Below are 56,633 nucleotides of genomic sequence, written 5' to 3'. Positions count from 1 at the left end.
CGCGCCGTCTCCGACGGGGATTACCCCGACACCGAGCTGGATGCGGACCGCGCTGGCCTGCCCCGCGAGCGCGGCCGAGAGGGTGCGCTTGGCGGTGGCCAGCGTCAGTCCGTCGTTCCCATCGTCTCCCCGCGGGGTGACGAAGATGGTGCGCTCGGTCGCGGCGGGCTTCCGCACACCGATGGCGGAGATGCGCTCGTCCGCAGCCTGGGCGACGGCAGCGCTGGCTTGCGACCCGTTCTTCACGCGATCGGCCACAGCCACGTCCGTGGCCGTGCCCTCCACGGGGAACGGGCCCCGCCATGCGGCGCCGCTGGGGTCGGCGGTGTAGAGCGCGACCTCGGTTTCGACGATGACGGCGGTGCCCTTGCTGGGCGCCGGCAGGTCGTCGAACGTGGCGACCGAGCCCGTCACGGAAGTGCCAATCCGAGACACCGACAGGCGTCCGCCCCTACCCGCGGACAGCCTGCTGCTGGTCGGTGACCCACATCCCGGTCAGCCCACGGAAGTGGGCGACGAACTGCTCGTGCTCGTGTTCAGGGTAGGTCGCCTTCACGGTGTCCACGAGCAGCCGGTCAAAGTCGTCCGAGCCGACCCACTCCAGGACCCGCTCCGGCAGGTGGGGCAGGTGCTGCTCGCACCACTCCCAGTAGCGCTCGGTCTCGAACTCCTGGTCCGCCAGCTGGCGGTAGGCCTGCATCTTCTCGGTGTAGCTGCGGTCCGGGTCGTCGGCGATGTCGAAGTAGGCCCGAGGTGACCGCACCCCGATGAACGAACGCCGCCCGGTCACCAGGCAATAGGCCGACCAGCGCACGAGGACAGTGATTGCCCACGGGAAGTAGTAGTGCAGCGAGGTCAGCGCCACGTCCGGGCAGGCGTTGGCGTAGTCGATCGGGTGGACCTCGTCACCCTTGACGAGCATCTCGGCGCTGTTGAACTCCCAGCCGAAGAAGGCGTTGACCACCTTGCTGACGGTCTCGGCCTCCCACCCGGCCTGCGGGGTCAGGAAGTCGTGGGTGACGGCATACCTGCTGTGCATGGGCTCGCCGGGTCGGAAGTCCATGACCATGGTCTCCGGCCCGATCGACAGCGCCCTTGCGAAGTGGTCGTAGTCGATGGTGGCCTGCAAGTGCATCAGCATGTTGCCGGACTCGTCGTAGGAGCGGTGCAGCCCCTCCACGTCGTCAACCCGGGAGACACCGCGCCAGCCGCCGCCGTCAAAGGGCTTCATGTAGAGCGGGTAGCCCACCTCCTCGGCGATCTTCTCCAGGTCGAACGGGTCGTTGTAGCGCGAGGCGGTGTAGGCCCAGCGGACGTTGTCGACCGGGTTCTTGTAGGGAACCAGGACCGTCTTGGGGATCTTCATTCCCAGACGGAGCATCGCGACGTAGGCGCTGTGCTTCTCCATCGCCTGGAAGGTGAACGGGCTGTTGAGCAGGTAGGTGTCGTCCATCAGCGACGCCTTCTTGAGCCACTCCCTGGGGTGGTAGTACCAGTGCGCCAGCCGATCGATGACCAGGCCGTGACGCACCTGATCGGTGAGGTCAAAGGGATGGATGCGGACCCGTTCGCTGGTGAGCGTGTGCGTCCGGCCGCCGGCCTTGATCGGGCCGACCATGCCGAGGATGGACTCGACGCGCGGGGCCAGTCCTCCTCCGCGCCGAGCAGCAGACCGATGAGATGGGTACGCACGTCGTTCGCCATGGGGGGAACGCTACCCCGGTCCGGTAGGGTGACGCCGTTTGGCGATCGTCCACCGAGCCCCAGGAACCTGAATGGAACTGTCCGACTACCTGCGCATCCTCCGACGCAGCTGGCGGCTCGTCGTCGCCGTCCTGCTCGCGACGGTCGCGGTCGCCGCGCTGCTGACGGCGCTGACGCCGCGGGAGTATCGCGCAGAGGCCGAGCTCTTCGTGTCCACGACTGGTGGAGACAACGTGTCCGACATCGTCCAAGGGGGCTCATTCACCCAACGGCAGGTGGCGACGTATGCCGACATCGTCACCACGCCCGCGGTGCTGGGCCCGGTCATCGACGACCTGGGACTGGAGGATTCGGCCAGCGGTCTGGCCGCGCATGTCACCGCCACAGTTCCTCCGGACACGGTACTCATCAATGTGGCGGTCGTGAACGGCGACCCGGTGCAGGCAGCGGAGATCGCCAACACGATCGCGGACCAGTTCGCCGAGACGGTGCAGGAGCTGGAGCGCGTCTCCCCCGAGGGTCAGAGCGCCGTCAAGGCGACCGTGGTCCAGCCGGCCACCCCGTCGGAGGACCCGGCCAGCCCGGACCCGCTGCGCAACATGGCGCTGGCTGTCGTTCTGGGCCTTCTGCTGGGCCTAGGCCTCGCGGTCCTGCGCGACCTGTTGGACCGTCGCGTCCGCGGGGAGTCCGACATCGCCCGAGTCACCGAGGAGCCCACGATCGGCGCGATCGCCTTCGACAAGGACGCCCCGGCGCACCCCCTCGTCATCGAGATCGACCCGCACAGCCCCCGGGCCGAGTCGTTCCGGGCGCTGCGGACCAACCTGCTCTACCTCGACCCGGATGACCAGCCGTCGACGTTCCTCATCACGTCGTCCGTGCCTGGCGAGGGGAAGAGCACGACCGCTGCGAACCTGGCGCTGACGATCGCCGAGACCGGTTCGACCGTCTGCCTCATCGAGGGTGACCTGCGTCGCCCCCGGCTGCTCGACTACATGGGCCTCGAGAACGCTGCCGGTGTCACCGACGTCGTGGTGGGCCGCGTCGAGCTGGCCGATGTGCTGCAGCCCTACGTCGAGGGCCTCTACGTCCTCGGCTGCGGCCCCATCCCACCCAACCCGAGCGAGCTGCTCGGGTCGGACGCGATGCACCGCATGCTGGAGCGGCTCAGCGCCGAGTTCGACTACGTGCTCATCGACGCCCCGCCACTGCTGGCCGTGACCGACGGCGCCGTCCTCTCCACGATGACCGACGGTGCCCTGGTGGTGGTCGGAGCCAACGTCGTCCGACGGGACGAGCTGGAGCGGGCCCTCGGCACACTCGAGCGGGTGGACGGCAAGGTCCTCGGTCTGGTCGCCAACCGACTGGCGACCAAGGGTCCGGACGCCTACCAGTACTCCTACGGCAACTACCGCCCCGACACCGAGATCGAAGGCCGCGGACGTCGTCCGCGGTCGCGGAAGGCCCGTCGACAGTCGCAGGCGCAGCCCCAGACGCCGGTCGCCCAGGGGTGAGCCGTGGCGCTGTCGACCCGCACCCAGAACGCGCTCATCGCCGGGCTCGCCGCGCTCGCCGTCGGCACCTCAGCCTTCGCCGTGTGGAGCGTCAACCGGCCGCACCCGTCGCTCACAGGCACTCTCACCTCGACGGAAGGGACGGACGCCGGCAGCGACGATGCTCGCTCGACCACTGACGTCACCGCGGAGGGTGACTCCTCGGAGCCCACCGCGAGCCCGACCACCGAGACGTCCGCCCCGTCCGACGAGTCCGCCACCGAGGAGCCCACGTCCGCGGACGACTCCTCGGACGTCGACAGGGCCACGGTCCAGGACTGGGTGGACGCGTGGTCGGACGATGCTGATCTCCTGGTCATCGGGGACGGCTACAGCAACATGCCGAGCCAGTGGGTGCAGCTGTGGGGTGACGAGGTCGGGAACGACCGCCCCGTGACGATCCACCACTGGGGCGAGGCGCAGGACGTCACCTTCAACGACCCGATCGTGCTCTCCGAGGAGGACGGGCCGCAGCTCACGATCTGGAGCGCCAGCAGGGACGGCTCGACCATCGCCGACGCCGCCGACCGGGTCGACCGGTTCGCCGAGGAGGCCGGTGGCGTGGACGCCGTGCTCATCTCGCTCGGCTTGGACAGCGGGGACGAGGACGTGGCCGGGTCCCTGGACGAGCTGCTGGCCGAGTTCGACGGAGTCGCCGACGACGCCCCCGTGCTCCTCGCCGTTGCTCCGCCCGAGCTTTATGACAGTGGCGTCGCCGAGGATATGGTCGCCTGGGCCGAGGACAACGCCGACCGGGTCGCCCTCGTCGAGGTGGGGCCGGCTGCCCCGGACAACCCCACGGCTGAGGAGTGGGCCCTCGCGTTCGACCGGGTCATCTCGGCCGACTGACCACCCTGGACCAGGACGGCCTCAGCCCGAATCCGTCAGGAACGCATCCATCAGCGGCCCGACGGTCGTCGAGCCGAACTCCCCCTCCTCCACGAAGATCGCCACCGCCAGGTCGCCCTGAACGGCGACCATCCACACGTGCGTCTGCGGCGGGTCCTGCGTGCCGAACTCCGCCGTGCCGGTCTTGGCCAGCACCGGCTCGCCCGGGTTGTCGGCGAGCATCGAGGCGCTGCCCTCGGTCACCACGGCCCGCATCATCGTGCGCAGCCCCTCGGCCTCCTCGGTCGACAGGCTCCCCTCCGGCTCCGGCACCTCCTGGCCTGTGACCACGCGCGGCACCACCGGACGGCCCTCCGCGACGCTCGCCGCCACCGCCGCCATCGCGGCGGGCGAGGCCAGCACCGAGCCCTGCCCGATGAGGCTGGCGGCGTGTTCCGTCTGCGACCCCGCCTCGTCGGGGACGCTGCCGCTGAACGCCGTGACCGGCATCTCCCACACGGCTCCGATCCCGAGGTCCCGCGCGGCCTGCGCCAGCTCCTCCATCGGTATGCGGTCGCGCTCACCGATGAGCGCGGTGTTGCAGGAGTTGGCCATCGCCGTCACGAGCGGGATGTCACCCAGCGCGGCCTCGGGGTAACCGGGAACGTTGGTGAACTCGTAGCCGTCCACCGTCAGCGTCGGCTCGCACCGCACCGTCGACTCCGGCGTCAGGCCCGCCCGCAGGAGCACCAGCGCGGACGCGAGCTTGAACGTCGAGCCGGGTGGGTACTGCCCGGCGAGCGCCGTCGAGGTCCCCTCGGAGCCGGGACCGTTCGCGAGCGCGAGCACGTCACCGGTGCTTGGCTGCAGCGCGACGAGGGCGCTGGCCGGCCCGACGTCGGCGAGCACGTCCTCGGCCAGCTCCTGCAGGTCGAGGTCGAGCGTGACCTGCAGCGGCTCGGGCTCTGTGCCCTCCCGGTCCAACAGCTGGGAGCCCTCGCCGGTGTCGGGGTCGACGGCCGAGACGACCAGCCCCGGCTCGCCGCGGAGCTGGTCGTCGAAGGCGGCCTGCAGGCCGGAGAGCCCCACCACGTCACCGATGGAGTAGCGCTGCGGGTCGGAGTCCACGAGTTCGGCGGTGGCCTCCCCCACGGTGCCGAGCAGCGGCTGGGCGAACGTCCGTGTCGGCCCCAGCACCTGGGTGGCGTCCAGGGCGACCGCGCCGAGGATCTCCTCGGTGGCGGCGACCAGGCTGCCCCCCTCCTCGTCGCTCTGCCGGTAGGTGATGAGCCGGACGAAGGCCTCTGGCCCCGCCGCGGCGACGGACGCGGCATACCCCTCCGGGTCGGTCCCGGCCGCCTCGGCGAGCCGGCGGGCGGACTCCTCGACCTCCTCCGCCTCGACCCGGGTCTTGTCGATGCCGACGTGCCAGACCGGCCGGGCCGTGGCCAGCTCCTCGCCGTCGCGGTCGAGGATGTCGGCACGCGGCTGCCCGGTCTCCTCTACGGCGAGCACCTGGCCCTCGGGCACGCCCACCAACGCCGGGTCCCAGGTGGCGACCCACTCGTCCTCGACGACCTGCATCCGCACCGGCACCTCGCGCGCCAGGTCATCCCCCTCACCTGGCAGGTCCCAGGTCAGCTGCAGCCGTGCCTCGGCCACGTCCTCGGTTTCGGAGACGTCGAGCACCTGCACGTCGAGCGACACCTCGGCCAGCGCGGCGTAGGCCTCCGCGCGCCGGGCCTGGGCGTCGGCGGGGGCACCGCCCACCATGGGCACGGCGTCGAACTCCCCCGTCTGCAGCGCCGAAGCCACAGCGTCGGCGACCTCCTGGGGCGAGCCGTCGACCGCCGGCTCGCAGGCCGTCAGGACGAGGGCGCCGACGAGGCTCACGGCGAGGGCGGGTCCAGTGGCCCGGCGGCTGAGGTGCATCCTCACACCGAAGCAGGCCGACCGGTCAGAGACAAGGCGACCGACTCTTCCCAGGCCAGCGGAACGTCGCTACGGTGGCCGTGGCCGACGCCATCGGGGGCGCGGCTCGCGGCAACACCTCCGAGCACCGGGGCGAGCCGTGGCAACCAGGACGAAGGAGTGCACGCACGATGACCGATCCGATGTCGCCACAGCCCAGGCCCGAGGACGAGCCCACCGGGGGTGCCAGCGCCGCGCCGCCGCCTCCCGGAGGTCAGCAGCAGCCGCCGCCGCCTCCCGGGGGCTACCAGCAGACCCCGCCGCCGCAGACCGGCTACCAGCAGCCTCCGTCGCAGGGCGGCTACGAGCAGACCCCGCCGCCCTACCAGGCTCAGCCGCCGCAAAGCGGCTACCAGCAGGCCCCCCCCGCCGCAGGGCGGCTACCAGCAGTCGGGATATCCCGGCACCCAGGCCGGGAGCGGGGTGGGACGTCCCGCCGAGCTGCTCGACCGCTTCCTCGCGCGGCTCATCGACCACGTCCTGCTGCTGGTCGTCAACTTCGTCATCGTCTCGATTTTCGTCGTCGGCTCGCTGATGAACGGGTCCGGCGGGATGTTCGGCGGCGGCAGCAACTTCCTGACCAACGTGGTCGGTTCGGTGCTCGGTGCGGCGATCTACCTGGCTACTTCGCCTACATGGAGTCCAGCCGCGGGCAGACCATCGGCAAGATGGTGGTCAAGCTCGAGACCCGCGGTGCGAACGGCGGCCGCCCGACGATGGAGGAGGCCGTCAAGCGCAACATCTGGGTCGCCCTGACGCTGCTGGGCATCATCCCGTTCGTCGGCGGAGTCCTCGCCGGTCTGGCCCAGCTCGCCGCCATGATCGCCATCGCGGTCGGCATCAGCAGCGACACCGCCGGGCGGCGCGGCTGGCACGACAAGTTCGCCGGCGGCACCCAGGTGGTCAAGGTCGGCTGACGGTCCCCGTCCCGACCCTGGCGAGGGTCGGGACGCCGCAGTCAGCTCCAGTCGCGCACGTCCACCACGGGCCCGTCGCCCGGCGACAGCGCCTCGACCACCTGCACGCGGGCGCTGAAGCGCAACCCCTCGCGCACCCGGTCGGCCACCCGGCGGGCCAAGGCCTCGCCGTCGGGCCCGGTGGTCGTCGCGCCGGCGCCGGGCTCCCCGCCGCTGGCAGCGGCGGGCACCACCTCGCACCGCAGCTGGTCGACGTGGTCGACCCGCTCGATGACGAAGCGGTAGTCGGCGACCCCCTCCACCCCCTCCATGACGGCGGCGACCTGGCGCGGGTGCAGGAACATGCCCCGCACCTTCACCGCCGCCCCCGTCCGGCCCAGCACCCCGCGCAGCCGCAGCGAGCCGTCCGGCCCCAGCGTCCACCCGGACAGGTCGCCGGTGCCGAAGCGAACGAGCGGGTAGTCGCTGCGCAGCAGCGTCACCACGACCTCCCCCTCGGTCTCGTCGGTCACGGGCCGGCCGGTGCCGATCTCGCACACCTGCACGTCGACCCCGTCGGCCAGCACCATCCCGTGCCCGGCCGGCGGGTCCTCCCCCGCCGGCTCCCACGCCAGCAGCCCGGTCTCGCCAGTGCCGTAGGCCATCCGCGCCATCGGGACCCGCTGCGCGATCACGGCCCGCAGCGACTCCGGCAGCGGCTCGGCCGTCATCAGCGCCCGCTCCAGCCGCCACCGGTCCGCCCCGACACCGTCGAGCCCGTCGAACCGCTCGATCAGCGCCTTGAGGTAGGACGGCAGCCCGACGTAGCCGGTCACCCCCAGGTCGGCGATCGCCCGGGCCTGCAGGTCCTGGTTGCCGATCCCGGCGGGCACGACCGCCGCCCCGACCGACCGCGCACCCTGCTCGAGCATCGCCCCGGCCGGCGAGAGGTGGTAGCCGAAGCAGTTGATCACCACGTCGTCGCCGCCGACGCCCACGTCGGCCAGCGCCTGCCCCCACCGCCAGTCGGCACCCTCCAGCTGCGGCTCGTAGAGCGGCCCCGGCGACTGGAACCACCGCGCCACGTCCGCGTCCGCCGCGAGCATGCCGCCGTCCGGCGGGTCGGCCTGCTGCCGCTCCACCAGCTCGTCCTTGGACAGCACCGGCAGCGCACCCAGCCCGCCGGGACGGCATACCTCATCGACGCTGAGATCCGCCTCGGCGAGCCGGGCGGCGAAGCCCGGCACCCGCTCGGCGGCGCGCCGCAGGCTCTGCTCCAGCGCGGGCGCGAGGGCCTCCTCGCGGGCCTTGAGGGCAGCCTGGATCGACATGGTCACTCCTTGGGGAAGGTGGGGGTCTACAGCCAGCGCTTGCGGCGCTTGTAGTGCTTGACGTCGCGGTAGCTCTTGCGGCTGCCCTCGTCACCGAGGCCCAGGTAGAACTCCTTGACGTCGGGGTTCTCCCGCAGCTCGGCCGCGGGGCCCTCGAGCACGATCCGGCCCTGCTCCATGATGTAGCCGTGGTCGGCCACCTCCAGGGCCCGCCGGGCGTTCTGCTCGATGACGAGCACGGTCAGCCCGGTCTCGTCGTTGAGCCGCTTGATGTAGCCGAAGATCTCCTGCACCAGCAGCGGCGCCAGCCCCAGGCTCGGCTCGTCGAGCATGAGCAGCTTGGGCCGGGCCATCAGCGCCCGCCCGATGGCGAGCATCTGCTGCTCGCCGCCGGAGAGGTAGCCGGCGACCCGGGCCCGCATGTCGGCCAGCTTGGGGAAGAACTCGTAGACCATCTCCAGGTCCGAGGAGGACTCCTTGCCCGAGCGGGTGTAGGCGCCGGCGACGAGATTCTCCGCGACGGAGAGGTGCTCGAAGACGTGCCGCCCCTCCATGCACAGGCTCATCCCGCGGGTGACCCGGTCGGAGGGCTCCATCCGGGTGATGTCCTCCCCCGCGAAGGAGATGGACCCGTCGGTGACCTCGCCGCGCTCGCTGGGCAGCAGCCCGGAGACCGCCTTGAGCGTGGTCGACTTGCCGGCCCCGTTGGAGCCGAGGAGCGCCACGATCCCGCCCTCCGGCACGCCGAGCGAGAGGCCGCGCAGCACGAGGATGACGTCGTCGTAGATGACCTCGACGTTGTTGAGGACCAGCAGGTCCGAGTCCTTCACGCCGGGGCCGCCCCCGGGCGCGGAGGCCGCGCCCGGGGTGACTCCTGCGGTGGTGCTCATGGCGTGGCGCCCGCCTCGACCTCGACCATCTCGCCGCCCTCGGCGGTGTAGATGCCGGTGGAGGTGGACCCGCGGTGGGAGTCGGCGGAGAACTCGATGTTGCCCTCACCGATGACGCCGCCGGTGTCGATGGCGCCCATGGTCTCCAGCGCCTCGCGGATGGCGGGACCGGTGATCTCCCCGTCCTCGGCGGCCTTCTCCATGCCCTCGGCCATGACGTGCATGACCATCCAGCCCTGCACCCAGGAGGTGCCCTTGCTGGCCGGGTCCTCGCCCTGCTCCTCCAGGTAGGCGGTCATCTCCTCGTGCCCGGCCTTCTCCGAGGTGATCGGCGCGAACGGCTGGACGAGCATGTGGCCCTCGGCCACGTCCGCACCCGCGGTGTCGATGAACAGCTCGTTGCCGCACCAGTTGAGGCAGACGATCTTCATGTCCAGGTTCTGCGCCGCGATGTCCTTGGCGACCTGCGCCGCCGGGGAGGCGACGTTCTGGATGACGATGTACTCCGCGCCCTGGCTCTGCGCCTGGGAGAGCAGGCCGACGTAGTTCTGCTGGCCACCGGGCATCGCGTAGGCCTGGTAGCCCAGGTCGAGACCCTCCTCGGAGACCCACGCCTCGCCGTCGGCGACCGGGGCCTGGCCGAACGGGCTGTCGTGGTGGAAGACCGCGACCTCGGCGCCGCCGCCGGAGTCCTCGGCGATCCAGTTGAGCGCGACGCGCATCTGGTCGGAGTAGGTCGGCGCCACGACGAAGTTGTAGGGCGCCTCCTCCGGGTCGGTGAGGCTCTCGGCGAACGAGCCGGACATGAACGGCAGCTCGTCGTCGGCGACCTTAGTGTGCAGGGCCTCGGTGTCGCCGGTGCCCCAGCCCTGGACGGCGACGACGCCGTCGTTGAGGTACTGCTTGTAGAGTTGCTCGGCCTGCGGGACCTCGTAGGCGTAGTCGTTGGAGATGGCCTCGATCTCGCGGTCGGCCACGCCGCCGTTCTCGTTGCGCCAGTCGACGTAGGCGAGCATGCCCTCGTTGTAGGGGGCGCCCACGTCGCCGGTCGCGCCGGTGAGGTCGGCGATCATGCCGACCTTGATCGGCTCGCCGGAGTCGCCGCCGGCGTCGCCGCCGCCGCCACCGTCTCCGTTGTCGCTGCCGCAGGCGGACAGGCCCAGCGCCAGCGCGGCGAGGGAGGCGACGAACGCGCCACGTCCAGTGCTCTTCATGATGGTTCTCCTCGTTGAGAGTTGTGATGGGGGGATCTAGTAGCGGAAGGGCCAGAAGCGGATGTACTCCTTGGCGCGTTCCCACAGCCTGTTCAGACCGCGGGGTTCGATGATGAGGAACAGGATGATGACCAGGCCGAAGATCGCGTTCTGGATCGCCGGGAGCTGGGCGGAGAGCCACGGGGCGGCCGGGCCGACCACGTCGGCGAGCTCGCGGATGAGCACCGGCAGCAGCGACATGAACACCGCGCCGTAGACGGCGCCGGCGATGCTGCCCAGGCCGCCGACGATGATCATCGCCAGGTACATGATCGAGACGTTGAGGGTGAACGCCTCCCAGGTGACCGTCTCGGTGTAGTGCGCGGTCAGCGCGCCGGCCAGGCCGACGAACCCGCTGGAGACCGCGAACGCGGTGAGCTTGGCCCGGGTGAGGTTGATCCCGATCGCCTCGGCGGCGATGTCCTGGTCGCGGACGGCCATGAACGAGCGGCCCAGGCCGGTGCGGAAGAGGTTGCGAGCGGCCATGACCGCGATCGCCGCCAGGACCAGCAGGATCCAGTACCAGCTCTGCTCGAAGGACTCCCGCGGCAGCGTCCAGCCGAGGACGTTGAGCCGGTCGAGGGTGATGTAGCCCCGGCCCTCGGTCAGCCAGCCCCAGCGGCGGATGATGAACTCGATGATCTGCTGGGAGGCCAGGGTCGCGATCGCCAGGTAGAGCCCCTTGAGGCGCAGGCCCGGCAGGCCGAAGAAGGTGCCGATCACCGCGGTGAAGACCACCGCGAACGCGATCGCCAGCGGCACCGGCATCCCCATCCGTTCGGACAGCAGCGCCGAGGAGTAGGCCCCGACGGCGAGGAAGCCGCCCTGGCCCAGGCTGATCTGGCCGGTGTAGCCGACGAGGATGTTCAGGCCCACCGCGCCGATGACGGCGATGAGGATCGTGTTGACGATGGAGAGCCAGTAGTTGTCCAGCACGAACGGCAGGACGACGAGGAGCACGACCATGAGGCCGAGGCGGAAGAGCTCCGCGCGGGTGCTGCGCAGACGCAGCTCGGAGGAGTATGTCCGGTGGTAGATGCCGGTTGCGGTCGCCATGTCAGACCCTCTCGATCCGCGTCTCGCCGAAGATGCCGTAGGGCTTGACCAGCAGGATCAGCACGAGCACCACGTAGGGGATGACGGTGGCCAGCCCGGGGTCGAGGTAGCCGGAGACGAACTGCTTGAGCAGGCCGATGGTCAGGCCGCCGACGATCGTGCCGGGGACCGAGTCGAGCCCGCCGAGGATGACGACCGGGAAGACCAGCAGGCCGAAGGCCGCCAGGTTCTGGTCGACCGCGGAGATGTCGGCCAGCAGGACGCCGGCGATGAGCGCCGAGACGGCGGCCAGCACCCAGGCGAGGGCGAAGATCCGCCGCACCGAGATGCCCATCGTCATCGCCGCCTGCTGGTCGTCGGCGACCGCGCGCATCGCGATGCCGTGCCGGGACCGGCGGAAGAAGATCGTGAAAGCGGTCAGCACGACCGCGGCGATGAGGATGACGAGCAGCCGGTTGAGCGGCACCGTCGCACCGAGGAAGTCCACCGACCCGCGCGGCAGGATCGCCGGCTGGCTCTTCACGCTGGTGCCGTAGAACATCTGCACCAGGGCGTTGAGCAGCATCGACAGGCCGATCGTGACCATGATGATGCTGATCGGGTCCTCGCCGATCATCGGCCGCAGGATGAACCGCTCGACGACCACGCCGAGGATCGTGGCGACCACGACGCCGACCGCGACGGCCGCGATGAGCGGCAGCCCCATCATGACGAAGGCCGTATAGAACATGTAGGCCCCGACGAGCAGGAACTCACCCTGGGCGAAGTTGATGACGCTGGTGGCCTTGTAGATGAGCACGAAGCCCAGCGCGGCCAGCGCCAGGATCGCGCCGTCGGCCAGTCCGTAGACCAGCAGGTTGAGGAAGGTGCTCATCGGCGGCCACTCCAGACGGGTCGGCGTCCCCTGCCCTCGGGGATCCGGTAGGTGGTCAGGTCGAAGATCGTCAGCGACAGCTCGCGCAGGATCGAGGTGCCGTCCTGGTAGGTCACCCGGTTGGAGATCCCCACCGAGTCGTCGCCCCTGCGCAGGGCGGCGATAAGGTCGGCGTAGCGCTCGTCGATGACGTTGCGCCGGACCTTGCGGGTGCGGGTGATCTCGTCGTCGTCGGGGTCCAGCTGCTTGTGCAGGAGCAGGAAGCGGGCGACCCGGATCGACTCGGGCAGGTCCTCGTTGGCCCGGGTGATCTCCTCGGCGACCAGCTCGTAGACCTCGGGCTTGCCGGCCAGGTCGGTGTAGGTGGTGTAGCTGAGCCGCTCGTGCTCGGCCCACGACCCGACGGTGCCGGGGTCGATGGTGATCATCGCGGTCATCCGCTCGCCCTCGCGGGTGGGGCCGAAGACGACCGCCTCCTCGACGTAGGGGCTGAACTTGAGCTTGTTCTCGATGAACGCGCTCGAGTAGCGGGAGCCGTCGGGGGCGGTGAGCACGTCCTTCGCCCGGTCGATGACGACCAGGTGGCCGTCCTCGTCGAGGTAGCCGGCGTCGCCGGTGTGCAGCCAGCCGTCCTGATCGACCGTCTCCGCAGTTTCTTCAGGTTGCCGGTGGTAGCCGCGGAAGATCGAGGCGGAGCGCAGCAGGATCTCCCCGTCGTCGCTGATCCGCAGGTCGGTGCCCGGGATCGGCTGGCCGACCGTGTTGAAGGCGATGTCGTCGTCGCGGTGGACCACGGCGATGCCGCAGATCTCGGTCTGGCCGTAGATCTGCTTGAGGTTGACGCCGATGGCGTGGAAGAAGCGGAAGACGTCTGGCCCCAGCGGCGCACCACCGGTGTAGGCGCGGCGCACCCGGGACAGGCCGAGCTGGTCGCGGACCGGCCGGGTGCTGACCTGGTCGGCCAGCCAGCTCATCGGACCGCCGCCGCCCTTGCCGTGAACGCGCGCCTGCGCGGCCCGGTCGCCCACGTCATACCCCCACCCGAAGATCTTGCGCTTGAGCCAGCCGGCCTCGTCGATGCGCACCTGCACCTCCGAGAGCATCGACTCCCAGATCCGCGGCGGGGAGAACATCACGTCCGGCCCGATCTCGCGCAGGTCGTTGCGCTGGGTGGAGGCGTCCTCGGGGAAGGAGATCGTCAGCCCGCGGGACAGGCCGATCGCCACCGCCAGCATCTGCTCGCCGATCCAGGCGAACGGCAGGAAGGAGACGTAGCGGAAGGTGTGGTCGGCCGGGTCGATCTCGGTGAGGTGGTCGGCCATCGTCAGCAGGTTGCGGTGCGACAGCTCGCCGAGCTTGGGCTTGGAGGTGGTGCCCGAGGTGGTGCAGATGACCGCGATGTCCTCAGGGGTGCTGCGGGCGATCTCGTCCTCGAACCAGGTCGGGTGCTTCTCGGCCCGCCGGCGGCCGGCCGCCTCGACCTCGGTGAAGTCGACCAGCCACGGGTCGTCGTAGGACTCCAGGCCGTGCGGGTCGTAGTAGACGACCTGCTCGACGAGCAGGCTGTCGCTGGTCTCGCGCAGGCGGAGCAGCTTGTCGACCTGCTCCTGGTCCTCGACGACGACGACGCGGGCGCGGGACATCGAGAGGATGTGCTCGAGCTCCTCGCCGATCGAGGTGGGGTAGATGCCCACGACCGCGGCGCCCATGCTCTGGGCGGCCAGCTCGGCGATGAGCCACTCGGGGCGGTTGTCGCCGAGGACGGCGACGATCTCGCCGCGCTGCACGCCGTAGCCGGCCAGGCCGTGGGCGAAGTCCTCGACGCGCCGGCGGTACTCCGCCCAGGTCAGCGGCTGCCAGATGCCGTAGAGCTTCTCCTGCATGGCGATGCCGTCGGGGCGGGTGCTCGCCAGGTCGAGCATGAGCCGCGGGAAGGTCGCGGTGTCCAGGTCGACGGGGGTCTGGGCCGAGGACTTCATCCTGGTCGTCGCGGTCGCCATCGTCAGGCCCCCTGCTTCTCGTCCTCGTCGGCGCCGAGGTATGCCTCGATCACCGCGGGGTCGGCCTTGACCTCGTCGGGGGTGCCGTCGGCGATGAGCTTGCCGAAGTCGAGCACGCTGACCCGGTCGGAGACGTCCATGACGACGTTCATGTCGTGCTCGATGAGCATGACGGTGACGCCGGCGAGCTCGTGGACGTCGAGGACGTAGCGGGCCATGTCCTCCTTCTCCTCGGCGTTCATGCCGGCCATCGGCTCGTCGAGGAGCAGGAGCGCGGGCTGTATGCAGAGCGCGCGGCCGAGCTCGACGCGCTTCTGGATGCCGTAGGCCAGGGCCCCGACCGGCTTGTTGCGGAACTCCTGCAGCTGGAGCAGGTCGATGACCTCCTCGACGAGGTGGCGGTGCTCGATCTCCTGATTGCGGGCCGGACCAAACCAGAGCATCGAGGCCATCACGCTGTGCTTCATGTGGATGTGGCGGCCGAGCATGAGGTTCTCCAGCACCGTCAGGTGGGAGAAGAGCTCGATGTTCTGGAAGGAGCGGGCCACGCCGAGGCGGGCGACCTTGTAGGGGGGCAGCTGGGTCAGCAGGTGGTGGCCCTCGGCGACGTCCTTGCCGGTGACGTCCTGGCCGCCGCCGGTGTGCAGGCGGATCTGGCCCTCCTGCGGGTGGTAGATGCCGCTGATGCAGTTGAGCAGCGAGGACTTGCCGGCGCCGTTGGGGCCGATGATCGCGTGCACGTCGCCCTGGGTGACGGTGAAGGAGACGTCGGTCAGCGCCTTGACGCCGCCGAAGCGCAGCGAGATGTCGTCCACCTCGAGCAGCGGCAGGCCGGTCGGGCGGCTGCTGCCGTTGAGCGAATGCTGGTAGGCCCTGGTCAGCACGGGCGGGTCCTCGTCACGGGCACTCCTTCGGGTCGTCCTCGATCCGTTCGGAGGCTGACGCTACATTTTCACTATCTGGAAATCAAGGGTTGTCTGCAGAAAGTTTTCGACGCATGATGGTACGAAACCCACACGTGATGGAAGATGGCCCGCATGCCGACACATGACGCCGGGGGCGAGGGCCAGGCCCGGGGGGGCCTGGGCACCGTCCGCAACGCCGTGCAGCTCCTCGAGCTGCTCAGCGACGGACCCGCCTACCAGCACCTCACCGACCTGGCCGAGCGCAGCCAGTTCTCGGTGCCGACGGTCCACCGGCTGCTGCGCTCCCTCGTGCTGGCCGACCTCGTCGTGCAGGACCCGCGGTCCTCGCGCTACGGCCTGGGGCCGGAGCTGACCCGGCTGTCCAACCACTACCTGTCCCGCCTGCCGCTGCTCGGGGCGCTCGCGCCCTACCTGACCCAGGTGCGCGACCAGGTCGGCGCGACCGTCCGGGTGCAGACCCTCGTGCGCTGCGAGGTCGTCGACATCGACCGCGTGGACGGTCAGGACCGTGGGCCCTACCGCGACACCCACCGCGTGCACCACGCCCTCGACAGCGCCGGCGGGCGGGTGCTCGGCGCCCGCGGCGACGCCGACCAATGGACCCGGCTGCTGGAGTCGGCGCCGGAGGAGCTGGCCGAGATCGCCCGCGGCCAGCAGCAGGCGTGGGCCACGGCCGACCACCTGGCGGTGACCCCGGAGGACCCGATGCTGCCCGCCGAGGTGGCCGTCCCGGTCGTCGACGGCCAGGGCACGACGGTCGCCGCGCTGGCGGCCACCGTCGACGACACCACCGACGAGCCGCACGTGGCGACGGTCGCCGCCCACCTCGGCCGGGCGGCCAGGGCCGCCGGAAGGACGCTGGGCCATGCGTGAGGGGGACGGGACCGCGGAGGCGAGCTCCACCTCATACCCTCGGTCCATGCCGGACGAGCGCGCGTGGGCGGACGTCGTGGGACGCCTGGGCCTGCTCACGCCCTATGAGTCGCTGTGGGAGCCCGGCGAGCGGTCGGGCACCTGGATGTCCGGGGCGACGGTCAACCTGTCGGTCTCCTGCGTCGAGCGGCACCTGCCCGAGCGGGGCGACCAGGTCGCGCTGCACTGGGAGGGCGAGCCGGGCGACCGACGGAGCCTGACCTACGCCGAGCTGCACGAGCAGGTGGTGGCGCTCGCGCGGTCGCTGCGGCAGATGGGCGTGGGCGTCGGCGACAAGGTCGGGCTGCACCTGGGCTGGCTGCCCGAGACGGTCGTGGCGATGCTGGCCTGCGCGCGGATCGGGGCGGTGCACACGGTGCTGCCGGCACCGCTGCCGGTGGAGCCGCTGGCCGACCGGCTCTCGCTGCTTGACCTCAAGGTGCTCTTCACCCAGGACGGCGCATGGCGCCACGGGACGGTGCTGCCGCTCAAGGCGCGCGCCGACGAGGCGATGCTGGCCGCGGGCGGGATCGAGCACACGGTCGTGGTGCGGCGCACCGGGATGGACGTGCAGTGGTACGAGGGCGACCGGTGGCTGCACGACCTCCTCGCGGGGTCGCGGCCGGGGGTCGGGGAGGTGCGGCCCGAGCTCAACGGCGACGCGGTCGCGCTGCCGGTCGACCACCCGGTGGCGAGCATCCCGCTGGCGAACCGGGGCGGCCAGGCCGTCTCGATCGTGCACGGGACCGGGACGATGCTGGCCGGAGCGGTGGCGGTGCACGAGCACCTGTCGACCGGCGGGCCGTTCTGGTGCGTGGGTGACATCGCGTGGGCGGTGACGCAGTTCCACGGGATCTACGGGCCGCTGGCGGGCGGGGCGACGACGGTGATGTACGAGGGCACCCTCGACGTGCCCAACCACCAGCGGGCGTGGGACATCATCCGGCGCTACGAGGTGGAGTCGCTGCTGACCAGCCCGTCGGTCATGCGCACCGTGCGGGGCTGGGCCCGGGAGATGCCGGGGATGTCGGGGATCCCCACGCTGCGGCGGGTGGCGACGGCTGGCGAGCCGGTCGAGGAGGAGCTGGCCGCGTGGCTGCGCGGGGCGTTCGGCGTCGAGGGGACCGAGGTGGCCGACGCGTGGGGGCAGCTGGAGCTGGGCGGGATCGTGCGGATCACCGGGCTGTCCGACGCACCGCCGCTGCCCGACTGCGGGCTGACGATCGTGGACGTCGACGGCGTGCCGGTGCCGGCCGGGGAGACCGGCGAGGTGGTGCTGACCAGGCCGTGGGCCGCGACGATGGTGGGGGTCGAGGGCGACTCGGCCAGGGTGGCCGAGGCGCACTGGACGCGGCACCCGGGGGTCTACGCGACCGGTGACCTGGGGCGGGTCGACGAGGACGGGGCGGTGCAGTTCCTCGGCCGGACCGACGACGTGGTGTCCATCTCGGGGCAGCTGGTCTCGTTGCGGGAGGTCCGGGAGGTGCTGACCGAGCACCCCTACGTCGACCGGGCCGAGGTGACCTGGCGCAAGGACCCGGAGCTGGGACGGTCGCTCGTGGCGGCGGTGACGTTGTCGGGGGCGGCGGGTTCGGGTGGTTCTGGCGGCTCGGCCGGTGGGGCGGGCCTGGCCGGTGGGGCGGGCTCGGCCGACCTCGACGCGATCGCCGTGGACCTCATGGACACCGTGCGCGAGCTGCTCGGCGGCCTGGCCCGCCCGCGGGCCCTGCTGGTCGTGGACCGGTTCGGCGAGGAGCTGGGCCGACGGGAGCGGGCGCAGGCCATCGCGACGCTGGCCACCCCCGACCGGCTGGGCGCTCCGCGGTCGGTGACCTGGGAGCAGGTGCTGGTCGCCGCCGGGCATCCGGTGGGCTGAGGGGCTGACCGCCGTGCCGATCGCCGCAGACCCCGGCGTCACGGGACTGCGCTGCGCTTGGCTCTTAGAGAGCCAACGACCTGAGCTCGGTCTTCAGCACCTTGCCGTTTTGGTTGAGCGGTAGCTCGCTCACCCTGCGCGCCTCGTGCGGCACCAGATGCTTGGCCAGGGTCGACCGGCAGTGCGCCAGGACCTCCTCCGGGCTGACGTCCGCGCTGTTCGACGTCACGTAGAACAGCACGATGCTCTCGCCGGCGACCTCGTCCGGACGGCCCACGACAGCAGCTGCGGCCACCCCGGGCAGCTGCGCCACGGCGTCCTCGATCTCGTGGCTGGAGACGCGGATCCCCCAGGACTTGATGAAGTCGGCCTCCCGGTCGACGACGTAGACAAACCCGTCGTCGTCGATCCTGGCCAGGTCCCCGGTGAGCAGCCCTCCGTCGACGAACTTGGCAGCCGTACCCTCTGGGTCGTTCCAGTAGCCCTTGGTGATGTTCTCGCCCCGTGCGAACAACTCGCCGACGACCCCTGGGGGCAGCGGACGACCCTCGGCATCGACGACGCTGAGAGTCACTCCGGGTATGCCGCGGCCGATGGACCCCTGCCGCTCCTTCACCAGCTCGGGCCTCAGGTAGGACATCCGGGCCGTGGCCTCGGTGGCCCCGTACATGACGAAGAGCCGCGCCTGGGGCTGAGCTGCGGCCACGCGTCGATCTGGGGCTGCGGGAGGCGTCCGCCCGCCTGCTGCATGGTCCGCAGGGTGGGTAGAGGGGTGGTCTCGAACAAGCTGGACCTCAACAAGGACTGGTAGGTGGACGGAACCCCGGCGATACCGGTGCACCGGTCCCGCCGGACCTGTTCGACCGCCGTCTCGGGGAAGGCGAAGGTGTCGCAGATCGACAGGCTGCCCCCGACGCGCAGGTGGGTGTGCAGGAGCGAGGCGCCGTAGCAGTAGGAGAACGGGAGGACCACCAGCACGCGGTCCTCGACCGTCAAGGCCAGGTAGTCGATGATCGACGTGGTGTTGGCACGGAGGTTACGGTGGCTCACCCGCACGGCCCGGGGCGCGGACGTCGTGCCCGAGGTGAACATCAGGACGGCGTCGGCGTCGGGGTCGACCGCGACGGCCTCCGGGTCTCCGTGCGCTCCGCCGTCCAGCGCGGACTCGGAGAGAACCCGAGCCGCGGACGTCACGACGTCGTGGAAGGCCCGGCTCAAGCCGGAGTCGAGAAGGAACGAGTCGCAGTCGACGAAGCGCGCCTTCCTCAGCACGTCCGCAGGCGTCAGCACCGTCGCGAACGGCACCGCGACCAGGCCCGACCGGAGGATCGCGAGGTAGGCCGCGGCCCAGAACAAGGAGTTCCGGCTCAGCAGGCCGACCCGGGCACCCGGCGGCAGGCCCCACTCGGCGATGCCCCCGGCCAGAACGTCCACCGCGGCCCGCAGATCGGCGTAGGTGTGCGTGCCGTCCCGGTCGATCAGGGCGACGGCATCCGCCTCCCCCTGCCGGAGGAGGAAGTCGCCGACGTTGACGCCCTGGCCCACCCTGCCTCTCCTTGACCTCACGACCAGGCGCAAAGCCTGTTCGCGCCGTGTCCCCGATGGTAGCGTGACCTGCACCACTGGGAGAGGGCTCAGAGGGCTTCCGGACGTGCAGGCGTGCGGATCTAGCGCGAGTGAGGTGCGCCATGGACGGAGCCGTCCACCCGCGCATCCAGGTCGCGGTCGTGGCTGCAGCGTCGATCCTCCTTGCCGGCTGCGGCGATCCTCCGGACCCTGTCGGCGGTCCGGTCCCCGGGCTCGGTGCGAGCACCGCCGGCGGCACGAGCACCGTTCGTCCGGACACCGGCGACGGCGACCCGCCGGCAGGTGTCGCGGTCACCGTGACCGAGACGATCGCGACCGGTCTGCAGACGCCGTGGGGGGTGGGCTTCCTGCCGGACGGCACGGCCCTCGTGACCCTGCGTGACACCGGGCAGGTGCTGCTCCTGGACGACGGCCGGAGCAGGGTGCTCGACGCCGGTGGACCCGAGGGGGGCGTCCCCGACGTCGTCCACGAGATCGAGGACGGGCTGATGGGCATCGCGATCGGCCCGGACGGGGGTGTCTACCTCTACCTCACCACGTCCTCGGACAACCGCGTCGTCCGCTACGACCTCGAGGACGGGAAACTCGTCAACCCCCAGGTCGTCCTGGCGGGGGTCCCTGCGAACGAGATCCACTCCGGCGGACGGATCGCCTTCGGTCCCGACGGGTACCTGTACGTCACGACGGGAGACACACGCGACCGCGATCTCCCGCAGGACACCGACAGCCTGGCAGGGAAGATCTTGCGGGTCACCGCGACGGGCGAACCGGCGCCGGGCAACCCCTTCGAGAACGAGGTGTGGAGCTACGGCCATCGGAACGTGCAGGGCATCGGCTGGACGAGTGATGGACGGATGTATGCCTCCGAGTTCGGCAGCGACAGGTATGACGAGCTCAATCTCATCGAGCCGGGCTCGAACTACGGATGGCCACACACCGAGGGCTGGGCCGGCGACCCCGACTATGTCGATCCGCTCGTCACCTGGCCCAACGTCGAGGCGTCGCCGTCCGGGATAGCCGTCACCGACGACGGAGTATGGATCAGCGCGCTGCGGGGAGAACGCCTCTGGTACGTCCCTCTCGACCCATCCGGCAAGCCCGGGCCACCCGTGGCGCACGACCTGGGGCTGGGTCGCCTGCGGACGGTCGTCACGGCGCCCGATGGCGACCTGTGGATCGTCACGTCCAACACCGACGGGCGTGGTCAGCCGGGGGAGCTCGACGACCGGATCCTCGCGCTCGAGATCTCCACGAACTGAGGCCGCGAGAATGGAGGGGTGTCATGGACGTCCCGAGGCGCGCAGGACGACGCGTCATCCTCAACTTCCACGGGATCGGTGATCCCCCTGCGTCCGTGCCCGCGGCCGAGGTGCCCTATTGGTGCCCATTGGATCAGTGGCTTCCCCTCGTCGAGGTGGTGGCGGAAGCCGTGCACGAGGGACGGCCCGTGGAGGTCACATTTGACGACGGCAACGTCAGCGACGTCCAGCACGCCCTGCCAGCACTGCTCAAGTACGGGCTCACGGCCACCTTCCACGCCTGCGCGGGGCGCATCGGCCGACGCGACTACCTGGATGAGCCAATGATGCGGCATCTCCACGAGGCCGGGATGCAGGTCGGGAGCCACGGATGGGACCATGTCGATCTCCGGCCCCTCACGGATGCAGACCTGGTCCGCGAGACGCGTGACTCCCAGCACCGGATCGAGGATGCCTGCGGCTGGCCTGTGCGGGACTTCGCGGTCCCGCTGGGCAGCTACGACCGGAGGGTCCTGCGGCACCTACGCGACTATGCGACGGTCTACACGAGCGACGCCACGACGGGGGCGCGCGGCGCCCGGCTTGTTCCTCGCTGGTCCTACGTGCAGGGCTGGAGCACGCGCCTTGTCCACGATCTGGCCTGTGGAGACGAGTCCGTCGGACACCGGCTGCGCCAGCATCTGTCGATGACTGTGAAGCGGTGGCGCTGAACCCGAGCCCAATCTGCGGGCAGGGCTGGATGCTGATCTGCGACCGGTTGTAGGCTCGACGCGGAGACCGTGAAAGGGGCGTCGCGGGTGCATTGGATCCGTCGATGGACGAGGCCGTGACCATAATGGTCTGGGTCGACTCCACGACGTGCGGTTGTGCCATCCTCCAGGACGACTCCACAGTCGTCACGCCCGTGCCAGACGACCAGCAGGCCGACGGGGAACCGTGCACGCCGGCCGGGGAGGGTGGACACCCGACCCACGATGACCAGGTCGTCGGGCGCTGTGCGCCAACGGCACCCTCGAGATCCGGCACGACGACATCCTGACGGACAACACCTTCATCCTCGTCGACACCGGGTGCTCCTCAGCGGTCAACATCTGCAGCCACGTCGCTCCGGCCAACGGCGTTCTCATCGAGGGGAACGTCATCGCTGGCGGGGCGACCTGCCCGCGCGGCGGTGAAACGCACGAGTATGCCAAGCAGACTCGCGACATCCGGGTGGTCGGCAACCGGTTCTCGACCCGCTACGGGCCCGAGTGCGGCATCCACCATTTCCTCGCGCAGTTTGACGAGAGCGGGCCTGAGAATCTTCGGTCCGGGAACGTCTGGCACGAGAGCGGGCTCCCCCTCGATGGCTAGGGGACGCCACGCCCCGCTACGGGACAAGACCCTGGACGTCAGCGGGACCGGTCATCAGGCCTACATCCCGGCTGTGTGGTTCGTCTGCTGCTACGTGGTACTGCTGCTGTGCATCCCCACCCGGCTCATCGTCGGTCCGATCGGAGCACCCGGGACCCCGGCGAACCTCTTCGCAATCGTGGGCCTGATCTGGTGGACTTGCGCGCTCCTCGGTGGCCTGGTTATGCGTCGAGGGCCGTCGCCGACCAGGGTTCTTCTCGGGCTCTTCGTCGTCTGCGTCCTCGCGAGCTACGCCTCCGGTCACTTCCTGGGTTGGTATCAGCCGGCTGACATCCACCAGCGCAGCGATCGCCGCTGGGCGGCGGCCGACGTGGTGCAGGTGACCGAGATCCTCTCCAGCGCAGCCGACCGCGGGGTGCTCTACATCGCTGGCTGGGTGGGGATCGCCCTGGTCACCGCCGAGGGTCTCCGTTCGTGGCGTGAGCTGGACCGGGTGATCACCTTCATCGTGGGGGCGGCCTCCTTCGTGGCCAGCCTCGGGATCATCCAGTACTTCACCGGGCGGAACCTCGCGGCATACCTGCAGCTGCCCGGGCTCACGGCGCTCGCGGACTTCGGCGATGCCTTGTCCCGGTCGGATCTCAACCGCATCGTCTCCACCTCCGCCCACCCGATCGAACTCGGCGTCGTCATGTCCTCGGTGCTGCCCCTGGCCCTGCACCGCAGCCTGCACGCTCGGAGGTGGCTCGCATGGGTGCCGACCCTGCTGATCGCGGTCGCAAGTCTCATGTCAGTGTCCCGCTCCGCGGTGGTCGTCGCAGCTGTGGCGATGCTCATCCTGTTCGCGTCGTGGCCATGGCGATGGCGTCTGAGGGCCGTGATGATCCTTCCCGTTGCTGCAGTGGTCGGGAGGGCTGTCCTCCCCGGGTTACTGGGGACCGTACGATCCCTTTTCACGGGGCTCGAGCACGATCCGAGCATCGAGGGACGCACCGCCGACTACGAGCTGGTGTGGAGGCTTATCGCCGAGCGACCCCTGTTCGGTCAGGGGATGTCCACGTTCGTGCCCACGGTCTACCGGACGATCGACAACCAGGGACTGGGGATGCTTCTGGAGCTTGGCCTGGTGGGGACCGCGGTCTTCGTGCTCCTCGTTCTCACCGGTGTGGTGGGGGCCTGGAGGCCAAGGAGACTAGGCATGCCGTCCGAACGGGCACACCTCGGGGTGGCGATCTCAGCATCGCTGTCAGCCATCATCACGAGTTACGTCACCTTCGATGCCTGGGCGTTTCGGCACGTCGCCGGCCTGAGCTTCCTCCTCATCGGTCTGGCCGGTGCGGTGTGGCACCTGTCGCACGACCCTGGCCTCGGCTCACCTGACGGACCTGCATCAGACGATCACTGACGAACACGAGGATCAGGGTCAGCAGTCCGCCGGCCGCCAGCACCGCAAGAACGCCGCGTATCTTGTCCCCGCCCAGGTGATGTGGGACCGGGTCAGCGGCATAGACGCGGGTGGTCGCCACCTGCTGGGGCGGGGCGTCCTCCTCCACCTGAACCCGAAGAAGTTCGTCCTGGATTGACAGGACCACCTGGTCACGGGTCTCGATCACGTCCTCGGGGTTGGTGCCCTCGACGCTGACAGTGAAGACGGGCCCGTCGTCATTGAGTCCGATCTCGTACTGCGAGGCATATCCCTGCTCGACCAGGCCGGCTCGGAAGGAGCTGGTCTGGGCGGTGAGGGAGACTATGTTGGCGAGCACGTTCAGGCCGTCGGGGAGGTAGAGGAAGGGGCTCCCCACGACCTCCCCGCGAGCGTTGGCAGGTAACAGCAGCAGTATTCGCGCCGTCGCCTGGTAGCGCGGCGGTGCCTGGTCGTAGACATAGACGGCCGTGGCGAACGTCAGCACCATCCCGAGCAGGAGCACCAGCCAACGCCGGACCAGCACTCGCAGGGCGCTACCGACGTCCATCGAGATCATCCGCCCGAGAGACGTGAAGTCGATCGGTGCTCATGACGACGGGGGCGAGGAAGGTTGCTGGCGACGGGACCGGCCAGGACCGCCCGCGAGGATCCAGTCCAACGCAAGCGCCGCCACCACGGTCAGCACCCCACCTGCCGCCACCGCCGCGAGCGCGGCGCGCCGACGGTCCCCGCTGAGCTCGATCGCCGCCTCGTCAGCGGCGAACACTCGGGAGCGGGCTGTTTGAACCTCCGGCACCTCCTCCTCCTGCTGGACCCGGGCCAGCTCGTCCTCGAGAGCGGCGACAATTACGTCGCGGGTGGCGAGCACGTTCTCCGCATCCTGACCCTCGACCTCGACATCGATGATCGGGGAGGCTCGTTCGACCGTGACCTCGAAGGTCGAGGCCAGTCCCCGAGCGTCCAGATCCTCGGCGAACGTGGTGCTCTGGGCACCTGATCCGACCACCCGGGCGAGGGTGTCCAGGCCGCTGGGGAGGTAGAGGAAAGGACTTCCGTCCGCTTCCTCGTCCTGCGCCCCAGGAGGCAGCAGGAGCAGGATGCTCGCCGCCGCTCGGTAAGTGGGGTCTGTGGACATGTAGAGGTAGGCTGCGGCACCGAGGCTGAGCGCCGCACCGATCACCACGACGATCCACCGTCGCAACAGCACCCGAAGGGCCCGCTCAACGGTCATGGTGTCCTCCTGGGGCCCGGGCCGGATCATCAACCGCTGCCATCACTGCGTCAGTCTCGCAGTTCGACGCTCAGCGCGCTCTCGAGGGCGTCCGTGAAGACCCGGAGACGACTGCGGGCGGTCTCGACCGCTGGTCCGGAGAGATCGACGAGCCGGGCACGGTCGGCGACCAGGCCCAGCGTCTCGGCGACCGCGGCTCCGGTGTCGGAACAGGTGAGGTCCACGAGCACCGGGTAGCCGAGACTGCCGAAGAAGCCGGCGAACTTGCGACTGTAGGCCGCCGGGATCGTCGGCACACCCGCGGTGAAAGCAGCGATCGTGGCGTGCATACGGGAGCCGATGAAGGCATCGAAGCCGGAGATGTGAGACTTGGCATCGATCGGATCGTCGAAGGGTGGTGCCAGAGTGGCCTCCGGGTGCTGGGCGAGGAGCACCTGCGCGGCGCCCACGTCGTCCTCGAGCCCGCCCTCGAAGGAGCGGGTGAGGACGTGCGGCACGAGCTCTACGTCATACCCCTGCGCCAGCAGCGCCCCCACGACGCCGTGACAGTAGTCCTGGTAGCCGACCGTGAGATTGAACTGGTTGGTCCCGGTGTAGCCACCGCCCCAGAGCAAGCCGGACACGTTGAAAGCGACGCGGGGCCGAGCCGACCGTCTTGCCGGCGGGGTCCATGGAAGTCTCACGGCGACGTCCGTACTGAGCAGGACGGGACGATCTGTGAGGGTGGCCACGAAGTCGGCGGACAGTCGGTCGCGTGCGACGACGAGGGCAGCGCGGTCCAGCACGTGCCTGTACCACGGGCGCCATACCTTCCGCAGCAGCGGTCCGTAGGTCTGGGGTCCCAGGACGAGCGGGGTGCCGGTGGCGAGGACGAGCTCTTTGTGGATGAGCTTGCGCAGCAGACGTTTCGACCCGTAGATGTCGGAGAAGCTGTCGCCGCCGGTGAGGTCGACCACGAGCTCGCACCGCGCGATCTCCCGGACCGAACGGGCCATCGACAGGGGGCGCCTGTGCCAGAAGGGGACGGCGCTGATGCTTCGGCCGGTGCCGAGCTGGCTCCGCATCCGATCGAGGGCGCGGTCGGAGTTGATCGAGAAGAGCACGAACCTGGTATCGGTGGGTACCAGCTCATCGACGATGGCCACGGCGGCGTAGGTGAGGGCGCTGAGGCCGAGGTTGGCCGTGTCGCACTGGATGCCGAGAAGGCCGATCTGCCTGCTCCGGGGGAGAGGATCCACCCGCTCGACCCGACCCCACGCCATCGACCTGGAATCGGCCCGCCCAGCCATGAGCTCAGCACGTAGCGTGATGGCAGCGTAGACGATCCCCGAGGGGATCAACCGGGGGTCGCGGGCCACGACGTCGCGCAACCAGGCCCACCGGTCAGACTGGCGGACCGTGCTCGGCACGAGCCCCGAGGTTGCCGCCTCGCGCATGGCGGTCGAGCCGCGGCGCACACGGGCGAGTCGGTGCAGGAGCTCTCGGGTGGTCCCGGGCGTCGGGACAAGGACCGTCACGTCGGACAGGTGCGCTCTCTCGTCAGGGACGAAGAGAGCGTCGAGGAAGAGGTCGTCGGCCACCATGCTCGGGAACGCGCCGAAACGTGCGCGACCAGTCGCGGAGAGTGCGATGACACCGCGACCGAAGAGCGCCTCCTGGAACACGGGGAGTCGCTCATGGACCCGGGAGTGGGCTCGCACCGGCCACGGCCTGCCGTCCAGGTCATGACGCCGGGCCGGTACGGCGACCAGGGTGCCTGGCAGGTCCAGCGCACCGCAGAGCGCGTCGACCGCACCACGGGGTAGACGGATGTCGGCGTCGAGGTAGATGCGGGGGAAGGACGTCGCCGCGGCGTCACCTGCGTTCAGGGCTTCCGGTTTGCTCCCCTTCTCGAGCTCGACGACGCGCACGCCCCGTCGGGCACGCGCGACGTCAGCGGTGCGGTCGGTGCAGCCGTTGGCGACCACGACGACCTCTGCACCGGGCGCGTCGTGGAGCACTGCGTCGAGCGTCGGGCCGAGGACAGCTTCCTCGTTGTAGGCGGCGATGACGACGCTGACCATGCGACCTCCCTGCTCGTGTGCTCGTCAGTGTATGCGGGGACACACGAAGCGCCGGTCCTGCAGGACCGGGCCGCCGTGGTGACCGATGGGGTCAGTCGTTGTAGCTGATGGCCGATCCGTCGTCCCACGTGTTACCCGACCAGACGTTGCCCGGGCGGGTGGGGTCGAAAGAGAGCACGGCGCGCAGGTTGCCGCACTGGCCGGTCTCGCCGCGCACGAAGACGTTGTCGACGAAGCGGATGTTGTTGGCGAGGTGGCCGTAGGGCTTGCTGCCGTTGTCACCGGACGAGCCGCCGTAGGCGCAGACGGTCGAGCCGCCGCCACCACCACCGAGGAAGATGTTGTTCTCGATGAGGTTGTTCTGCACCGGGCCGAAGTCGCCGTAGCCGGTGAGGCCGGCCGAGCAACCCGTGCCGGGACCGCGCAGGGCCTCGCAGGTGATGGTGTTGTGCCGCAGCGTGGTGCTCTCGCCCATGCGGATGCCGCTGAAGTGGGCGTCGCCGCCCTCGTCGCCGCCCTGGGCGTGCACCCAGGAGTCCTCGACCACGCAGTTGATCTCGCAGTAGACCGAGCGACGTCCGCCAGTGATCTCGACCCGGGTGGCCGTGAAGTTGCCGCGCATCAGACCGGTGTTGAGGTTGTCACCGATGTGGACCTCGGAGTCGGTGATGCTGAACGAGTAGTCGTTCGTGCGCGGGTAGCGGAGGTCGACGGTGCCGTTGATCCGGGAGTTGATGATCTCCACGTCGGGCGCCTGGATGCGCAGCGTCCCGTCCACGACCGCGTTGCGGATGACCGTGTTAGGGGTGGTGATCGTCAGCGGACCGGTGTAGGTGGTCAGGGTCGTGCCGTCCGGGACACCGGTGTTGTGGGCCGCCGGCCAGTCGCCGGTTTCGGGCGTCGGCTCGGGGTCGGCGTAGCGCGGGTGAGGCTCGAACACGACGTCGACGAGGAAGTTGGCGCCGTCAGCCGAGCTGCGGGGCCGGACGCTCTTGGTCCCGGCCGCGGCGACTCCGCCACCGGCAGGCACGATGAAGCCGTTGGCCTCCCAGCTGTCGGCGAAGCCGTCAGGAGTGACCACGTGACGGCCGCCGGAAGCGAGGTAGGAGGCGACGTAGCGCCGCCCCTTGTTGAGGCTGACCGGCGTCGGCAACGACGCGGTCTGCCAGCCCGGGGTGCTGGACGCCGGGAACGTCGTCTGGCCCAGCAGCGTGCCGTTCAGGTCCCAGAGGGAGGCAGTGTAGGACTGCGTCTGGGCGGGGCTGCGGTAGAACTGCAGGGCGGTGACCTTGCCGGGCCGCTCCGAGGTGAACCGGACGCCGATGTTGACGGAGGACGTGCTGGAGACCGCCGACGTCGTGGGCGTCGAGGCGTCGTCGAGGATGCCGACGGACCGCGTAGCGGCGGTGGCCTGACCGTTGAGGGGGAGGGCGATGAGAGAGGCGGCCAGCATGGTGACCGCCAGGAAGATCATGGCGAGCAGCCGCGGGGACGACTCTCGCCCTGACAGGGGAACGACGGAGTGCCTCATAGAGACCCCTAGGGGAGGGGTTGGGACCCTGGCACTGTAAGAGACGACCCCCGGCTCTCAAAGAGATCCACGTCACGAGCCTGACGTGGCGGCAGGAGGCCTCAGTCAGGCGTCTCGGACATCGGTGTCAGGGGAGCGGTGAAGGAGGCCCGCCGGGGCCGCAGCTCCTCGAGGTCGCGCTCCCACCAACGCTCTTCCAGGAGCGCCGCGATCGTCTCCGGGTCGAAGCGGTGCCGCACCACACGGCCCGGATTGCCGACGACGACGGCATATGGCGGGACGTCCTTGAACACGACCGCCCCGGCCCCCACGACGGCTCCGTGCCCGATCCGTGCGACGCTGCTGCTGATGATCGAGTTGTGCCCGAGCCAGACGTCGCTGCCGATGTCCAAAGGGCTGTACTCCCGCACGTGGTCGGTGTAGCCGAGGTTGGGGTTGAAGAAGAACCCGTGCATACCCTTGAGCTGCGTCGGGTGGTCGAGCGTGGCGGCGAAGGCGGTCCGGGCGACGGACGAGTAGCGTCCGATGGTCGTCCTCGGGCCGAAGGCGTGCGGCACGAAGCAACCGCCGTGCGTGTAGGCACCTACGTCGACGCCGTGGTAGCGCCGGAAGATGTCCCGGAGTGTGTCGGAGTAGATCTCGCCACCCTCGAGGCGGTTGATCAGGCGCCTCGCCGTGGACCTGCCCGTGGAGCCCCGGCCGTACAGCTGGACCAGCATCGCGCTCGACCGGTGCCTCATGACTGCGTTCCCTCCGTCCGTGACGTGCGCCGCAGGTAACCTCGCCTCACGATCCTGCGCAGCATGCCTACATACTCCTTGACCCATCCGACGGGCCCCAACCGCCGAGCGGCGACTCCGAGCCGGAAGCCGGGGTAGCGGGGCGCGGGAAGTGTCGCGGTCGTCAGCGCCGCCGTCCGGGCGGGAACGAGCATGCGGCGTCGGGCGAGGGGCTGCGCGGCGACCACCCGCGCCGCGTCGCTCTCGGTGGCCTCGAGATAGCCATGGTCGATGGCCGCTGCGACGATCTCCGCACCGCGGGCGGTGCGGGCCAGGATCAGCGAGATCCCGTCCGACCCCTCACCCCGCCGGTGCCACGCGTCACCGCCGGTGACGTCCGCCAGCTCTCCCAGGCCGTCGGGGCAGAGGGCGCACCTCAGCTGGCGCGGCATGCGGGCCAGGCGACCCCACGACTCCTCGTAGCTCAACGCCGCCGCGTGCCCATCGGTGGAGGTGACGGTGAACTCCCCGGGCCAGCCTCTCCCCCGGTACCGCAGCGCGGAGATCGCGGAAGGGTCGGTGAACCCGAGCTCGCCGGCCAGCTGCAGGCTGGCGTCCGACGGTGGTGTGCCCGCGCAGAAGAAGCTGAGCACGAGGCCGAGGTTGCGATCCAGCGCCGGGCGTTGCCGGCGTAGTGCCTGGACCGCCGCGACGTCGCACGGCTTGCCGATGAAGACGCAAGGCTTCTCCGCGGTCTCGATGACCCGGAGCGCCTCCACGGGGGAGGAGGTGGTGTAGCGCGAGCCTGTGTGGCGCAGGAGCTCGGCGCGGTCCCGGCTGACGACCGTGCGGTTGTGCCACGGCCGCCCCTCGTCAGTCCCGGTGTGGACGACCAGGGACATGTGCTGCTGCTCCAGGGCGAAGACAGCCAGAGCCGTGACGACGCCGCCGGACGAGCCTGCCCACCTCAGCTCCGGGTCGGCGGCCCAGCCCTCCCAGATGCGCTGCGTCGGCCCGACCAGGAGCTCCGGCCCCTCTGGTGCACCGCCCGACCATCCCGGGGAGCGCACCTCGGAGCCTGGGCACACGGCGGCGATCTGGTCCTTGAGGCCCACCGGGAGGTTCTCGACACCGACGGGGCGCCGACCTACGGTCGGGATGTCGACCATCGTGACGCCGTGGTCACGTCCGACGAAGGCGCACGCACCGCACCCGCTGCACAGGTTGTGCTGCAGGACCTGGTCGAGCCGGTGAGAAGTCATCGCGGTCCGTTCCGTGCGTCGAGGGCGACAAGCATGTTCATCAGGAACGCCACGGTGTGCGGCGCCGGGTTCACCGAACCGGAGAGCACGTCGGTGAGCCACCCCTGGTCGAACCACCCGGCGTCGCGCACTGGGCCGAGCAGGGCGGGGTGCTCGCGGACGTGGTGCGTCACGGCGGTGGCCACCACGTTGCCGCCAGCGGGTGGCCGTCGTGCTCGGGTGGCGCGCTGCTTCACCTTGCGGATCCCGAGACGCGACTGGGTCGATGCCCGTCGCACGAGGCTGAGGGGGCCTGGGTAGGCGAAGGTCTCGGGAGCAGGACGGCCCTCCAGGGGGAGTGCGGCAAGGGCTGGGTCCAACTCCAGCTGCAGTCGAGCGAGGAACCGGGCATGACCCTTGTCCCGCGGCGCGAGGTCGCGGGCGACGCGGATGAACGCGGGGTCCAGCATGGGGTTGACGATCGTGCGGCTGGTCGAGGCGACGGTCTCGGCCAGTCCTGCCCAGCGCGGCATCCGGTGCCGGTAGTAGAGGTCGTCGGTGGCGGAGAACCACTCGCTCCCACCGGCGACGAGTGCAGCGTGGATCGCGTCCAGCGCCACATCCTCCGCCGCTCGTCGGTACCGCGTGTGCAGCGCCTCGGGCGCGACAGCCTCGTTGGCCAGCATGCGCCATCGCGCGAGCCGGTCACTGCGGCGACGGTCCACCGGGGCCGGCCGCACGGGGCCGACGTAGTAGAAGCCACGCGCGACCTCACCGCCCAGTCCGCCGAGTCGGCTGCCCTGGTCGACCGATTCCTCGGCCCACTCCGTGGCCGCCTTGGCGACCGGGTTGAGCATCCCGTCGTGCGCTGCCGCGGTCGATCGCACGCGGTCGAACCACTCGCCCGCACTGACGGAGCGGAGTCCGTCGAGAGTGACGACCTGGTGCGTCAGGCCGTAGCGAACGGCGACCGCCCCCGCGACGGACGTGTCACGGGACCCCGGCACATCCAGGGTCATGGCACGGAGGCCGGCGCGCCGGGCCGCCGGGACGGAGCTGAGGATGATGCGCGAGTCCATGCCACCGGTGAGCTGGAGAACCGGGTCATCGGTGTCCTCGAGGAGGGCGGTCGTGAACCGGCGCAACGTCGTGGAGGCGCGGTCCACCGCGTCGCCGAGCCGGGTGGACCCCGGGGCCGCCGGTCCATCGGTGTCCGGGCGACGCCGCACACCGTCGTCGGTGATCGTCAGCGACTCTCCGGGCGCCAGCTTTGTGACACCGGAGTAGAGCGTGTGCTCGAAGAGCTGCCAGCCGAGCTGGCTCTGCAGGAGCACCGCCTCCTCGTCCAGGCCCTGGTCGAGGAGCAGGTGCAGGAGCCGGGCGGAGGTGGACACGGCCTCCCAACCGGGACCGGCGCCGAGGAAGACCTGGCTCATCCCCATCCGGTCGGTCGCCACGCGCAGACCTTCTTCGGCCAGGCCGATCACCGCGAACGGGGGCAGGAACCGGGCGAGCTCGGGTTGGTGGCCGTCCTGGAGCAGCCGTGCCACGCGACGGTCCGTGACCCGGGCGCCGTCCAGCCGCGCCGGGCCGGCCAGGACCAGAGGGCGTGCCACGGTCGGGAGCGAGGGGTCATGGCCCCACGAGGTCAGCCACACACCGGCGACAGGCCGCAACGGGGACAGCCGCTCGCGGGCAACCACCAGGCGGACACCTTCCGGGGGCACACTGTCGCTCCGGCGGTGCGTGACCGCCAGCATCCCCGCTACCCCATAGATCGACATAGCCCTCTCCGTGAACCGGCTCGGACCTACACTGGTTCCCAGTCGCGAGCAGGCTCAACTTCCCTCATCATGCACCATGTCTCGTGGCGGAGCGGGAGGATCGATGGTTTCCAGCGGCAACGACCTCGAGGAGCCCAAGTTCGGAGAGTTCCGACCCGGTGACGAGGAGCGCGTCTCGGACCTGATCCGTCGGATGAGCGGCGAGGGCGAGCAGCTGCGCCTGCGTGACAAGAGTCCCGCCTACTACCGGTGGATGTACGGGGAGAACCCGTCTGGCAGGGCGATCGTGCACTCGGCCCGGCACGGCGAGGAGGTCGTCGCATCCTTCGCCCTGGCGCCGAAGGCGTTCATGATCGACGGGCAGCGCGTCGTCGTGGGCAAGACCATGGACATGTTCACGGATCCGGCCTGGCAGGGTCGCGGTCTCATGGGGAGGTGCACCGCAGCGGTGTTCCAGCAGGCAGCCTCAGCCGGGATCCCCGGGTGGTACGTGACGCCGTCGGTCAACTCCTACCCGATCTTCACCGACCGGTGGAACTACCAGGAGCCGTTCTCCCTGGTCTACCGGCTCCGTGTCGTTCCTCCCCGGCTCTTGCGGCCTCGGCTGCGGCTGCCGGCAGGCTACGCGCTGGAGGCGGTCGAGGCGTTCGACACGTCGGTGGACGAGCTGTGGCAGCGCGCGTCGAAGGGCTACCAGGTCGCCCAGGTGCGCGACGCGGCATACCTGAACTGGCGCTACGTCGCGAACCCCGACCGGTACGACCTGCTGACGTTGCGGCACCACGGCCGGTTGATGGGTGTGGTGGTCCTGGGCTGGACCGTGCGGCGCGGTATCCGGGTGGGAGAGCTCATGGAGCTGATGCACGACCCGGCGGACATGGAGACCCTGCGCCTGCTCGTGCGCGCGGCAGCGGCGCGAGCAGGCGACCGCGGCTGCCGGCTGCTGCAGGCGTGGTCGGTGCCCGGGACACGCCTCGACGGCCGCTGCGCCGGGCCGGCCTGCGCCTGCGCCGCAGCCAGGTGAAGTTCCTGCTCAGCCCGGGCTTCCCGGGCGCCGCAGCCTCCGACCCCGATGCCTGGTTGCTCTCGCAGGGTGACGGGAACGACGTCTAGGGCCAGGTCGGTCCACGACGGCTGACCAGCCACACGGTGTTGGTGACGTTGCCGCGCACCTTGTGCCAGGCACGCTCACGGTTCGCCGGACGAACCACCCCGACCACGCCCCAGCCGACGACCGACGCCAGGTTGTGCACCAGCCTGATCCCGACGTAGCCGGCCACGGCGCCCCGACCATGGTGCTTCTGCCAGTAGCGCAGGTCGGCCTTCTCCTTGGCGAGGTAGTAGGTCAGCGGTCGTGCCGCCGTCGACCCCCCGCCGAAGTGGATGGCGCGGGCCTGGGGCAGGTAGACGCACTCCCAACCGGCGTCGTGGAGGCGCCTGGCCCAGTCGGTGTCCTCGCCGTAGAAGAAGAACCCCTCGTCGAGGGCTCCAACCTCCTCCACCGCCTGACGACGCACCATGAGGAAGCACCCCGAGAGGACGTCCGCGGAGTGCACCTCTGCGAGGCGGCTGGGTGGCACCGAGCGGCCGGGGAAGACGGCCGGAAGGACGCGCCGCAGCCACAGGTGGTCACCGATGGCGTTGCGCAGGGTGGGGAAGCGTCGCACGTTGGTGCGCACCCGACCGTCGCGGTCTAGGGTCTGCGGTCCGACCGCCCCGGCACGCGGGTGCGCGAGGAGGAATTCCCACAGGCCGTCGACCACTCCGTCGAGCGCGACGACATCGGTGTTGACGAGGCAGAAGGCGTCTCCGCGGGCCGCGGCGAAACCGATGTTGTTCGCGCGGGCGAAGCCGTAGTTGTCGGGGTTGACGATCACCGTGACGTCTGGGTGGCGAGCTTTCAGCGCCTCGACGGACCCGTCGTGCGAGGCGTTGTCCACGACGATCACCTCGTAGGGCACCGTGCGCGTGGTGTCCTTGATGGAGTCTACGACGTCCAGCAGCAGCTCGCGGGTGTTCCAGTTGACGATGACCACCGAGACGGCGACGCGGGCGTCCATCCGCTCAGCCTAGAGGGCCTCCTTGCCCTACGGGTGGCCTGACGGCAGTCGAGGACTACCATCTGGGTATGGCGGGGCTCGAGCGAGCGGCTTTCCCGGGCGTGAGCGTGCTCGTCCTCGCCGCCGCGTGCACGCCATCATCCTCCCCGCCCCCGTCGCCGACCTCGCATCCGGACGCTGCAGCGAGCACGAGCCAGCAACGCGAGTGGCCGGGCCCGGAGAACACCGGTGTACCACCCGGTACCGAGCTGACGCCGTGGGACGGGGACTGCACGGTCATCGAGCCAGGCACCGTGGTGGATGCCCGTCTCGTCGAGTGCGACCTGCGCATCCGCGCTGACGGAGTGGTGATCACGCGGTCCCGGATCCTCGGTCGGGTCGTCGTGCAGCAGCCCGAGGAGGGCGGCTCGTTCGAGATCAGCGACAGCGAGGTCGTGGTGGGCGAACGTCTCGTCACCGCTCTCGGGAACGGCAACTTCACCGCACGGCGCGTCGAGGTGAGCGGCGGTAGACGCTCGATCAACTGCGAGGCCGACTGCACGGTGGAGAGCTCATGGGTGCACGCGCAGGCCGGCGACCCCGACGGCGAGGCGCACCTGAGCGGCATCCGGATGGGCCGTAACACCACCCTGCGCAACAACACGATCGTGTGCGAGGGAGAGCGCCTCCCCCCTGCGTCCGGCTGTTCTGCGGCACTGACCGGATACGGCGACTTCGCGCCGGTCGAGAACAACCTCGTCGAGGGCAACCTGTTCAGGTCCGGGACGGCCTCGTTCTGTGCCTTCGGCGGGTCCACGCGGGACAAGCCGTTCAGCGGGGACGCCAACCGCATCCGCTTCATCGGCAACGTGTTCGACCGGGGGGACGACGGCACCTGCGGCATCCACGGCGCGATCGAGGCGTTCGACACGGACGCCCCGGGCAACGTCTGGCAGGACAACGTCTACGTGGACGGGGAGCCTGTCCTGCCGCGCAACTGACGCGCTCCCGGCGTGGCCGACGAGCCGCGCACGGTGCGGATCTCGTGGCGCTCGCGAAGCAGCAGGACCGACCAGGTGGCACCGCCGACCAGCATGGCGAGGGAGACCAGCATCCACCCCGAGGCGTCGGTCAGCGCCGAGGTCGCCAGCAGGGCGGCCACGGGCACGGCGGTGGGGACCACGGCGGGAACCAGCGTGCGGAGGTAGTCGACCGGCCGGAGGCCGGTGATCCGGCGGAGGGTCATCAGCTGGAACCCCATGGCCCCCACCATCGAGGCGAGGAGGGCACCGGCCGCTCCCGTGGGGCCCCAGTTCACTGTCAGGGGGTAGAGCAGCCCGACCACGAGCGCCGCGCGTACGAGGGTGAACCGTCGCTGCAGCTCGGGACGGCCCAGGGCCAGGTAGACGGAGAAGGTGACCATCGAGGCCATGTACATGACGACGAAAGCGGCGTAGACAGAGAACGCCGTCGCCACCCGGCTGAACTCGGGACGGCCGTAGACGACCGTCAGGAGCGGTCCCGCGACGGCGGCCATCACTGCGGCGAGCGGCAGGCCGAAGAGCCAGACCAGGCGAGTCATGCGCAGCACCGTGCGCCGCATGGCCGCCATGTCGTCCTGGAACCGGGCCAGGACCGGGACCACGAGCGGCTGTGCCACCTTGCTGAAGATGGCCAGCGGCAGCGAGGCCAGGGCGACCGCCATGGTGTAGAGACCGAGGTCGTCCACCGTTGCCGTCTTGCCGAGGACGAAGACGTCGGCCTGCATGATGAGGAAGGTGAGCAGCGACAGCCCTGCCATGCCCTTGGTGAACCTGAACAGGTCGCGCCGGGACTGCGCCTCCCAGCGCAGCGACGGACGGAACGGCGCCACCACGAAGGACAGCACGAAACGGAGGAAGGCCTCGAGGACCGCTCCCAGCAGCAGCGCCCAGACATTTTGCAGCCACAGCCCCAGGGCGATGGTCGCCGCGGTGCCCAGGAGCGCCGCGCCCTGGATGCTGACCAGGGTGGCACCGAACCGGAACTCGCGCTGCAGCGCGTAGACGCGGGGGCTGGCCAGCCCGGTGAGCACGACGGTGAGCGGTGCCACGAGCAGGAGGCCCTCGAGCTCGGGCGCGTCGTAGAAGGAGGCGACCGGCCCGGCCAGCGGCAGAGCCACCAGGGCGACGACGAGGCCGCGCAGAATCCCGAACCACCAGGCCACGTTGAGGAAGTCGCGGGACGTGCCGCGCGCGTTCTGGATGACGGCTTGCGCGACCCCCACCTCGGTGATCGCCTCGAGCAGGGCCAGCACCGCGAGGACCAGCGCCATCAGACCGAACTGGTCCGGCGCGATCACGCGCGCGAGCAGCATGTTGCGTCCCAGCCGGGTCAAGCGCTCGAACACCGTCGCGACGGCGAGCAGCGACCCGCCCTTCAGCGCCTTCGCCCCCAGGCCGGTCTCACGGGCCTCCTGCTCGGTGTCCACCTCAGCCGTCGCCCGGACCGATCTCTTCGACGAGCACCGGAGGCTGGTGCAGGTAACGGGTGCTGCGACGCTTCTGGTCGATGTCGCGCAGGACCCGCTCCACGGCGGGCACGTCGAGGTCCAGCGCCTGCGCCAGCTCGGCCGGCGGCACGTCGTGGTCGCGGGCGTAGAGGGCCAGGTCCATCAGGTGGTGCGGGAGCGAGAAGTAGAACTCCTCCTGCGACTGGGCGAGCGAGTAGGTGTCGGTCGTGGAGGGCCGATCGAGGATCTCTGCCGGCACCCCGAGGTGTTCGCCGAGCGCGTACACCTGCGTCTTGTAGAGGTGGGCGATGGGTTTGACGTCGGCGGCGCCGTCACCGAGCTTGACGAAGAATCCCTGGTCGTACTCCAGCAGGTTGGGCGTGCCGGTGGTGGCGTAGTTGAGCCTGTCCGCATGGTGGTACTCGAGAACCTTGCGGACACGCTGCTTGAAGTTCGTCGCGGCCACCACCCCGAGATAGGCGTCGACCGACAGCCGGTGCCGGCTGCGCTGGCCGTCGGGGTCCTCGACGACGATCGAGTAGAGGCGCAGGGTGTCGTCCTCCGTCACGCTCGGCAGGACGATCTTGGACCGCCAGCCGGCCCCGTAGCCCGGCACGACGCGTCGGACGGCGTCGTCATACCTGCGGTAGCACCCGATGGCCTCCAGGGTGCCCGCGATCTCCTCGACCTCGGAGTCGAAAGCGAACGTGTCGGAGACGGCGCGGCTCAGCCGAATCGTCTCCGGCGCGGACGCCCGCTCGGGCATGTGCAGGCCGAAGACGCGTTCGGGACCGACCGCCCGCACGCAGAGAGCGGCGGTGACGCTGGAGTCGATCCCGCCCGACAGGGCGACGACGAAACCCTTGCGCCGGACGTCGGTCAGGTAGTCCCTGAGCGTGGTGACGATGCGCGCGACCTCGGTCTCGCAGTCGATGTCGAGCACGTGGTGACCGAACTGTGGGGTGTGCGCCATGAGTCCTCCTCGGCGGTGGTGAGATCGATGCGGCGCATCGTCGGTGGTCGGCTTTCACGGCCCAGCCGTGACCCGGCGACGAACTGGTCGTGGAGCAGCTGCGTGGAGAGGACGGAGATCATCCTCATGTTGTCGGTGTTGCCGAAGCTGCGGCTCCGGCGTCGCGCCTTCTCGACCAGGCCGGCGACCTGGCGGTGGTCGAAGACGCCGGCTGCCGTCACGGCCCGGGGGGGAGGTCACCTCGGACACCCATTCGGGCTCCTTGCCGGCGAAGAAGCTGGCCGCATCGGGCGCCGGTAGGGCTGCTTGGGACGCGCGAGGATCTCAGGAGGAACGAGGTCTGCAAAGGCGTGCTTGAGGATGAACTTCTCCTCCAGCCCGAAGAGCTTGTGCCGGGCGGGCAGCGAGGCGGCGAAGTCCACGACCGTGGGGTCGAGGAAGGGGAACCGGCCCTCGACCGAGTGGGCCATGAGCATCCGGTCGCCCTGCGAGCCAGGATGTATCCCGGCAGGAGGGTGGTCATCTCGAGCCACTGGGCTCGGCTGAGCCGGTCCCAACCCGAGGCGGAGGCAGGCATGTGCTCCACCGGGTCGACGGCCGGCGAGGAGGACAACCGCTCGCGCAGGGTGGGGGCGAGCATCGTCTGGAGGGCAGCGGTGCTTGCCCACCTCGGCCGGTGGGACAGCCCGAGGTCGGCGAGGTCCAGGTCGGCGCCGAAGAAGTGGCGGGCGAAGGACGGAGCCTGCGCGGGGTTGAGCGCCATCCACGGGTAGAGCAGCTGGACGGCATCGTCACGGAGTCGCGACCCCTGGTCCCGCGCCCAGAACTCCCGCACCCTCGCCTCCCGGTAGATGTCGTAGCCGCCGAGGATCTCGTCGGCCCCCTCGCCGGTGACGACGACCTTGTAGCCGTTGGCCCGGACGAGCCGGGACAGGAGGAACAGCGGCGCGGGTGCGGTGCGTAGCAGCGGCGCCTCGGCGTGCCAGACCACGTCGGGGAACACCTCCGCGATGTCGCTCGGGGCGACGTCCACGCTGTGGTGGGTGGTGCCGAGCCGGTCCGCGACCAGCTGCTGGTAGGAACCCTCGTCGAACTCCGGGGTGGTGAACCGCAAGGAGAAGGTCGTGAGCTCGACGTCGGTGAAGTGCCGGATGGCCGCAGCGGTGACGGCCGAGTCAAGACCGCCGGACAGGTAGGCACCGACCGGGAAGTCGCTCCGCTCGAACCGCAGCCGGGTGGCCCGCACCAGGAGCGCGCGCAACTCTTCGGCGTTCTCCTGCAGGTCCTGGTGGGGTTCCTGGCCCCGAGGCGGGAACTCCGCGGACCAGTAGGGCCACGTCCTCAGCCCCGAGCTGTCGAAGGTTGCGACGTGACCGGGCGGCAGCTGCGAGACCGCGGCGAACGCCGTGCGAGGAGAGATGCTGCACCAGAACGTCCACACCTGCTGCAGCCCCACCGGGTCGAACTCCCTGGTGGCCGCAGGGTCGGCCAGGAGGGTGGCGACCCGTGAGGCGAAGCTGATCGATCGGGGACCACAGCGGTAGAAGAGCGGAAGGATACCCATCCGGTCACGCGCGAGCACGAGACGCTGCCGCCGCCTGTCCCACAGGCCAACGGCCCACTGCCCGTTGAACCGCTCGAAGCACGCGCTCCCCCACTCCTCGTAGGCGTGTGCGATGACCTCGGTGTCGCTGGCGGTGGTGAGGACGTGCCCCAGTGCACGGAGCTCTTGAGCCAGCTCCACGTAGTTGAAGATCTCCCCGTTGAACGTGACCCAGACGGACCGGTCCGGTGTGGTCAGCGGCTGCGCCCCACCCTCGACGTCGATCAGGGCGAGGCGGGTGTGGCCGAGCACTGCCGCATGGTCGACAAGGACCGCGCAGTCATCGGGCCCCCGATGTGTCAGCGTGGCCACCATGTCGGAGACGAGGTCGGGATCCGGCCGGGAGCCGAAGCTCACCGTGCCGCAGATCCCGCACATCAGCCCGACCGGGACAAGGCCGCGAGCTCTCGAAGCACCGCCGGATCCGTGAGGTCGCTCCCGCGATCTGCTCGTCCGAGAGGACGACGTCGAGCCAGTCCTCGACGAGGATGGCTCGCCTCAGCGCGTCCAGCCGACGGTCAGGGACCGGTGGCAGGTGCGCAGCCTCGGCGAGCAGCCGCTCCACCATGTCCTCACTCACGCCACACCCTCGTCACCCGCCTGCTCCTTGGCACTGACGTAGCAGACCAGTCCGTCGATGCTGTCCAGGTTGGCCGGCACCGTCTCGGACTCCGCCACCGAGATGCCGAACTCGGACTCGAGGAACTCGATGAGTTCCAGGACGCCCGTGGAGTCCAGCACGCCGGAGGCCATCAAGGACTCGGTGTCGGAGGGCATCCGATGGTGGTCGCCGAACAGGTAGGAGGTCAGGATGAACTGTCGGATCCGCTCCGGCACGTGCGAACTCATGGTGCCCTCCCTGCGCTCGGAAATCACCTTCCCCGGATGAGTGTAGTGATCCGGCCTCCGGCTGTCCCCGTTTCGAGAGCACGAAAAAATCATCCTTCAGGCCATTCCCCGGTGCGACCTCGCGGTGTAACGTCGCACGTTTCAGGGGCACAGACGAGAGAGGACATCTCGTGAACCGCAGGGTGGTCAGACGTCTCGCCGCAGTCACAGTCGTCACCGGGGTGCTGACGGCAGGTGCGGCAACGGTGTGGTGGGATCCGACGCCGTCCTACACGGCGGTCGCCGCCGAGGGCGCCGCCCTCGCGGACGTCGAGCAGCTCGAGGCGGTGGCAGGGCAACGGATCTTCTTCGGACACATGTCGGTCGGTCGCAACATCCTGGACGGCTTGGACAGGGTCTACGCCGCACACGAGGTGGATCCGCCACCGGTGATCGAGATCGCACCGGGAGAGTCACCCGATCTGCCGCAGGACGGCCTGCTCGTCCATGCCCTCATCGGCGAGAACCGTCACCCCGTCGGCAAGCTGAAGAACTTCGATGCCACCCTACGGGCCGGTCTGGGCGAACAGGTCGACGTCGCCGCGCTGAAGTTCTGCTACATCGACATCCGGTGGAACTCCGACGTCGAGGCCCTCTTCGCCCGCTACCAGAACACTCTCTCCCGGTTGGAGAGCGACTATCCGGACGTGCGGTTCGTCCACCTGACGGTCCCGCTCACGACGGGTCCGTACGGGATACGCGACCACCTGAAGATCCTGGCGGGTCGCGACGACAACGCCACCCGGGAGCGCTACAACGAGCTGATGCGCCAGACCTACGGGAACGGTGAGCTCTTCGACCTGGCCAAGCTGGAGGCCACCGACCCCGAAGGGGTGCTGAGGGCACCCGAGCTCTTCTCCGGCTACAGCTCCGACGGGGCCCACCTCAACACCGTGGGGTCGGAGCGCCTGGCCGCCGAGCTGGTCGGACACCTCGCCGACGTCACGCCCTGAGCCGTGCCGCTCCTCGGTGTGGGGATCGATGTGGTCGAGGTCGCCCGTGTCGCTCGTCTGCTGGAGCGGTACGGCACGGCCTTCGAGCGTCGGTGGTTCGCGCCCGACGAGGCCTTGTGGGCGCGGCGGGCCGGCCGGCCGGAGATCGGCTTCAGCGCGCTGCTGGCCGGGAAGGAGTCCGTGTGGAAGTCGCTGGGGGTGATCGACGACGGCCCGGTCCCCTGGCGGTCGATCCACGTACTCCCCGACGCCGCCGGTGGCAAGGTGACGCTGCCCGACGGTTGGCCCCCCCGGCGACGACGGTCCGGGTCGACGTCACCCTGGGCGACCGTGTCGCCCTGGCCTGCGCCTTTGCCTGGTCCGGGATGCGGTGAGGACCGCCCGCACCCGAACGGGCAAGAAAAATTCTGTGCCAACCCTTTACCTGGGCCTTGCACACGCGTTACTTTGTGACCTGACCCACAATGCAGGGTGTGGGTCGATGCCCGGCCGAAGGCGGCCAGGCAGCTCGTGACAGAGGTTTTCATCGCCGGGACCACGGACGCCTGCGACCCGTGGAGCGCGGACCGACAAACCGTGACGCCCGCCCCGGTGTACTAGGCGGCCGGTCGCGCGAAGCGATCGTGGTCACGGATACGGCCGTCGTCGCTCGACCTAGACCAGTCCGTCGTGCCCAGGGGGAGGGGACCCCCTTAGCCTTCGTGGCGCGGACCGACGGCTGGAGCTCCTCGTGACAGGAGATCCCCATGGCTATCGCAGCCACCGTTCTCGACCATCGCCCCCCCCGGAGGCGCCCATCGACGCCGCGCGCATGCCCTGGCGGTCGCTGCGTCGAAGATTCTTTCCGGGGTCACCATCCCGCTTCTGGCCACCTACCTGACGCCGCTGAGAACTGGCTCGTCGACACGCGGCAGGGCGGCCCACCCGCCCGAGGAGTCGCCGCCGTCCACACCCACGCCCCACGTGCTCGTCATCGTTCAGAACCTTCCCGTGCCGCTCGACCGACGGGTCTGGCTGGAGTGCCAGGCGCTGATCGCACAGGGCTACGGGGTGACCGTCATCTGTCCCCAGGGACCGGATGACTCCCGCTACGAGCTGCTGGACGGCGTACACATCCACCGGTACCCACCGGCGCCGGAGGCCCAGGGCCTGGCCGGGTTCGCCCTGGAGTTCGCCTACTCGTGGGTGCGGACCGCCCTCCTGTCCACCATCGCCTGGAGGCGGTCGAGGTTCGACGTCATCCAGGCGTGCAACCCGCCGGACACCTACTGGCTGCTGGCGCTGCTGTGGCGGCTGCGCGGCGTCCGGTTCGTCTACGACCACCACGACCTGTGCCCCGAGCTCTTCCTGTCCCGCTTCGGTGAACCGGACGGCCTGGGCGGACGCGTGGAGCTGGGCGCGCTGCGGTGGCTGGAGCGGATGACCTACTGGGTGGCCGACCAGGCGATCGAGACCAACGGTTCCTACCTACGCATCGTCCAGGAGCGCGACCACGTGCCGACGCGCCGGCTCGCGGTCGTCCGGAGCGGCCCGGACACCACGGTGATGAGGCCGGTCTACCCCACGTGCAGCATCCGGGAGGGAGCCGAGCACCTGCTCGCCTACATCGGAATCATGGGCCCCCAGGACGGTGTCGACAACGTGCTGCTGCTCATGGACGAACTCGTCCACCGGCGGGGCAGGACCGGTGTCCGCGCCGTCCTCATGGGGTTCGGCGACTGCCTGGAGGACCTGCGTCGCCAGTGCACCGCCCTCGACCTCGACGACCACGTCGTCTTCACGGGACGGGTGGGACCGGCCGAGGTCAGGGAGTACCTCAGCGCGGCCGACATCGGACTCGGGCCGGACATGGATACTCCCCTCAACCGGTTCTCGACCATGAACAAGACGTTGGAGTACATGGCCTTCGGCCTGCCGACCGTCTCCTTCGACCTGATCGAGACCCGTGCCTCGGTGGGTGAGACCGGGATCCTGGTGCCCTCGGGCGACATCGGGGCCTACGCGGACGCGGTGGTCGGCCTTCTCGACGACGTGGAGGCAAGGGTCGAGCTCGGGATGGCGGCCCGCCGTCGCGCGGTGGACCTGATGGACTGGCGGACCCAGGCCGAGACCTACGTGGGCGTCTACGACGCCCTGCTGCACCACGCACCCGTGCCGGACAGGTGGCCCCACCAACCCCGCCGTCCCGCCGACGACGGTTCTGCGCTGGTGGACCTGCAGGACGAGGTGGAGCTCAGGAGGTTCCTGAGCCAGCACGCAGGCGGGCCGCCTGAGCTCGCAGCTGCCGCGGACCGGTCGGGGCGGACCACCGTCTGACGGACGGGCCGGCACGTGGTGGGGTGACCGGTGGTCACCCGTCCGCGGGCCGGCCCCTCAGCAGAACCGCGGCAGGTGGTGGGCCAGCTGCTTGCGCCACCACGGCCAGTCGTGGGCCGAGTCGTGGCCCCAGACGTCCAGCTCGTGCGGGATGTGCTTCTGGGCGAGCAGGTCGGCCAGCTGATGGGCCCCGGGCAGCGACTTGGTGGGGTGCACCTCGAAGGCTCCCTGGCCGACGACGAGCAGGATGTTGGCGTGCGCCCGCACCCAGTCGAGGTGGCCGTCCTCCATCCCCGGGACGTAGGCGCACGGGTTGGCGAAGTAGGTCGCCTCGCCCAGGTCGCCCCAGCAGTGCCAGGACGTCGGGTCGTAGTTGCCGGACAGGCCGATCGCCACCGGGAACAGGTCCGGCCGCTTGAGCCCGAAGTTCACCGCGTGGAAGGCGCCCATGCTGCAGCCGGTGGTGACGATCCCGGCGTGGCCGGGCGAGTCCTCGTCGATCCGGGGCACGACCGTCTCGAGGATCCACTTCTCGTACGTGCCGTGACGACGCGCCCGCTCCTCGGTCGGCAGGCTGTTGTCGGACCAGCTCAGGTGGTCGAAGGCGTCGACGCAGTAGAGCTTGACCCGGCCCCCGTCGCTCAGGTCCCGGACCGCCTCGACCATGCCGTTGTTCTCGAAGTCCCACGCGCGGCCGGCCTCCGAGGGGAACACCAGCACCGGCCGCCCCCAGTGGCCGTAGCGGATGACCGTGCCACGGCCCGCACCCTCGGTGTCCAAGTCGACCTGCACGCGCTCCATGGGTCCTCCTGGTGCCGGGTCCGCGCCGCCACCGGGCGCAGGACGTGTGCGCCCAGCCTGCCACACCCGCACCTCCTTCCGACGGGGTCCTGCGGCCCCACGACTCCCGGAAATCACTCTGGAGGATGACGACCCCGGCCACCCCGCCCACCAGACTGACTGACGGTGCACCCGGTGGGCCACCTCTCGTCGAGGAGCCGCCGATCCGTGAGCGTGCCGGCCCTGGGACGACTGACGCGCGCGCACCACGACCGGCGTCCGTCCCTGCCGCAGCAGGGGGTGGCAGGGACGGACGCCGCGACCACACCTCATACCCCGTCCTGCGCGACAATGGCAGGGACGGACCGCTGCGCCGGGAAGGGGGAGGTATGACGTCGCCCACCCGTGCTGCACCAGCCCGCCCCGCCCTGGGTCGGCTCGACCGGGCGCGCGTCGTGCGCGGGCTGGGCACCCACGGGGCCTTCGTCCTGGCGACGGTCGTGGTCTACGCGGTCGACCTGCTGCTGACCATCCCCCGGGCGGACGCGCGCGACGGACACCCCTGGCAGGCGTTCGGCGTCGTCGACGTCTCGATCGGTCTCTACGGCGGACTGCTGGCCGGGGTCTACGGGGTCCTGCTGCTGCGCCGCCGCCACCCGGTCGTCGTCATGACCGTCATGGCCGTGGCCACGACGGCGCTGTCCTTCGTCTCCCCGGCGGCGCGGCCGCTGGCCGGGGTCATGCTGGCGCTCTACGCGGCCGCGGCGACCGTGCAGCACGTCTGGCTCAGCCGGGCCGTGCTGCTCCTGGCCGCGGTGGCCGTGGTGGTGCCGGTGCCCTTCCAGCCGGACCGCGGGCTGGCGCCACCCCTGGCCATGGGCGTGCTGGCGGCGGCCGTCCTGGGCGTGTGGCTCGTCGGCCGCCACCAGCTGCAGGTCGAGCGGGAGGCGGTCGGCCTGCGGGGGGGAGCTGGCGCAGGTCGAGGAGCACGCGGCCATCGAGGAGCGACGCCGGATCGCCCGGGAGCTGCACGACATCCTGGCCCACTCGGTCAGCGCGATGATGATGCAGGCGGCCGGGGCCCGGGCGGTGGTGCGCGGGATCGTCCGGGACCAGGCGGACGGGGACGACGGTGACGTCGGGTGTGACGGCGGGAGGGGCGTCGACCCCCGGTGGGCCGCCGTGGAGCAGGCGCTGACGAGCGTCGAGGAGACCGGGTCCACGAGCATGCGCGAGCTGCAGCGGCTGCTGGGCGTGCTGCACCAGGACGGCCCCGCGGAGCGGGAGGTCGTGAGCAGCCCGCCGGGGATGGACTCGGTGGACGAGCTCGTGCGCATCACCCGCAGCAGCGGGGTGCTCGTCGAGGTCCACCGGTCCGGTCGACCGCGGCAGCCGGACTGGTCGGTGGGACTGGCCGCCTACCGGGTGATCCAGGAGTCGTTGGCCAACGCGATGAAGCACGCCGGGCACGGCGCGCTCGTCGACCTGTTCGTCACCTGGGGCGCCGACGAGCTGCAGCTGCAGGTGCGCTGCCGGCCCGGCCCGGAAGGCTTCCGGCCGGACACGGGCGGCGGAGGCAACGGGCTGGTCGGTCTCCGGCAGCGGGTGGAGCTCGTGGGCGGACGCTTCGACGCGGGCCGCACGGGCGAGGAGTTCGTCACGACCGCGGACCTGCCGCTGGTGGCGGCGCCGGCCGACGGAGGTGCCCGGTGATCCGCGTGGTGGTCGCCGACGACCAACCGGAGGTCCGGGAGGGCATGTCCATGATGCTGGCCGCCGAGGCCGACATCGAGGTCGTCGGCACGGCACGGGACGGCGCCGAGGCGGTGATGCTCGCCCGCCGGGAGCACCCCGACGTCGTGCTCATGGACATCCGGATGCCCACGACGGACGGGGTCGAGGCCACCCGGCAGATCACCGAGCACCAGGTCGACGGCGCCGCGGGCCGGGGCGGACGAGACGAGACCGTCGCGGTGCTCGTGCTGACCACCTTCGACCACGACGACGTGCTCTACGGGGCGCTGCGGGCGGGGGCCTCCGGCTACCTGCTCAAGCACTCTGCGCCGTCCGACCTGGTCGACGCGGTCCGGACGGTCGCCGAGGGCGGCTCCTGGATCGACCCCAGCGTGGCGGGCAAGGTGATCGCCACCCTCCGGGCGATGTCGGCGACGGACGGGCGGGGGCGGCCGACGCTGGAGTTCCTCTCCCCCCGCGAGATCGAGGTCCTCCGGCTCATGGCCGACGCCCCCACCAACGCCGAGCTGGCCGAGATGCTCTACCTCTCCGAGGCCACCGTCAAGACGCACATCTCCCGGCTGCTCATGAAGACAGGCTCGCACGACCGGGCCCAGCTCGTGGCGCTGGCCTACCGGTCGGGGCTCGTGCGTCCCTGAGCGGTCCCTGAGCGGTCCGGCCCTCCCGTTCCTGGCCCGTACCAACTTCTCGCGAATCCGCGGGACGCGCAGGAGGCCGCCGGCACCCCACCGCCGAAGATCGTCCGGTCAGCGGGGCGGCCGGCAGGAAACCCTCTCTGACCTGCACAAACACTGCCTGAAGACCCCTTCGAGCGGCGGCATACTCGACGCATGCCACTCTCCGTCGGACTTCTCGGCACCGGCCGTCTCGGGTCGGCGATCCGGGCTGCCGCCGCGTCGCAGGACGACGTGGAGGTCGTCTGGGCGGTCGGCCGAGGGACGGTCCTCGACGGGCCGGCCCCCGTCGACGTCGCGGTCGACGTCAGCTCCGCCGACGCGGTCGCCGACCACCTCGCCTGGGCCCGCCGCACCGGCACCCCGCTGGTCGTCGGCACCACCGGCTGGGACCCGGTGCTCGTCCCGGCCGACGTCGACCTGCCCGTCCTCGTCGCCCCCAACTTCTCCCTCGGCGTCGCCCTGGTCGAGCAGCTGGCACGCGCGCTGGGACGGTATGCCGCGCACGCCCCCTCCCCCGTCGACCTCGCCGTCACCGACACCCACCACCGGCACAAGGTGGACGCCCCGAGCGGGACGGCCGTCCTGCTGCGGGAGGCGCTCGTCGCGGGGACGCGCGGCGACGGCAGCGGCGGTGACGACAGGGGCGCCGGCCCCCACCCGGTCCAGACCACCAGCCTGCGGGTCGGCGAGGTCGTCGGCCGGCACGAGGTTCTCGCCGCCTCCGCGCTGGAGACGATCACGATCACCCACGAGGCCCACGACCGGGCCATCTTCGCCGCCGGCGCCCTCACCGCCGCCCGCTGGCTGGTCGGCCGACCCGCCGGACGGTGGTCGATGGCCGACCTGGCCGCCGAGCACCTGACGACCCTCGCCGGTCCCGCGTCCACCACGGGCGCCGCCGGCACACCACCCACCACCCCCGGCGCACCCGCGCCGGACGCTGCCGCCTGACCGGGCGCGCCGCATGCCCGCACGAGAGGTTCCTCATGTCCCACCTGGCTGCTGCCCCGTTCACCGGTCTCGGCGTCGCCCTGGCGACCCCGTTCACCACCGGCACCGACGCGGGAGGGGCCGGGCGAAAGCCGGAGGTGGACCACCCGGCGTACGCGCGGCTGCTCGACCACGTGCTCGCCGACGGGCGCGGCGTCGACTTCCTCGTCGTGCTCGGCTCGACCGGCGAGGCTGCGACCGTGACCGATCCCGAGCGGCACGCGCTCGTGCGGCAGGCGGTCGAGCACGTCTCGGCGGCCCGGCGCGAGGGACGGCTGCGGCGGCACGTGCCGGTCGTGGTCGGCGTCGGGCACAACGACACCGAGCGCACCTGCGAGCTGGCCGTCCAGGCGGTCGCGGCAGGGGCGGACGAGCTGCTGGTGGTCACGCCCTACTACAACAAGCCGCAGGTCAGCGGCCTGGTCGCGCACTTCCGGGCGGTCGCGGAGGCGGCGCCGGGGGTGCCGATCGTGGCCTACAACGTGCCCGGGCGCACCGGCACCAACCTCACCCCGGCGGCCATGCGGCGGATCTGGGAGGTCGACCAGGTCGTCGCGGTCAAGGAGTCCTCCGGCGACCTGCGGCAGATCGCCCGGATCTGCCAGGAGGCGCCCGCCGGGCGGGTGGTGCTCGCCGGGGACGACGACCTCGCGCTCGCCTCGATCGCGGTCGGCGCGCAGGGGCTGGTGTCGGTGTGCGCCAACGTCGCCCCGGTCGAGACCGCGCAGCTCGTCCGGGCCGCGCGGCGCGGGGAGCTGGACCGGGCGCGGGAACTCTTCGGTCAGCTTGCGCCGCTCATGGAGGCGATGTTCGTCGAGACCAACCCGGTGCCGGTCAAGGCCACGCTCGCCTGCCTGGGGCTGGGGACCGCGATGGTCCGGCTGCCGCTGTCGCCGGCCGAGCCGGGCACCTGGTCGCAGGTGCAGACGGCGCTCGCCGGGGTGGTCGCCGCCCGTCGGCCGCGCGGTTGGACGCGCCGGCCCGGGAGAGCCTGACCGGCCGGGTGGCGTCGTGACGGCGGGGACGCAGGAGCAGGTGACGGACGACGTGCCAGAGGTGCGGGCGACGGACGGCGAGCGCCGGGTGGAGGACATCGGCGAGCGCCAGGTCGGGACCGTCGAGCAGGTCGAGGAGCTGCTGGCCGACCTCGAGGCGGGGACGGTGCGCGCCGCGACCCGGGGCGAGGACGGCAGCTGGTCGGCGCACGCCTGGGTCAAGGAGGGCATCCTCGCGGCCTTCCGGCTCAGCGACACCGTGGAGATGGACTGGCCCGGCGGAGCGGTCGACCGGTCGCTGGTGCCGGCACGGTCGTTCGGGGCGGGCGACGGCGTGCGGGTCGTGCCGGGCGGCACCTCGGTGCGCCGGGGCGCCCACGTCGCGGCCGGGGTCGTCGTCATGCCGCCGAGCTACGTCAACGTCGGGGCCCACGTCGGGGCCGGGACGATGGTCGACAGCCACGTGCTCGTCGGCTCGTGCGCCCAGGTCGGCGAGCGCGTGCACCTGTCGACCGCAGTCCAGCTCGGCGGCGTGCTCGAGCCGGTCGGCGCCCGCCCGGTCGTCGTCGAGGACGACGTCTTCGTCGGCGCGCAGTGCGGTCTCTACGAGGGGGTCGTCGTGCGCTCGCGCGCCGTGCTCGCGCCGGGCGTCGTGCTGACGGCCGGGACGACGGTCTACGACCTCGTCGAGGAGCGCGAGTGGCGCGGCGAGGTGCCCGAGGGCGCGGTCGTCGTGCCGGGATCGCGGCCCGCCCGCGGCGACTACGCCGACAAGCTCGGCCTCTCGCTCTACGCGCCGGTGATCGTCAAGTACCGCGACGCCGGCACCGACGCCGCCACCGTCCTCGAGGGGGCGCTGCGGTGACCGCTGCAGCACGGGTGGGCGGCCTGGCCGTCTCCCCCATCCGACGCATGGCCGTCGCGCGCCCGAGGGCACCGTCAGCCTGGCCCTCGGCGAGCCCGGCTGGCCGATGCCCGCCCCGGCCCGCCGCTGCCTGGAGCACCAGGGCCGCACCGACGGGCCGCTGCCCTACGGTCCCAACTCCTCCTCCCCCGAGCTGGTCGCGGCGGTGGCGGGGCAGCACGGCATACCCCTCGCGACGGAGGAGGTCATGGTGACCTCCGGGAGCCAGGCGGCGCTGTTCGCGCTCTTCCACGCGCACGTCGAGGCGGGCAGCGCGGTGCTCGGGCCGGACCCGGGGTTCGTGGCCTACCGCTCGCTCGCGCAGCTGTGCCAGGCGCAGCCCGTGGGGTATGCCCTGGGTCCCGGCGGTGCGCTCGACGCCGATCTGGTCGAGGCGGCCCTGGTGGAGGCACTGCGCGCAGGCCACCCGGTGTCGATGGTCGTGCTCAACCACCCGGCGAACCCGACCGGCGGCCTGGCGGACGCGGACTCGCTGCGGCGGGTGGCCGAGCTGTGCGCGCGGCACGGGGCCGTGCTGGTCAGCGACGAGGTCTACCGGGAGCTGTGGGTCGGCGCGGGCGGACAACCAGCCGGGCTGCACGAGGCGGCCGGGCTCGACGCGGGCGTGGTGCTGGGGTCGGTGAGCAAGGCCTTCGGCGCCCCCGGCCTGCGGGTCGGGTGGGCGGTCGGCCCGGCCGAGCTGCTGGCCCCCGCGCGGGTCGTCCACAACGCGATGACGACCGCGCCGGCGCGCCCCTCGCAGGACGCCGCGACCGCCCTGCTGACGTCGGCCGCCGAGGTGCTGCCGACCGCCCGGCGGGAGGTGGCCCGGCGCTGGGAGGTGCTGGCCGAGGTGGCGCCGGAGCTGCTGGCGCGGGCCGACGCGGCCGCGGGGCGGCCGGATCCCGGACCTGCAGCGGGAACCGGCTCCTGCAGCGGGCAGCAACCCGCTGCAGGAGCCGGATCCCGCTCGATGTCCCGCGCCGGGTTCTACCTCTGGCTCCCCCTCCCGGCCGGGACGGACCCGGCGGGCACGACCGCGTTCGCCCTGCGGGTCCGCGACGAGAGCCTGGTGACGACCGTGCCGGGGGACGCCTTCGGGCCGCGCGGCGCCGGCTTCCTGCGGGTCAGCCTCGGCGGCCCGGTCGAGGAGCTCGTGGAGGGCCTGGTGCGCCTGGCGCCCTGGTGGGAAGGATGATCTTGGCACCGTCGACGACCGAGCTGTTCGCGTTCGGGGCCGAGCGGCTGCTCGACCTCGCCGCCGACTACGCAGGACCGTTCTTCGCCTACGACCTGGGCGTGGCGCGGGAGCGGTTCGCCCGGCTCCGGGCCGCGCTCCCCGAGCGGGTACGCCTCGCCTACGCCGTGAAGTCCAACCCCGGCCTGCCGCTGCTGGAGACCTTCTCGGCCGCCGGTGCGTGGTTCGACTGCGCGAGCGCGGGCGAGGTCTCGGTCGTGCTCGCCGCCGGGGGCACGGGCCGGCGGATGGTCTTCGCCGGGCCGGCCAAGTCCGAGCGCGACCTGCAGGCGGCGCTCTTCGCCGGCGCACGCGTCCAGGTGGACGGGATCGAGGACGTGGCCCGGCTGCATACCCTCCACACCGGGGACGAGCCGCTCGAGGTGAGCGTGCGGGTGAACCCCGCCTCGGGTGTGTCGGAGGGCACGGCCATCATCGGTGCTGGCGGGCCGAGCGCGTTCGGCGTCGACGAGGAGGAGGTGGCGGAGTTCGTCGCGGCGGCGCGGGCGTACGACCGGGTGCGCATCACCGGCCTGCAGGTGTTCGCGGCCAGCAACGAGCTGGACGCCGGCAGGCTGCTGGCCAACCACCGCACGGCGCTGCGCATCGGGCGGGAGCTGGCCGGGCTGCTCGGGCACGGCCTCGACCTGATCGACCTGGGCGGGGGCCTGGGGGTCAGGTATACCGCCGACGAGCCGAGCCTCGACGTGCGCGCCCTGGGGGCTGGGCTGGGTCGGGTGCTGTCGGAGAACCCGTGGTTCGAGGGCGAGCTGCTGCTCGAGCCGGGACGGTGGCTGTCGGCGCCGACCGGGGTCTACTGCGCGCGCGTGGTGCGGACGAAGGTCTCGCGCGGGCAGCGGTTCGTCATGCTCGAGGGCGGGATCAACCACCTGCTGCGGCCGCTGCTGACCGGGCAGTCGTTCCCGACGGTCGCGCTGCGGCCGGGGGTGGGGATGCTGGGCGGTCCGGCCGACGGGACGGGCGGGAGCCTCGTGCCGACGACCCTGGCCGGGCCGCTGTGCACCTCGCTCGACCGGGTCGCACCGGCGACCTGCCCGAGGACCTGCGCCCGGGGGACGTCGTGGTGTTCGGGCAGGCCGGCGCCTACGCGGTCACCCAGGCGATGAGCCACTTCCTGTCCCACCCGGAGCCGGAGCAGGTCTGGGTGGGTTGAGCCGCCGCTCAGCGCCGCCGCACGAGCATCACCGCCTGGTCCTCGGCCTCGTTACCCTTCGGAGCCCTGACCATCCGAACCACCTCCTGGCACCCGACCCGATCCAGGAGGTGGGCCATCGCGTCCACCCTGCGCCGGTAGCGCTCCAGGACCACGTCGTGCCCGTGCCGGCCGTACGACTCGGCCAGGTCAACGACACCCTCCCCCGCCTGGAAGGCGACGAGCAGGTGGCCGCCCGGCCGCAGCACCCGGACGAGCTCGGCCAGGACGCCGGGCAGCTCCTCGTCGGGGGTGTGGATCGTGGAGTACCACGCCATCACCCCCGCGAACCGGCCGTCCTCGAAGGGCAGGTCGGCCAGCGACGCCACCGTCAGGTCGAGGTCGGGGTGGGCGCGATGTCCGGCCGCGATCATCCGGGGCGACAGGTCCACACCGCGGACCGTGCAGCCCCGGTCGGCCAGGTGGCGGGCCATCCGCCCGGCCCCGCAGCCGGCGTCGAGAACATCCCCCTCGTCCCGGACCCGTGCGACGAAGGCGTCGAGCACGGCCAGGTCGAGGGCGGTCTCGGCACGGGTGTCCGGCAGCAGCCGCGCGTAGTCGTCCGCCACCAGGTCGTAGGCGGTCTGCACCGTGTCCTCCGGCTGCGCCATCACCCCACCCTTTCGCAGATCTCCCCTTCCTCGCAGACCTCTCCTACCCGTTGCCCGGACGATCGAGCCCCAGGACGAGCTCGAGGGCCAGGTCCACGGATCGTTGGTCCGCCAGGTCGAGGTGACCGACCAGCGGGCCGAGCCGGCCCACGTCCACCGTCCTCAGCTGCTCCACGAGCACGCACGTCCGCTCCCCGGCGATCTGGACCTCGGGCCTGAAGATGCGCGGCGGGGCAGAGCGTGACGTGGGCGCCAGCACCACGGTCGACAGCGGCAGGTCGTCGGCCTGGACCACGACACCGAGGCGGGGCCCCCGCTGCTCGTGCCCCCGAGCGCCGCGGGTCGTCGGCACGACATACACGTCACCCCGGATCAACATCGGCCCATTCCTGCATGGCCTCCTCGACCGCCGCGCGGTCGTCCGGGTCGGCCAGGGCCCGGGCAGCCTCGGCCCGCATCTGCCGTCGCCGGCGGAGGACGACAGCGTCCAGAAGGGCGCGGCGGACCGCCTCCGAGGTCGATGTGCCGTCGGCGGTCAGCTCGGCGAGTGCCTGCTCGGCCTCTCCGGAGATTCGGACGTTCACGATGCCCATGCTGGGACGATACTCCGTTGTCATACACTTGTCATACAGCCTCCTGTGGGCAGGCGGCCCCGGCACGGTCGAGGTGTGGAGAGGCTCCACCACGCGCGTCACCCCCTGCCCCCGTGGCACCGTGGAGGAGTGGCGCGCGAGCGGCATACCCCCGACAAGGACGCGACCGCGGAGGCGGGACCGGCGCCCGAGGAGGCCCTGCGCACCTATCGGCGCATGCGGGACTTCGCGAGGACCCCGGAGCCGAGCGGGGAGGCCTCCGAGGACACCGCTGGCGACCGCCCCGTCGACCCCGCCGGCTCCGGACCCGTCTTCGTCGTGCAGCGGCACCGGGCGACGCGGCGGCACTACGACTTCCGGCTCGAGGTCGACGGGGTGCTCGCGAGCTGGGCCGTGCCGAAGGGGCCCTCGCTCGACCCGGAGGTGCGGCGGCTGGCCATCCACGTGGAGGACCACCCGATGGAGTACCTCCACTTCGAAGGGGTCATCCCCGAGGGCGAGTACGGCGGCGGCGACGTCATCGTCTGGGACACCGGCACGTGGGAGTCCCACGACGACGACCCGGCGGCGGCGATCCGCGCCGGAACGCTGCACGTGCGGCTCCACGGGGAGAAGCTGCGGGGCGAGTTCATGCTCGTTCGGACCGGTCGGCAGGAGGGGGACAAGGAGCAGTGGCTGCTGTTCCACAAGCACGACGAGCACGTCGAGGAGGGCTGGGACGCCGAGGACTTCCCGAGGTCGGTCCTCAGCGGTCGCACCAACGAGGAGGTGCGGGCGGACCCGGAGCGGGTATGGCGTTCCGACCTTCCCGCGGACCGCGCCTCGGTGGAGGTCGGGGACGAGGCGGTCGCCGTGGTGGCCGACGAGGCACTGGCGGCCCTGGACGGGCTCGGCGCAGCCGGCAGCTGGGAGGTCCTCGGCCGCACGCTGAAGGTGACGAACCTCGACAAGGTCCTCTTCCCCGCGCGGGAGGGTGAGGAACCGGTCACGAAGCGCGACCTGCTCCGGTATGCCGCGCAGGTGGCCCCGACGGTGCTGCCCTACCTGCGGGGGCGGGCGCTGAACATGCACCGTTTCCCGGACGGCGTGGGGTCGAACGGGTTCTGGCACAAGGAGCTGCCCGGTCACGCCCCGGAGTGGATCGGGCGGTGGGACAACCCCGACGCCGACCCTGGTGAGACGCGGACCTACCTGGTCATCGACGAGCCTGCCGCGTTGGTCTGGGCGGCGAACTTCGGTGCGTTGGAGTGGCATCCGTGGACCTCGCCGACGGAGGCGCCGGACCGCCCAAGCTACGTCATGTTCGACATCGACCCCGGCGAGGAGACGACCTGGGAGCAGACGGTGGAGCTCGCCCGGCTGCACCGGACCGCGCTGGACCACATGGAGGTTCGGGGTTATCCGAAGGTGACGGGCCGGCGGGGATTCCAGGTGTGGGTGCCGATCCGTCGGGGGCCGACCTTCGCGGACACGCGGGCGTGGGCGGAGAAGGTGTCCCGGAGCATCGGGGCGGTGGTGCCGGACCTGGTCAGCTGGAGCTGGTCGGTGAAGGAGCGGGGCGGGCTGGCGCGACTGGACTACACGCAGAACGCGGTGAACAAGACGCTGGTGGCGCCGTACAGCCCGAGGCCGGCGGCCGGGGCACCAGTGTCGGCGCCGATCGCCTGGGACGAGCTGGAGGATCCTGAGCTGCGGCCGGACCGGTGGACGGTGCGGACGATCCTGGACCGGCTGGCGGAACGGGGGGACCTGTTCCGAGGGGTGCTGCAGGCGGACCAGAAGCTGCCGCGGGTGAGGTGACGGGTGATGCCCGAGGGCCGTGGACGGGGCCCAGCAGAACCGTTGACAACGGTAAAGGGAAGGTAAAGACTGCAAAGGTTAGGAAGGGGTTGCCGGGAATGTCGTCCCGGCGTTCGTGCTCTGCTAGGAGCATCGTGAGCCGTCGCGTCTGGCTGATCCCCGTTCAGCCTTCTCCGGCACACCTCGGGGTCACCACCGGTGTGCTGAAGAAGCACGGGGTCGCCTGGTCGACGGTCCGGGCACACCAGCTGCGTGAGGCCTTGGAGCACGCGCTCCCAGGGGTGGCACTCGTCCACGGCGGGGTGATCACCCCCCTGCTCATGGACGTCCAGCGCTGGCTCACCGACGCTGACGTCCCCACCCTCCTGCTGGTCGAGCGTCTCACCGACGACTTCGAGGCCGTCCTCCTCGACCGAGGCGCCCGGGACGTCATCGCACTGCCGGCCCCGCCGCGCAAGATCGGGGCCAGGGTGGAGGCGCTCCTGCGAAGCGCGCAACCCGCGTCTGTCGAGACCCGCGTGCCGCCGGACGTGGTGGTCGGCGAGATCGTCCGGGTGACGCCAGGGAGCCGGACCGTCACGGTCGGCACCGCCGAGGTCAACCTGACCAGGACCGAGTTCGACCTCCTGCTGGCGCTCGCGCTGCGGCAGCCCGACGTCCTCACCCGCGCCGAGCTCGCCGAGGCCCTTGACCGCCCTCGGACGGGGCTTCGCACGTTGGACACCCACATCAGCCGGATCCGCACCAAGCTGCGGCGGGCCGGGGCCCCCGACCTGCTGGAGTCGGTGCGCGAGGTGGGGTACCGGCTGCGGGACGCAGAGCACCACCACGCTTCCTGAGGCTGCAGGTGCGGCCCCCCGGCCGATGGGCAGGGACCATCCCGGCGCCTGACTCACCCACTTGTCTCGACCGTCCGGACGCGCGCGTCCGGCGGCGCGACGGGGTGGTTGTCGCTGGCCGTCCACATCGTCGGTGTTCGCTCCTCTTCGTCCCCAGAGGTGCTGGCGGCTGGGTCGCAGACCCGGGTATGTCGTACACGTGTTCTAACGTAGGTGCATCGTCGGAATTGCGGCGAGGAGCAGTCGGTCGACCGTCGAGGTGATGGTCCGTTCTGGGGAAGGGAGGGGACGATGAGGGCACCGGTGCAGCTGCCGCGGCAGGAGGGGCCTGGTGAGTCGCCGTTGGAGCAGCAGCTGGGGCTGTGGTTGTCCTTCGACCCGGGCCCGGACCTGGCCGAGCACGTGGTCCACGTCGAGCTCGGTGCCGTGCGCCCGGCCGGTGGGCCTGGAGTGCTGGCCCCGTCCGGCGACGACCGTCGCTCCGACCCTGCGGGCGGTCCCGGATCGTCCGACCCCGCCGCCGTGGACGGGCCGGCCGGTCCGGGGCCTGGTGAACCGGTGGAAGTGCGGTTGCGGTCGGTGCTGACCGAGCTGGGCCTGGACACCGGGTCGTTGGCGTTGCTGTCCTCGGTGGCCACGACCCTGGCCGCGGTCCGCACCGGGCGGCCGGTGGCCGGCCTGCCGGCCACGAGCACCACCCGCGCCAACCGCC

The 56,633-nt window shown here is 71.0% G+C and carries 50 protein-coding genes and 3 pseudogenes; 25 read left to right on the top strand and 28 right to left on the bottom strand.

Going from position 1 to position 56,633, the window contains the following annotated elements:
• Positions 1-451: 451 nt before the first annotated feature.
• On the bottom strand, positions 452-1,618 hold the full coding sequence (locus tag BJF81_RS07860; protein WP_342447103.1) for an ATP-grasp domain-containing protein: 1,167 nt from the start codon (positions 1,616-1,618) through the stop codon (positions 452-454).
• Between the two features lie 157 nt (positions 1,619-1,775).
• On the opposite strand from BJF81_RS07860, the gene BJF81_RS07855 reads away from it, so the two are divergent.
• Positions 1,776-3,218: a polysaccharide biosynthesis tyrosine autokinase gene (locus BJF81_RS07855; RefSeq protein WP_075957868.1), complete on the top strand. Its 1,443-nt coding sequence runs from the start codon at positions 1,776-1,778 to the stop codon at positions 3,216-3,218.
• Positions 3,219-3,221: 3 nt separating this feature from the next.
• Entirely contained in the window at positions 3,222-4,106 is an 885-nt protein-coding gene (locus tag BJF81_RS07850; protein WP_075957867.1) for a hypothetical protein, read from the top strand.
• Positions 4,107-4,127: 21 nt separating this feature from the next.
• Here the strand turns inward: BJF81_RS07850 and BJF81_RS07845 are convergent, their stop codons facing one another.
• Positions 4,128-6,017 carry a penicillin-binding transpeptidase domain-containing protein gene (locus tag BJF81_RS07845; RefSeq protein WP_075957879.1) on the bottom strand — a complete coding sequence of 630 codons (1,890 nt, stop codon included), beginning with the start codon at positions 6,015-6,017 and terminating at the stop codon, positions 4,128-4,130.
• Between the two features lie 462 nt (positions 6,018-6,479).
• On the opposite strand from BJF81_RS07845, the gene BJF81_RS07840 reads away from it, so the two are divergent.
• Together BJF81_RS07840 and BJF81_RS18575 are read left to right on the top strand one after the other, a co-directional pair.
• Complete coding sequence (locus BJF81_RS07840; protein ID WP_202817450.1) at positions 6,480-6,812, top strand: RDD family protein; 333 nt, start codon at positions 6,480-6,482, stop codon at positions 6,810-6,812.
• Positions 6,725-6,973, top strand: coding sequence for an RDD family protein (locus BJF81_RS18575; protein ID WP_237770107.1), 249 nt, complete (start codon positions 6,725-6,727; stop codon positions 6,971-6,973). The genes BJF81_RS07840 and BJF81_RS18575 overlap by 88 nt, the downstream gene beginning before the upstream one ends.
• Positions 6,974-7,014: 41 nt before the next feature.
• Here the strand turns inward: BJF81_RS18575 and BJF81_RS07835 are convergent, their stop codons facing one another.
• The 7 genes from BJF81_RS07835 to BJF81_RS07805 are packed head-to-tail and all read right to left on the bottom strand — an operon-like array spanning position 7,015 to position 15,240.
• A complete protein-coding gene (locus tag BJF81_RS07835; RefSeq protein ID WP_075957865.1) occupies positions 7,015-8,283 on the bottom strand; it encodes a phenylacetate--CoA ligase family protein in 1,269 nt (422 codons plus the stop codon).
• A gap of 26 nt (positions 8,284-8,309) precedes the next feature.
• Complete coding sequence (locus BJF81_RS07830; RefSeq protein ID WP_143780731.1) at positions 8,310-9,173, bottom strand: ABC transporter ATP-binding protein; 864 nt, start codon at positions 9,171-9,173, stop codon at positions 8,310-8,312.
• Complete coding sequence (locus BJF81_RS07825; protein WP_075957864.1) at positions 9,170-10,387, bottom strand: ABC transporter substrate-binding protein; 1,218 nt, start codon at positions 10,385-10,387, stop codon at positions 9,170-9,172. The genes BJF81_RS07830 and BJF81_RS07825 overlap by 4 nt, the downstream gene beginning before the upstream one ends.
• A 36-nt stretch (positions 10,388-10,423) precedes the next feature.
• A complete protein-coding gene (locus tag BJF81_RS07820; RefSeq protein ID WP_075957863.1) occupies positions 10,424-11,482 on the bottom strand; it encodes a branched-chain amino acid ABC transporter permease in 1,059 nt (352 codons plus the stop codon).
• A gap of 1 nt (position 11,483) precedes the next feature.
• Positions 11,484-12,356 (bottom strand): branched-chain amino acid ABC transporter permease, encoded by an 873-nt coding sequence (locus BJF81_RS07815; protein ID WP_075957862.1) that lies wholly within the window; start codon positions 12,354-12,356, stop codon positions 11,484-11,486.
• Positions 12,353-14,356 carry an AMP-binding protein gene (locus BJF81_RS07810; protein WP_143780730.1) on the bottom strand — a complete coding sequence of 668 codons (2,004 nt, stop codon included), beginning with the start codon at positions 14,354-14,356 and terminating at the stop codon, positions 12,353-12,355. Before BJF81_RS07810 ends, BJF81_RS07815 begins: the two co-directional genes overlap by 4 nt.
• Positions 14,357-14,358: 2 nt before the next feature.
• Entirely contained in the window at positions 14,359-15,240 is an 882-nt protein-coding gene (locus tag BJF81_RS07805; RefSeq protein WP_083664072.1) for an ABC transporter ATP-binding protein, read from the bottom strand.
• Between the two features lie 153 nt (positions 15,241-15,393).
• Here BJF81_RS07805 and BJF81_RS07800 point away from each other — a divergent pair, with 153 nt between their 5' ends.
• Entirely contained in the window at positions 15,394-16,155 is a 762-nt protein-coding gene (locus tag BJF81_RS07800) for an IclR family transcriptional regulator (protein WP_158068637.1), read from the top strand.
• Between the two features lie 46 nt (positions 16,156-16,201).
• Complete coding sequence (locus BJF81_RS07795; RefSeq protein ID WP_158068636.1) at positions 16,202-18,070, top strand: acyl-CoA synthetase; 1,869 nt, start codon at positions 16,202-16,204, stop codon at positions 18,068-18,070.
• Positions 18,071-18,134: 64 nt separating this feature from the next.
• On the opposite strand, the gene BJF81_RS20930 is transcribed toward BJF81_RS07795, so the two are convergent.
• Both BJF81_RS20930 and BJF81_RS18565 read right to left on the bottom strand, forming a co-directional pair.
• On the bottom strand, positions 18,135-18,584 hold the full coding sequence (locus BJF81_RS20930; RefSeq protein WP_342447104.1) for a class I adenylate-forming enzyme family protein: 450 nt from the start codon (positions 18,582-18,584) through the stop codon (positions 18,135-18,137).
• Positions 18,585-18,605: 21 nt separating this feature from the next.
• Positions 18,606-19,615, bottom strand: a pseudogene (locus BJF81_RS18565) (AMP-binding protein); the annotation flags it as partial.
• A gap of 143 nt (positions 19,616-19,758) precedes the next feature.
• Between BJF81_RS18565 and BJF81_RS07785 the strand changes: the two are divergent.
• The 3 genes from BJF81_RS07785 to BJF81_RS07770 all read left to right on the top strand — a co-directional run bounded on the left by BJF81_RS07785 (position 19,759) and on the right by BJF81_RS07770 (position 23,674).
• On the top strand, positions 19,759-20,916 hold the full coding sequence (locus tag BJF81_RS07785; protein WP_075957859.1) for a PQQ-dependent sugar dehydrogenase: 1,158 nt from the start codon (positions 19,759-19,761) through the stop codon (positions 20,914-20,916).
• 95 nt (positions 20,917-21,011) lie between these two features.
• Entirely contained in the window at positions 21,012-21,626 is a 615-nt protein-coding gene (locus BJF81_RS07780; RefSeq protein WP_158068635.1) for a polysaccharide deacetylase family protein, read from the top strand.
• Positions 21,627-22,261: 635 nt separating this feature from the next.
• Positions 22,262-23,674 carry an O-antigen ligase family protein gene (locus BJF81_RS07770; protein WP_075957856.1) on the top strand — a complete coding sequence of 471 codons (1,413 nt, stop codon included), beginning with the start codon at positions 22,262-22,264 and terminating at the stop codon, positions 23,672-23,674.
• On the opposite strand, the gene BJF81_RS07765 is transcribed toward BJF81_RS07770, so the two are convergent.
• From BJF81_RS07765 to BJF81_RS07730, 7 genes are all read right to left on the bottom strand, one after another.
• Positions 23,589-24,251, bottom strand: a complete 663-nt coding sequence (locus tag BJF81_RS07765; RefSeq protein ID WP_075957855.1) for a hypothetical protein — start codon at positions 24,249-24,251, stop codon at positions 23,589-23,591. The genes BJF81_RS07770 and BJF81_RS07765 overlap by 86 nt on opposite strands.
• A gap of 30 nt (positions 24,252-24,281) precedes the next feature.
• Positions 24,282-24,926, bottom strand: a complete 645-nt coding sequence (locus BJF81_RS07760) for a hypothetical protein (protein WP_143780729.1) — start codon at positions 24,924-24,926, stop codon at positions 24,282-24,284.
• 50 nt (positions 24,927-24,976) lie between these two features.
• A complete protein-coding gene (locus BJF81_RS17955; protein ID WP_158068634.1) occupies positions 24,977-26,989 on the bottom strand; it encodes a polysaccharide pyruvyl transferase family protein in 2,013 nt (670 codons plus the stop codon).
• Positions 26,990-27,080: 91 nt separating this feature from the next.
• Entirely contained in the window at positions 27,081-28,463 is a 1,383-nt protein-coding gene (locus BJF81_RS07745) for a DUF4082 domain-containing protein (RefSeq protein ID WP_075957853.1), read from the bottom strand.
• A gap of 158 nt (positions 28,464-28,621) precedes the next feature.
• Positions 28,622-29,260 (bottom strand): antibiotic acetyltransferase, encoded by a 639-nt coding sequence (locus BJF81_RS07740; protein WP_143780728.1) that lies wholly within the window; start codon positions 29,258-29,260, stop codon positions 28,622-28,624.
• Positions 29,257-30,501, bottom strand: coding sequence for a Coenzyme F420 hydrogenase/dehydrogenase, beta subunit C-terminal domain (locus tag BJF81_RS17950; RefSeq protein WP_075957851.1), 1,245 nt, complete (start codon positions 30,499-30,501; stop codon positions 29,257-29,259). Before BJF81_RS17950 ends, BJF81_RS07740 begins: the two co-directional genes overlap by 4 nt.
• Positions 30,498-32,096 (bottom strand): hypothetical protein, encoded by a 1,599-nt coding sequence (locus BJF81_RS07730; protein ID WP_143780727.1) that lies wholly within the window; start codon positions 32,094-32,096, stop codon positions 30,498-30,500. Before BJF81_RS07730 ends, BJF81_RS17950 begins: the two co-directional genes overlap by 4 nt.
• A 271-nt stretch (positions 32,097-32,367) precedes the next feature.
• Here BJF81_RS07730 and BJF81_RS07725 point away from each other — a divergent pair, with 271 nt between their 5' ends.
• Positions 32,368-33,288, top strand: a complete 921-nt coding sequence (locus BJF81_RS07725) for a GNAT family N-acetyltransferase (protein ID WP_075957849.1) — start codon at positions 32,368-32,370, stop codon at positions 33,286-33,288.
• 85 nt (positions 33,289-33,373) lie between these two features.
• Here the strand turns inward: BJF81_RS07725 and BJF81_RS07720 are convergent, their stop codons facing one another.
• Positions 33,374-34,324, bottom strand: coding sequence for a glycosyltransferase family 2 protein (locus BJF81_RS07720; protein ID WP_075957848.1), 951 nt, complete (start codon positions 34,322-34,324; stop codon positions 33,374-33,376).
• Positions 34,325-34,617: 293 nt separating this feature from the next.
• Between BJF81_RS07720 and BJF81_RS07715 the strand changes: the two genes are divergently transcribed.
• Positions 34,618-35,304 (top strand): hypothetical protein, encoded by a 687-nt coding sequence (locus tag BJF81_RS07715; RefSeq protein ID WP_075957847.1) that lies wholly within the window; start codon positions 34,618-34,620, stop codon positions 35,302-35,304.
• Here the strand turns inward: BJF81_RS07715 and BJF81_RS07710 are convergent.
• The 5 genes and pseudogenes from BJF81_RS07710 to BJF81_RS07695 all read right to left on the bottom strand — a co-directional run bounded on the left by BJF81_RS07710 (position 35,268) and on the right by BJF81_RS07695 (position 40,219).
• Positions 35,268-36,773: an oligosaccharide flippase family protein gene (locus tag BJF81_RS07710; RefSeq protein WP_075957846.1), complete on the bottom strand. Its 1,506-nt coding sequence runs from the start codon at positions 36,771-36,773 to the stop codon at positions 35,268-35,270. The genes BJF81_RS07715 and BJF81_RS07710 overlap by 37 nt on opposite strands.
• A gap of 1 nt (position 36,774) precedes the next feature.
• Positions 36,775-37,767, bottom strand: coding sequence for an NAD(+) synthase (gene nadE / locus BJF81_RS07705; RefSeq protein WP_075957845.1), 993 nt, complete (start codon positions 37,765-37,767; stop codon positions 36,775-36,777).
• 236 nt (positions 37,768-38,003) lie between these two features.
• Positions 38,004-38,237: an asparagine synthase-related protein gene (locus BJF81_RS21460; protein ID WP_446740548.1), complete on the bottom strand. Its 234-nt coding sequence runs from the start codon at positions 38,235-38,237 to the stop codon at positions 38,004-38,006.
• Between the two features lie 23 nt (positions 38,238-38,260).
• A pseudogene (gene asnB, locus BJF81_RS07700) lies at positions 38,261-39,748 on the bottom strand (asparagine synthase (glutamine-hydrolyzing)); the annotation flags it as partial.
• Positions 39,749-39,946: 198 nt separating this feature from the next.
• The gene (locus BJF81_RS07695) at positions 39,947-40,219 is read right to left on the bottom strand and encodes an acyl carrier protein (protein ID WP_075957843.1); all 273 of its coding nucleotides are present in this window, start codon (positions 40,217-40,219) and stop codon (positions 39,947-39,949) included.
• A gap of 245 nt (positions 40,220-40,464) precedes the next feature.
• On the opposite strand from BJF81_RS07695, the gene BJF81_RS07690 reads away from it, so the two are divergent.
• The 3 genes from BJF81_RS07690 (at position 40,465) to BJF81_RS07680 (ending at position 43,527) form a co-directional block, all read left to right on the top strand.
• The gene (locus BJF81_RS07690; RefSeq protein ID WP_075957842.1) at positions 40,465-41,211 is read left to right on the top strand and encodes an SGNH/GDSL hydrolase family protein; all 747 of its coding nucleotides are present in this window, start codon (positions 40,465-40,467) and stop codon (positions 41,209-41,211) included.
• Positions 41,212-41,214: 3 nt separating this feature from the next.
• Positions 41,215-41,664 (top strand): 4'-phosphopantetheinyl transferase superfamily protein, encoded by a 450-nt coding sequence (locus BJF81_RS21455; RefSeq protein WP_075957841.1) that lies wholly within the window; start codon positions 41,215-41,217, stop codon positions 41,662-41,664.
• Between the two features lie 510 nt (positions 41,665-42,174).
• The gene (locus BJF81_RS07680) at positions 42,175-43,527 is read left to right on the top strand and encodes a glycosyltransferase family 4 protein (RefSeq protein WP_075957840.1); all 1,353 of its coding nucleotides are present in this window, start codon (positions 42,175-42,177) and stop codon (positions 43,525-43,527) included.
• Between the two features lie 57 nt (positions 43,528-43,584).
• On the opposite strand, the gene BJF81_RS07675 is transcribed toward BJF81_RS07680, so the two are convergent.
• Positions 43,585-44,328 carry an esterase family protein gene (locus BJF81_RS07675; RefSeq protein WP_075957839.1) on the bottom strand — a complete coding sequence of 248 codons (744 nt, stop codon included), beginning with the start codon at positions 44,326-44,328 and terminating at the stop codon, positions 43,585-43,587.
• Positions 44,329-44,696: 368 nt separating this feature from the next.
• Here BJF81_RS07675 and BJF81_RS19405 point away from each other — a divergent pair, with 368 nt between their 5' ends.
• The 8 genes from BJF81_RS19405 (at position 44,697) to BJF81_RS07635 (ending at position 51,992) form a co-directional block, all read left to right on the top strand.
• On the top strand, positions 44,697-45,443 hold the full coding sequence (locus BJF81_RS19405) for a hypothetical protein (protein ID WP_075957838.1): 747 nt from the start codon (positions 44,697-44,699) through the stop codon (positions 45,441-45,443).
• Entirely contained in the window at positions 45,334-46,020 is a 687-nt protein-coding gene (locus BJF81_RS07665; RefSeq protein ID WP_446740547.1) for a sensor histidine kinase, read from the top strand. The genes BJF81_RS19405 and BJF81_RS07665 overlap by 110 nt, the downstream gene beginning before the upstream one ends.
• A complete protein-coding gene (locus BJF81_RS07660) occupies positions 46,017-46,700 on the top strand; it encodes a response regulator transcription factor (protein WP_075957836.1) in 684 nt (227 codons plus the stop codon). The genes BJF81_RS07665 and BJF81_RS07660 overlap by 4 nt, the downstream gene beginning before the upstream one ends.
• Before the next feature lie 192 nt (positions 46,701-46,892).
• On the top strand, positions 46,893-47,690 hold the full coding sequence (locus tag BJF81_RS07655) for a 4-hydroxy-tetrahydrodipicolinate reductase (RefSeq protein WP_075957835.1): 798 nt from the start codon (positions 46,893-46,895) through the stop codon (positions 47,688-47,690).
• 35 nt (positions 47,691-47,725) lie between these two features.
• Positions 47,726-48,724 (top strand): 4-hydroxy-tetrahydrodipicolinate synthase, encoded by a 999-nt coding sequence (dapA, locus tag BJF81_RS07650; protein WP_075957834.1) that lies wholly within the window; start codon positions 47,726-47,728, stop codon positions 48,722-48,724.
• A gap of 16 nt (positions 48,725-48,740) precedes the next feature.
• Positions 48,741-49,589 carry a 2,3,4,5-tetrahydropyridine-2,6-dicarboxylate N-succinyltransferase gene (locus tag BJF81_RS07645; protein WP_237770104.1) on the top strand — a complete coding sequence of 283 codons (849 nt, stop codon included), beginning with the start codon at positions 48,741-48,743 and terminating at the stop codon, positions 49,587-49,589.
• Positions 49,590-49,695: 106 nt separating this feature from the next.
• Positions 49,696-50,826 carry a pyridoxal phosphate-dependent aminotransferase gene (locus tag BJF81_RS07640; protein WP_075957833.1) on the top strand — a complete coding sequence of 377 codons (1,131 nt, stop codon included), beginning with the start codon at positions 49,696-49,698 and terminating at the stop codon, positions 50,824-50,826.
• The gene (locus BJF81_RS07635; protein ID WP_075957832.1) at positions 50,823-51,992 is read left to right on the top strand and encodes a hypothetical protein; all 1,170 of its coding nucleotides are present in this window, start codon (positions 50,823-50,825) and stop codon (positions 51,990-51,992) included. Before BJF81_RS07640 ends, BJF81_RS07635 begins: the two co-directional genes overlap by 4 nt.
• Positions 51,993-52,047: 55 nt before the next feature.
• Here the strand turns inward: BJF81_RS07635 and BJF81_RS07630 are convergent, their stop codons facing one another.
• Genes BJF81_RS07630 through BJF81_RS07620 form a run of 3 tightly spaced genes read right to left on the bottom strand, consistent with a single transcriptional unit; the run spans position 52,048 to position 53,282 of the window.
• Positions 52,048-52,689 (bottom strand): class I SAM-dependent methyltransferase, encoded by a 642-nt coding sequence (locus BJF81_RS07630; protein ID WP_075957831.1) that lies wholly within the window; start codon positions 52,687-52,689, stop codon positions 52,048-52,050.
• A 43-nt stretch (positions 52,690-52,732) separates the two neighbouring features.
• Positions 52,733-53,068 (bottom strand): type II toxin-antitoxin system PemK/MazF family toxin, encoded by a 336-nt coding sequence (locus BJF81_RS07625; protein ID WP_237770103.1) that lies wholly within the window; start codon positions 53,066-53,068, stop codon positions 52,733-52,735.
• Entirely contained in the window at positions 53,052-53,282 is a 231-nt protein-coding gene (locus BJF81_RS07620; protein ID WP_075957872.1) for a hypothetical protein, read from the bottom strand. The genes BJF81_RS07625 and BJF81_RS07620 overlap by 17 nt, the downstream gene beginning before the upstream one ends.
• Positions 53,283-53,357: 75 nt before the next feature.
• Between BJF81_RS07620 and ligD the strand changes: the two genes are divergently transcribed.
• The 3 genes and pseudogenes from ligD to BJF81_RS07605 form a co-directional block, all read left to right on the top strand.
• Complete coding sequence (ligD, locus tag BJF81_RS07615) at positions 53,358-55,082, top strand: non-homologous end-joining DNA ligase (protein WP_237770102.1); 1,725 nt, start codon at positions 53,358-53,360, stop codon at positions 55,080-55,082.
• A 134-nt stretch (positions 55,083-55,216) separates the two neighbouring features.
• A complete protein-coding gene (locus BJF81_RS07610; protein WP_075957829.1) occupies positions 55,217-55,921 on the top strand; it encodes a winged helix family transcriptional regulator in 705 nt (234 codons plus the stop codon).
• Positions 55,922-56,212: 291 nt separating this feature from the next.
• Positions 56,213-56,633 (top strand): annotated as a pseudogene (locus BJF81_RS07605) (hypothetical protein); the annotation flags it as partial.

This window comes from Ornithinimicrobium sp. CNJ-824 (genome assembly GCF_001942405.1).
GTDB lineage: Bacteria > Actinomycetota > Actinomycetes > Actinomycetales > Dermatophilaceae > Ornithinicoccus > Ornithinicoccus kibberensis.
The sequence above is the reverse complement of the archived record's forward strand: the minus strand, read 5'-3'. Positions and strand labels throughout refer to the sequence as shown.

Bases quoted from the DNA above. Each gene is read 5' to 3' on its own strand.
- BJF81_RS19405 (WP_075957838.1), top strand. From the start codon at position 44,697: ATGACGTCGCCCACCCGTGCTGCACCAGCCCGCCCCGCCCTGGGTCGG.
- BJF81_RS07725 (WP_075957849.1), top strand. From the start codon at position 32,368: ATGGTTTCCAGCGGCAACGACCTCGAGGAGCCCAAGTTCGGAGAGTTC.
- BJF81_RS07770 (WP_075957856.1), top strand. From the start codon at position 22,262: ATGGCTAGGGGACGCCACGCCCCGCTACGGGACAAGACCCTGGACGTC.
- BJF81_RS07815 (WP_075957862.1), bottom strand. From the start codon at position 12,356: ATGAGCACCTTCCTCAACCTGCTGGTCTACGGACTGGCCGACGGCGCG.
- BJF81_RS07845 (WP_075957879.1), bottom strand. From the start codon at position 6,017: ATGCACCTCAGCCGCCGGGCCACTGGACCCGCCCTCGCCGTGAGCCTC.
- BJF81_RS07745 (WP_075957853.1), bottom strand. From the start codon at position 28,463: ATGATCTTCCTGGCGGTCACCATGCTGGCCGCCTCTCTCATCGCCCTC.
- BJF81_RS17955 (WP_158068634.1), bottom strand. From the start codon at position 26,989: ATGGTCAGCGTCGTCATCGCCGCCTACAACGAGGAAGCTGTCCTCGGC.
- BJF81_RS07635 (WP_075957832.1), top strand. From the start codon at position 50,823: ATGATCTTGGCACCGTCGACGACCGAGCTGTTCGCGTTCGGGGCCGAG.
- BJF81_RS07695 (WP_075957843.1), bottom strand. From the start codon at position 40,219: ATGAGTTCGCACGTGCCGGAGCGGATCCGACAGTTCATCCTGACCTCC.
- BJF81_RS07795 (WP_158068636.1), top strand. From the start codon at position 16,202: ATGCCGGACGAGCGCGCGTGGGCGGACGTCGTGGGACGCCTGGGCCTG.
- nadE (WP_075957845.1), bottom strand. From the start codon at position 37,767: ATGGCGCACACCCCACAGTTCGGTCACCACGTGCTCGACATCGACTGC.
- BJF81_RS18575 (WP_237770107.1), top strand. From the start codon at position 6,725: ATGGTGGTCAAGCTCGAGACCCGCGGTGCGAACGGCGGCCGCCCGACG.
- dapA (WP_075957834.1), top strand. From the start codon at position 47,726: ATGTCCCACCTGGCTGCTGCCCCGTTCACCGGTCTCGGCGTCGCCCTG.
- BJF81_RS07855 (WP_075957868.1), top strand. From the start codon at position 1,776: ATGGAACTGTCCGACTACCTGCGCATCCTCCGACGCAGCTGGCGGCTC.
- BJF81_RS07785 (WP_075957859.1), top strand. From the start codon at position 19,759: ATGGACGGAGCCGTCCACCCGCGCATCCAGGTCGCGGTCGTGGCTGCA.
- BJF81_RS07630 (WP_075957831.1), bottom strand. From the start codon at position 52,689: ATGGCGCAGCCGGAGGACACGGTGCAGACCGCCTACGACCTGGTGGCG.
- BJF81_RS07620 (WP_075957872.1), bottom strand. From the start codon at position 53,282: ATGGGCATCGTGAACGTCCGAATCTCCGGAGAGGCCGAGCAGGCACTC.
- BJF81_RS07640 (WP_075957833.1), top strand. From the start codon at position 49,696: ATGCCCGCCCCGGCCCGCCGCTGCCTGGAGCACCAGGGCCGCACCGAC.
- BJF81_RS07860 (WP_342447103.1), bottom strand. From the start codon at position 1,618: ATGGTCGGCCCGATCAAGGCCGGCGGCCGGACGCACACGCTCACCAGC.
- BJF81_RS07765 (WP_075957855.1), bottom strand. From the start codon at position 24,251: ATGATCTCGATGGACGTCGGTAGCGCCCTGCGAGTGCTGGTCCGGCGT.
- BJF81_RS07830 (WP_143780731.1), bottom strand. From the start codon at position 9,173: ATGAGCACCACCGCAGGAGTCACCCCGGGCGCGGCCTCCGCGCCCGGG.
- BJF81_RS07825 (WP_075957864.1), bottom strand. From the start codon at position 10,387: ATGAAGAGCACTGGACGTGGCGCGTTCGTCGCCTCCCTCGCCGCGCTG.
- BJF81_RS17950 (WP_075957851.1), bottom strand. From the start codon at position 30,501: ATGACTTCTCACCGGCTCGACCAGGTCCTGCAGCACAACCTGTGCAGC.
- BJF81_RS07800 (WP_158068637.1), top strand. From the start codon at position 15,394: ATGCCGACACATGACGCCGGGGGCGAGGGCCAGGCCCGGGGGGGCCTG.
- BJF81_RS07655 (WP_075957835.1), top strand. From the start codon at position 46,893: ATGCCACTCTCCGTCGGACTTCTCGGCACCGGCCGTCTCGGGTCGGCG.
- BJF81_RS07810 (WP_143780730.1), bottom strand. From the start codon at position 14,356: ATGGCGACCGCGACGACCAGGATGAAGTCCTCGGCCCAGACCCCCGTC.
- BJF81_RS07760 (WP_143780729.1), bottom strand. From the start codon at position 24,926: ATGACCGTTGAGCGGGCCCTTCGGGTGCTGTTGCGACGGTGGATCGTC.
- BJF81_RS07740 (WP_143780728.1), bottom strand. From the start codon at position 29,260: ATGAGGCACCGGTCGAGCGCGATGCTGGTCCAGCTGTACGGCCGGGGC.
- BJF81_RS07720 (WP_075957848.1), bottom strand. From the start codon at position 34,324: ATGGACGCCCGCGTCGCCGTCTCGGTGGTCATCGTCAACTGGAACACC.
- BJF81_RS07625 (WP_237770103.1), bottom strand. From the start codon at position 53,068: ATGTTGATCCGGGGTGACGTGTATGTCGTGCCGACGACCCGCGGCGCT.
- BJF81_RS07820 (WP_075957863.1), bottom strand. From the start codon at position 11,482: ATGGCGACCGCAACCGGCATCTACCACCGGACATACTCCTCCGAGCTG.
- BJF81_RS07835 (WP_075957865.1), bottom strand. From the start codon at position 8,283: ATGTCGATCCAGGCTGCCCTCAAGGCCCGCGAGGAGGCCCTCGCGCCC.
- BJF81_RS07675 (WP_075957839.1), bottom strand. From the start codon at position 44,328: ATGGAGCGCGTGCAGGTCGACTTGGACACCGAGGGTGCGGGCCGTGGC.
- BJF81_RS21460 (WP_446740548.1), bottom strand. From the start codon at position 38,237: ATGGCCCACTCGGTCGAGGGCCGGTTCCCCTTCCTCGACCCCACGGTC.